This is a genomic window from Cohnella mopanensis, from assembly GCF_022352055.1.
GTDB lineage: Bacteria > Bacillota > Bacilli > Paenibacillales > Paenibacillaceae > Cohnella > Cohnella mopanensis.
Genome location: NZ_JAKRWM010000002.1, coordinates 634,385 through 692,055, shown reverse-complemented (window position 1 = coordinate 692,055; position 57,671 = coordinate 634,385). Strand labels below are relative to the sequence as shown.

At 50.2% G+C, this 57,671-nt stretch carries 43 protein-coding genes and 1 tRNA gene (2 of these 44 running past the window's edge); 11 read left to right on the top strand and 33 right to left on the bottom strand.

The genetic code is table 11. The annotated features are described in order from the left end of the window. From L3D05_RS07220 to L3D05_RS07180, 9 genes are all read right to left on the bottom strand, one after another. A protein-coding gene (locus tag L3D05_RS07220; protein WP_239615326.1) for a non-ribosomal peptide synthetase crosses the window boundary here: on the bottom strand, nucleotides 1–7,338 show its 5' portion. The gene continues 1,641 nt to the left of window position 1, outside the view; 7,338 of the gene's 8,979 nt are visible here — the first part of the coding sequence; the start codon lies at nucleotides 7,336–7,338; the stop codon falls past the left edge of the window. Nucleotides 7,339–7,356: 18 nt separating this feature from the next. After that, nucleotides 7,357–8,427 (bottom strand): glycosyltransferase family 2 protein, encoded by a 1,071-nt coding sequence (locus tag L3D05_RS07215; RefSeq protein ID WP_239615325.1) that lies wholly within the window; start codon nucleotides 8,425–8,427, stop codon nucleotides 7,357–7,359. A gap of 23 nt (nucleotides 8,428–8,450) precedes the next feature. Then, on the bottom strand, nucleotides 8,451–10,121 hold the full coding sequence (locus L3D05_RS07210; RefSeq protein WP_239615324.1) for an ABC transporter ATP-binding protein: 1,671 nt from the start codon (nucleotides 10,119–10,121) through the stop codon (nucleotides 8,451–8,453). Continuing rightward, entirely contained in the window at nucleotides 10,121–11,881 is a 1,761-nt protein-coding gene (locus tag L3D05_RS07205) for an ABC transporter ATP-binding protein (protein WP_239615323.1), read from the bottom strand. Before L3D05_RS07205 ends, L3D05_RS07210 begins: the two co-directional genes overlap by 1 nt. Before the next feature lie 526 nt (nucleotides 11,882–12,407). After that, entirely contained in the window at nucleotides 12,408–12,854 is a 447-nt protein-coding gene (locus L3D05_RS07200) for a DinB family protein (RefSeq protein ID WP_239615322.1), read from the bottom strand. 20 nt (nucleotides 12,855–12,874) lie between these two features. After that, nucleotides 12,875–13,369 (bottom strand): HugZ family pyridoxamine 5'-phosphate oxidase, encoded by a 495-nt coding sequence (locus tag L3D05_RS07195; protein WP_239615321.1) that lies wholly within the window; start codon nucleotides 13,367–13,369, stop codon nucleotides 12,875–12,877. Nucleotides 13,370–13,407: 38 nt separating this feature from the next. After that, entirely contained in the window at nucleotides 13,408–14,187 is a 780-nt protein-coding gene (locus L3D05_RS07190; RefSeq protein WP_239615320.1) for an ABC transporter ATP-binding protein, read from the bottom strand. A gap of 1 nt (nucleotide 14,188) precedes the next feature. Next, the gene (locus L3D05_RS07185; RefSeq protein WP_239615319.1) at nucleotides 14,189–15,178 is read right to left on the bottom strand and encodes a FecCD family ABC transporter permease; all 990 of its coding nucleotides are present in this window, start codon (nucleotides 15,176–15,178) and stop codon (nucleotides 14,189–14,191) included. A 16-nt stretch (nucleotides 15,179–15,194) separates the two neighbouring features. Then, nucleotides 15,195–16,220, bottom strand: a complete 1,026-nt coding sequence (locus L3D05_RS07180; protein ID WP_239615318.1) for an ABC transporter substrate-binding protein — start codon at nucleotides 16,218–16,220, stop codon at nucleotides 15,195–15,197. Nucleotides 16,221–16,524: 304 nt separating this feature from the next. Here L3D05_RS07180 and L3D05_RS07175 point away from each other — a divergent pair, with 304 nt between their 5' ends. Next, nucleotides 16,525–18,615 carry a sugar-binding protein gene (locus tag L3D05_RS07175; protein ID WP_239615317.1) on the top strand — a complete coding sequence of 697 codons (2,091 nt, stop codon included), beginning with the start codon at nucleotides 16,525–16,527 and terminating at the stop codon, nucleotides 18,613–18,615. Nucleotides 18,616–18,810: 195 nt separating this feature from the next. Here L3D05_RS07175 and L3D05_RS07170 read toward each other — a convergent pair whose 3' ends face one another. Beyond that, entirely contained in the window at nucleotides 18,811–19,122 is a 312-nt protein-coding gene (locus L3D05_RS07170) for a YbjQ family protein (RefSeq protein ID WP_239615316.1), read from the bottom strand. 27 nt (nucleotides 19,123–19,149) lie between these two features. Continuing rightward, nucleotides 19,150–22,308, bottom strand: a complete 3,159-nt coding sequence (locus tag L3D05_RS07165) for an efflux RND transporter permease subunit (RefSeq protein ID WP_239615315.1) — start codon at nucleotides 22,306–22,308, stop codon at nucleotides 19,150–19,152. Between the two features lie 123 nt (nucleotides 22,309–22,431). On the opposite strand from L3D05_RS07165, the gene L3D05_RS07160 reads away from it, so the two are divergent. Together L3D05_RS07160 and L3D05_RS07155 are read left to right on the top strand one after the other, a co-directional pair. Continuing rightward, entirely contained in the window at nucleotides 22,432–23,166 is a 735-nt protein-coding gene (locus L3D05_RS07160) for a response regulator transcription factor (RefSeq protein ID WP_239615314.1), read from the top strand. Further along, a complete protein-coding gene (locus tag L3D05_RS07155; RefSeq protein ID WP_239615313.1) occupies nucleotides 23,163–24,902 on the top strand; it encodes a sensor histidine kinase in 1,740 nt (579 codons plus the stop codon). Before L3D05_RS07160 ends, L3D05_RS07155 begins: the two co-directional genes overlap by 4 nt. A gap of 174 nt (nucleotides 24,903–25,076) precedes the next feature. Here the strand turns inward: L3D05_RS07155 and L3D05_RS07150 are convergent, their stop codons facing one another. The 6 genes from L3D05_RS07150 to L3D05_RS07125 all read right to left on the bottom strand — a co-directional run bounded on the left by L3D05_RS07150 (nucleotide 25,077) and on the right by L3D05_RS07125 (nucleotide 32,665). Further along, the gene (locus L3D05_RS07150) at nucleotides 25,077–25,544 is read right to left on the bottom strand and encodes a Rossmann-fold NAD(P)-binding domain-containing protein (protein WP_239615312.1); all 468 of its coding nucleotides are present in this window, start codon (nucleotides 25,542–25,544) and stop codon (nucleotides 25,077–25,079) included. Between the two features lie 123 nt (nucleotides 25,545–25,667). Continuing rightward, nucleotides 25,668–28,268 (bottom strand): Ig-like domain-containing protein, encoded by a 2,601-nt coding sequence (locus L3D05_RS07145; protein WP_239615311.1) that lies wholly within the window; start codon nucleotides 28,266–28,268, stop codon nucleotides 25,668–25,670. 116 nt (nucleotides 28,269–28,384) lie between these two features. Further along, a complete protein-coding gene (locus tag L3D05_RS07140; RefSeq protein WP_239615310.1) occupies nucleotides 28,385–29,764 on the bottom strand; it encodes an ABC transporter substrate-binding protein in 1,380 nt (459 codons plus the stop codon). 13 nt (nucleotides 29,765–29,777) lie between these two features. Then, the gene (locus L3D05_RS07135) at nucleotides 29,778–30,899 is read right to left on the bottom strand and encodes an efflux RND transporter periplasmic adaptor subunit (RefSeq protein ID WP_239615309.1); all 1,122 of its coding nucleotides are present in this window, start codon (nucleotides 30,897–30,899) and stop codon (nucleotides 29,778–29,780) included. A gap of 19 nt (nucleotides 30,900–30,918) precedes the next feature. After that, nucleotides 30,919–31,776, bottom strand: a complete 858-nt coding sequence (locus tag L3D05_RS07130; protein WP_239615308.1) for a carbohydrate ABC transporter permease — start codon at nucleotides 31,774–31,776, stop codon at nucleotides 30,919–30,921. A 22-nt stretch (nucleotides 31,777–31,798) separates the two neighbouring features. Beyond that, nucleotides 31,799–32,665 carry a carbohydrate ABC transporter permease gene (locus L3D05_RS07125; RefSeq protein ID WP_239615307.1) on the bottom strand — a complete coding sequence of 289 codons (867 nt, stop codon included), beginning with the start codon at nucleotides 32,663–32,665 and terminating at the stop codon, nucleotides 31,799–31,801. 175 nt (nucleotides 32,666–32,840) lie between these two features. On the opposite strand from L3D05_RS07125, the gene L3D05_RS07120 reads away from it, so the two are divergent. Together L3D05_RS07120 and L3D05_RS07115 are read left to right on the top strand one after the other, a co-directional pair. Beyond that, entirely contained in the window at nucleotides 32,841–33,554 is a 714-nt protein-coding gene (locus tag L3D05_RS07120; protein WP_239615306.1) for a response regulator transcription factor, read from the top strand. A 1-nt stretch (nucleotide 33,555) separates the two neighbouring features. Beyond that, nucleotides 33,556–34,974: a sensor histidine kinase gene (locus tag L3D05_RS07115; protein WP_239615305.1), complete on the top strand. Its 1,419-nt coding sequence runs from the start codon at nucleotides 33,556–33,558 to the stop codon at nucleotides 34,972–34,974. A gap of 103 nt (nucleotides 34,975–35,077) precedes the next feature. Here L3D05_RS07115 and L3D05_RS07110 read toward each other — a convergent pair whose 3' ends face one another. The 6 genes from L3D05_RS07110 to L3D05_RS07085 form a co-directional block, all read right to left on the bottom strand. Further along, nucleotides 35,078–36,049, bottom strand: a complete 972-nt coding sequence (locus L3D05_RS07110) for an alpha/beta hydrolase fold domain-containing protein (RefSeq protein WP_239615304.1) — start codon at nucleotides 36,047–36,049, stop codon at nucleotides 35,078–35,080. Nucleotides 36,050–36,323: 274 nt separating this feature from the next. Beyond that, nucleotides 36,324–36,593, bottom strand: a complete 270-nt coding sequence (locus L3D05_RS07105; protein WP_239615303.1) for a CD3324 family protein — start codon at nucleotides 36,591–36,593, stop codon at nucleotides 36,324–36,326. Between the two features lie 316 nt (nucleotides 36,594–36,909). After that, nucleotides 36,910–36,996: transfer RNA gene (locus L3D05_RS07100), tRNA-Leu, on the bottom strand. A 130-nt stretch (nucleotides 36,997–37,126) separates the two neighbouring features. Next, entirely contained in the window at nucleotides 37,127–37,348 is a 222-nt protein-coding gene (locus L3D05_RS07095) for a hypothetical protein (protein WP_239615302.1), read from the bottom strand. 97 nt (nucleotides 37,349–37,445) lie between these two features. Next, on the bottom strand, nucleotides 37,446–37,772 hold the full coding sequence (locus L3D05_RS07090) for a hypothetical protein (RefSeq protein ID WP_239615301.1): 327 nt from the start codon (nucleotides 37,770–37,772) through the stop codon (nucleotides 37,446–37,448). Nucleotides 37,773–37,856: 84 nt separating this feature from the next. Beyond that, nucleotides 37,857–38,429 (bottom strand): xanthine phosphoribosyltransferase, encoded by a 573-nt coding sequence (locus tag L3D05_RS07085; RefSeq protein WP_239615300.1) that lies wholly within the window; start codon nucleotides 38,427–38,429, stop codon nucleotides 37,857–37,859. 250 nt (nucleotides 38,430–38,679) lie between these two features. Here L3D05_RS07085 and L3D05_RS07080 point away from each other — a divergent pair, with 250 nt between their 5' ends. Then, complete coding sequence (locus tag L3D05_RS07080; RefSeq protein ID WP_239615299.1) at nucleotides 38,680–39,390, top strand: hypothetical protein; 711 nt, start codon at nucleotides 38,680–38,682, stop codon at nucleotides 39,388–39,390. Between the two features lie 97 nt (nucleotides 39,391–39,487). On the opposite strand, the gene L3D05_RS07075 is transcribed toward L3D05_RS07080, so the two are convergent. Beyond that, nucleotides 39,488–41,470, bottom strand: a complete 1,983-nt coding sequence (locus L3D05_RS07075) for a glycoside hydrolase family 15 protein (RefSeq protein ID WP_239615298.1) — start codon at nucleotides 41,468–41,470, stop codon at nucleotides 39,488–39,490. Between the two features lie 387 nt (nucleotides 41,471–41,857). On the opposite strand from L3D05_RS07075, the gene L3D05_RS07070 reads away from it, so the two are divergent. Further along, entirely contained in the window at nucleotides 41,858–42,985 is a 1,128-nt protein-coding gene (locus tag L3D05_RS07070; protein WP_239615297.1) for a YkvI family membrane protein, read from the top strand. Here the strand turns inward: L3D05_RS07070 and L3D05_RS07065 are convergent. The 3 genes from L3D05_RS07065 to L3D05_RS07055 are packed head-to-tail and all read right to left on the bottom strand — an operon-like array spanning nucleotide 42,909 to nucleotide 48,643. Continuing rightward, on the bottom strand, nucleotides 42,909–46,148 hold the full coding sequence (locus tag L3D05_RS07065) for an AAA family ATPase (RefSeq protein ID WP_239615296.1): 3,240 nt from the start codon (nucleotides 46,146–46,148) through the stop codon (nucleotides 42,909–42,911). The two genes, L3D05_RS07070 and L3D05_RS07065, sit on opposite strands and share 77 nt — an antisense overlap. Nucleotides 46,149–46,175: 27 nt before the next feature. Continuing rightward, nucleotides 46,176–47,465: a metallophosphoesterase family protein gene (locus tag L3D05_RS07060; RefSeq protein ID WP_239615295.1), complete on the bottom strand. Its 1,290-nt coding sequence runs from the start codon at nucleotides 47,463–47,465 to the stop codon at nucleotides 46,176–46,178. 2 nt (nucleotides 47,466–47,467) lie between these two features. Then, on the bottom strand, nucleotides 47,468–48,643 hold the full coding sequence (locus L3D05_RS07055; RefSeq protein WP_239615294.1) for a glycosyltransferase family 4 protein: 1,176 nt from the start codon (nucleotides 48,641–48,643) through the stop codon (nucleotides 47,468–47,470). Between the two features lie 131 nt (nucleotides 48,644–48,774). On the opposite strand from L3D05_RS07055, the gene L3D05_RS07050 reads away from it, so the two are divergent. After that, on the top strand, nucleotides 48,775–49,962 hold the full coding sequence (locus tag L3D05_RS07050) for a GGDEF domain-containing protein (protein ID WP_239615293.1): 1,188 nt from the start codon (nucleotides 48,775–48,777) through the stop codon (nucleotides 49,960–49,962). A 249-nt stretch (nucleotides 49,963–50,211) separates the two neighbouring features. Here L3D05_RS07050 and L3D05_RS07045 read toward each other — a convergent pair whose 3' ends face one another. Both L3D05_RS07045 and L3D05_RS07040 read right to left on the bottom strand, forming a co-directional pair. After that, the gene (locus L3D05_RS07045) at nucleotides 50,212–51,003 is read right to left on the bottom strand and encodes a Cof-type HAD-IIB family hydrolase (RefSeq protein WP_239615292.1); all 792 of its coding nucleotides are present in this window, start codon (nucleotides 51,001–51,003) and stop codon (nucleotides 50,212–50,214) included. Then, the gene (locus L3D05_RS07040) at nucleotides 51,000–51,842 is read right to left on the bottom strand and encodes a pseudouridine synthase (protein WP_239615291.1); all 843 of its coding nucleotides are present in this window, start codon (nucleotides 51,840–51,842) and stop codon (nucleotides 51,000–51,002) included. Before L3D05_RS07040 ends, L3D05_RS07045 begins: the two co-directional genes overlap by 4 nt. A 153-nt stretch (nucleotides 51,843–51,995) precedes the next feature. Here L3D05_RS07040 and L3D05_RS07035 point away from each other — a divergent pair, with 153 nt between their 5' ends. Continuing rightward, nucleotides 51,996–52,499: a thioredoxin family protein gene (locus L3D05_RS07035; protein WP_239615290.1), complete on the top strand. Its 504-nt coding sequence runs from the start codon at nucleotides 51,996–51,998 to the stop codon at nucleotides 52,497–52,499. After that, entirely contained in the window at nucleotides 52,499–52,960 is a 462-nt protein-coding gene (locus L3D05_RS07030) for a PCYCGC motif-containing (lipo)protein (RefSeq protein WP_239615289.1), read from the top strand. Before L3D05_RS07035 ends, L3D05_RS07030 begins: the two co-directional genes overlap by 1 nt. A 554-nt stretch (nucleotides 52,961–53,514) precedes the next feature. Here L3D05_RS07030 and L3D05_RS07025 read toward each other — a convergent pair. The 3 genes from L3D05_RS07025 to L3D05_RS07015 are packed head-to-tail and all read right to left on the bottom strand — an operon-like array spanning nucleotide 53,515 to nucleotide 55,875. After that, nucleotides 53,515–53,964, bottom strand: coding sequence for a DUF309 domain-containing protein (locus tag L3D05_RS07025; RefSeq protein ID WP_239615288.1), 450 nt, complete (start codon nucleotides 53,962–53,964; stop codon nucleotides 53,515–53,517). A gap of 1 nt (nucleotide 53,965) precedes the next feature. Continuing rightward, nucleotides 53,966–54,769: a GTP diphosphokinase gene (gene yjbM, locus L3D05_RS07020; protein WP_239615287.1), complete on the bottom strand. Its 804-nt coding sequence runs from the start codon at nucleotides 54,767–54,769 to the stop codon at nucleotides 53,966–53,968. 11 nt (nucleotides 54,770–54,780) lie between these two features. Beyond that, a complete protein-coding gene (locus L3D05_RS07015; protein WP_239615286.1) occupies nucleotides 54,781–55,875 on the bottom strand; it encodes a quinone-dependent dihydroorotate dehydrogenase in 1,095 nt (364 codons plus the stop codon). Nucleotides 55,876–56,127: 252 nt separating this feature from the next. Between L3D05_RS07015 and L3D05_RS07010 the strand changes: the two genes are divergently transcribed. Further along, nucleotides 56,128–56,271 (top strand): hypothetical protein, encoded by a 144-nt coding sequence (locus tag L3D05_RS07010; RefSeq protein WP_239615285.1) that lies wholly within the window; start codon nucleotides 56,128–56,130, stop codon nucleotides 56,269–56,271. Nucleotides 56,272–56,292: 21 nt separating this feature from the next. Here the strand turns inward: L3D05_RS07010 and L3D05_RS07005 are convergent, their stop codons facing one another. Then, nucleotides 56,293–57,671: the 3' portion of a L,D-transpeptidase gene (locus L3D05_RS07005; protein WP_239615284.1), read on the bottom strand. 97 nt of this gene lie beyond the right edge of the window; the window shows 1,379 of its 1,476 coding nt (coding positions 98–1,476); the start codon falls outside the window, past its right edge — the gene reads right to left on this strand; the stop codon is at nucleotides 56,293–56,295.

Sequence of the window (57,671 nt, the reverse complement as noted above, 5' to 3'; positions counted from 1 at the left end):
TCTCTGCCTCGCCGACTCATAGCGAATGAAATGATAGAATGACGAAGGCGTCTGATTGAATACCGTCACCTTCTCCCCGATCAACACATCCAGCAATCGCTCCGGATCTTGCGCGACCTGCTTCTCCAGCACGACCAGCTTTCCTCCGTATAACAAGGCACCGTACATCTCCCACACGGAAAAATCGAAGCAATACGAATGGAACATCGTCCATGCATCGTTTGCATTGAAGTCGAATAACGATGGGTCATGAACCATTAGACTAACTACGTTGCGATGCTCGATCATGACCCCTTTGGGTTTTCCGGTCGTGCCGGATGTGTAGATAATATAAGCCAGATTGCCGGGCGCGCTCTTACTTGGCGCGAAATCGCATGACCAAGAGGAAAGCTGAGCGATATCGACGACTTCCGGCGCGATTAACCGCAGACCGGCCTCGTACTTCGATTCCGTTACGACGATCGAGGCTTCGCTATCGGCAATCATATACGCCGCCCGTTCCGCCGGGTAATCAGGATCGATCGGAACATAAGCGCCACCGGACTTCAGAATGGCCAAGATACCTACGATCATGTCGACGGAGCGATCCAACATGAGACCGACCCGCTGATCGGGTACGACCCCTTTGCTCCGCAACCCTGCAGCTAGTCGATTCGCCCTTTCGTTCAGCTCACGATAGGTGATGCGCTCGTTGCCGCAGACGACGGCTTCACCTTCAGGCGTTCGTTCCGCTTGGTCTTCGAACAGCCCGTGGATCGTTTTCTCGCGCGGATAACGTACTTCATCATCAGGAACGGATAACAACTGGCTGATTTCGTCCGAGGAAAGCATATCGATATTACCGATCGCGATCTCAGGGTTGGCCGTCACTTCTTTCAGAATATTGCGATAATGCCGAATCCACGTCCCGACCGTCTCTTCCCGGAATAGCTTCGTGCAATATTCGAAATGGCATTCGATTTCCGCTTCTTCCGTCTCGACAACTTCCAGCGTGAAGTCGAACTTAGCGGAGACGTGCGGAGACTCGCAACGCTTCAGCGGAAGTTGATCGAGCGTCATCTCCGGTATCGTCATGTTCTGCATGACGAACATAGCGTCGAACAGCGGATTTCGGCTTAGGCTACGCGTCAATTGCAATTTTCCGACCAGCTCTTCGAACGGATAATCTTGATTGCTGAACGCACCCAGCGTATTTTCCCGTAATTCCTCCGCGAACGATTTGAACGTTTTATGCCCAGTCGGGTAATTTCTCATGGGCAGCGTATTGACGAACATACCTACCGCGTTATGGAGATCAGCGTGAGACCTACCCGATACCGGCGTTCCGACCACGATATCGTCCTGACCGGAATAACGGGACAGGAAAACGTTGAAGACCGCCAACATGGCCATATACAACGTGATTCGAAGATCCCCGGCGAGCTTCCGCAAAGCAAGCGTTTCTTCCTTCGTCAGTCGAAACGAAAGCTTGTCTCCTTCGAACGATCTCATGGAAGGCCGATTGTAATCGGTGAGCATGTTAAGGGTGGGCACCCCATCGGCAAATTGTCCGATCCAGTATCGTTCTTGCTCTTTCCAAGTCCCGTTAGCCAATGCTTCCCGCTGCCAACCGGCGAAATCCTTATAAGGAACGACTGGCTTCTCCGGGTCTCTTCCTTCATAGAACCCGACGAAATCTTCCACGAGAACGCCCATCGAGACACCGTCGGACACAAGATGATGCATATCGAACATAATAAGCTGCTCATTCGGACGCAATTGCACTATCGAAGCCCGCAATAGCGGAGGCTCGGCCAAATCGAACGCGCGAATGAAATCCCGGATCAACTCCGGTAACGTCGCCTGAGAACCCTCCTTCCATTCGATTGAAACGGTCGAGGAAGAATGGACTTTCTGCACGGGCGCCCCATCGACCATAGCGAATGAGGTACGTAAGCTTTCATGACGCCGAACGACCGAACTCAACGCCTTCTCGAACCGATCTTGATCGACGGTACCCTCGTATGTGAAAATCGCGGGCAAGTGATAGGCGGTGCCAATCTGTTCGAATTGCTGCAAGACGTACAACCTGCTCTGCGCCGGAGAAAGCTCGTAATACTCTCTTTCCTCCGCTGGCGGTATCGGGGCAACGTCGCTTTTTTCATTCCCGCGCAATAGGATTGCCATTTGGCGTACCGTCGGATTATTAAAAATATCTTTTAACGACAAGGTAGCCCGGAGCTCCTTATGCAGCTTGTTCAGAAGCTCCGTCGCCTTAAGCGAATGCCCGCCGAGTTCGAAAAAGTCGTCCGTCGCACCTATTCGTTCCCGATGAAGCACGGTCTGCCATAATGCGATCAAATCTTCTTCCGTTGCATCGTCCGGCGCCGCGTAATCCGTTGCTGTAAGCTCTTCATTTTCAAGCTTTGCCAGCGCTTTGCGGTCAACTTTGCCGTTAGAAGTGAGCGGCATCTTATCGATGAGGCTATAACGCGCGGGAATCATATATTCCGGAAGCAACCGGCCCAGATGCTCGCGAATTATGGACATCGTCAGCACCTGATCGCTCACCATGTGCGCGCTTAAATACTTGTCGCCTTCAGGCGTTTCTTTCACCGTCACGACGGCTTCATGAATTGCAGGGTGACGCAGCAATCCCGCTTCGATTTCACCTAGTTCAATCCGATAGCCGCGCAACTTCACTTGATGGTCGAGCCTGCCCATATAGACGATCGTTCCGTCGGCTTGCCATTTCGCGAGATCTCCCGTCCGGTACATCCGCGTCCCCGGAACGTAAGGATTGTCGACGAATTTCTCGGAAGTCAGCTCTTGCAATTGAATATAACCCCGGGCTAACCCTTTGCCCGCGATATATAATTCGCCAGGAACGCCGATCGGAAGCAATTGCCGCGCCTCGTCGAGAACGTACAATTGAATATGATCGATCGGTCTGCCGATCGGAACGCTGTCCGCCAATGGTTCCGGTTGACAATCGTAATACGATACGTCGATGGCCGCTTCCGTGGGACCATATAAGTTAACGAGTATGGGGCCGCCTTGCAACAACCCGAACCGCTCGTAAAAGCGTTCCACATGCTGCGGGGGCAACGCTTCTCCGCTTGCGAATACGTATTTCAAAGTCGCCAAAGAAGCTTGGCTCCTATCGGCTTCTTGCCGTCTTTCCTGATGTTCCAGAAATAAATGCAGCATGGAAGGCACGAAGTGAAGCGTCGTCACCCGGTGGGCTTCGATCGCTCGAATGATGGTGTCCGGATCTTTCTCTCCGCCCGGCGACAAGAAGCTAACCGCCGCACCGGCGAAAAACCACCACAGCAGTTCCCATACCGACACGTCGAACGTAAAGGCCGTCTTCTGCAGGATGACATCGTTCTCTCCGATCGGGTATTGCTTCTGCATCCAACGAATTCGGTTGACGGCCGCTCCGTGTTCAATCATGACCCCCTTCGGGTTGCCCGTCGAACCGGAAGTATAGATAACGTAAGCCAAGTTGCGGCTATGAACGGGATCGGTTCCGTGCGTCGCTTCATCATCACGATCGCCGCGGTATCTCTCATCGTCTCCGATGTCCAGAATGGCGCCGGAGAAAGCTATGCGAGTCGCGTTTGGTTTCTCTTCCTCGGCATCGCCTAACCGTTTCAACCATGCCTTCTGGGTGAGCAATAAGACGGCGCCGCTATCCTCGAGCATGAAACGTATCCGTTCGAGCGGATAGTCGGGAGAGATTGGCAAGTACGCTCCGCCTGCTTTCAGAACGGCCAGAATGCCGATCATCATCTCCGCGGAACGTTCCACGACGACCGCGGCGATCCGGTCTGGCCCTAGGCCGTTCCTTCTTAGTTCCGAAGCTAGCTGGTTCGCTTTCCCATTCAGCTCCCGATACGTCATCCGTTGATCCCCATTTAAGACAGCTATGCGATCAGGCCATTGTTTCGCGGCTTTCTCGAACCATTCGTGCAGCACGCTCTCATCGCTATCCTCCGTTGTTGTTACCTCGCGGTTGAACGACCGAACAATTTGAAGACGCTCCGTCTCGGTCAGCATGTCGATATCGCGCAGTTGGACATGCGGATTATGAAGCACCGATTGAACGATAGCCTCGAAGTGTCCGCACCATCTCTCCATCGTCTCGCGATCGAAGAGATGCCGATTATATTCCAGCCAGCAAGTAAGCCCGCTACCATCCATGTAAACATCCAGCTTGAAATCGAGCTTCGACGTATTCGTTCGCCATTCTTCGGAAGTCAGTTTCCCGTCTCCCATCCTTATTTCCGAACCGATGTCCATCTGGTTGTGCACGATCAACATCGTATCGAATAACGGATTTCGTCCTTGAGGCGTTCTTGCCGACACTAAACCGATCATGTCCTCGTAGGGAAAATCTTGATGTGAATAATCCTCCGTTATGGATCGCGCACAACGTTCAAGCGTCTCCACGAAAGTCATTGCAGGATCAATCGACATCCGCAACGGCAAATAATTGACGAACATGCCGACAATGGACTCCAAGTCCGCGTGATTCCTACCCGAAACCAATGAACCGACGACAAGGTCCTGCTGTCTCGTATATTTGTTTAACACAATCGCGTAGGCGGTTAATAAGATCACGTTAACGGTAACCGAATGCCGATGCGCGAGCTCGTTCAGCTTCCTTACGCACGACTCGTCGAGCGAGAAAGGAATCGAATCGCCTTCGAAGCTTCGAGCTTCAGTTCTTTTGCGGTTCGTCGGCATCTCGAGCAGAGGGACCTCGCCGGATAATTTCCGCTCCCAATAGAGCCTATCACTTGCATATCGATCCGATCGCTTCCGCTCCCGCTGCCACATGACGTAGTCTTTATATTGCAGATGAGGGGCCGGCAAGTCCTTCCCTTCATATTGCATTGCGAATTGTTCGATCAAATGTTTGACCGAGATTCCATCGGATATAGCATGATGCATATCCAGAATAAGATAGTGCTTGCCCGCTACCATCCTTTTATCGCCTTCTGAAATAAGCCCGGCTCGAAATAATGGCGCTTCGCTAAGACGAAACGGGCGGATAAATCCATCGATCGCCTCCCGCACGCCGCCATGTTCGAGATTTAAGATTTCCAAGGCAAACTCGATCTGCTCTTCCCGGTGGACGAGCTGAACAATGTTTCCGTCCATTTCGGAAAAGGAAGTTCGAAGGCTCTCGTGGAGATTTATTAATCGGCGGAAAACGCGCTCCGCTTTCGCGATGTCGAGATCGCCTTCGATATGGATGAGAACCGGCATATGATAGCTAGTCCCGATGTCTTGAGACTGTTCTTGCACGTACACCCGGTACTGCGAGGAGGAAACCGGATAATACTCGCACTTCTCGGCCTTCGGGATCGGCTCGTAAATGCTCTTCTCCGCATCTCGAATGTAATTTGCTAGTTTCCTCGCTGTCGATAACTCAAATAGGGCGGCAGCAGGTACTTCAACATGAAACTCTTTATGAATGCGATTAAGCAACAAAGCCGCCGTTAACGAATCTCCGCCCATTTCGAAAAAATCCTCATCGATGCCGACGCTTCCCCGTCCAAGTCCGTCAGCCCATAGTCGGGACAGCCGCCGCTCAAGTAAATCGTCCGCCGTTTCCGTTGCCTCGGGCGTTATCCGCTCATCCAGAAGCTTGTGCAGCCGTTCGATGACTTCCGTAAATTCTCCCCTTTCATAGCTTTCTGCCAGCTTGTATCGTTGCAATTTTCCGCTGGTCGTTTTGGGAATGCTTCGTACGGGTACAACCTGTTTGATGGATAGGCCGGTCGCTTTATTCAAAGTCTTCTTAACATCGAGAACAATGTCGACGAAGCTGTCCGGTTTGCCCCGGTGCACGATGAAGGCGGCGATCTCATCCGTGCCCGCGTTCTCGCTGGTCACTCCGCATATCGCGATTTTCCCAAGCTCGATACCGAGTTGTTCCTGAGCTATCCCTTCTAGATCGTGCGGGTAATAATTTTGTCCTCGCACGAAAATAATGTCTTTTTTCCTTCCCGTAACGACAAGGCGCCCATTGCGCATAAATCCTAAATCTCCGGTATTCAGCCACCCGTCATCAGTTATGAGCTTGTCCGTCTCCGCGGGATTACGGTAATACCCCCTCGTGACGTTATTGCCCTTGATCTGGATATTTCCGATATATCGCTCTAGCAATGTCCGTCCATCCTCATCGCATATACGGACCTCGCAATCTTGTACGGGATAGCCAACGTCCACGAACGTCACGCATGTTTTGTCGTCGGGGCTGATTTCCAGAACGGGTTCGCCTGCCGAAAGCGAGCTTCTATCCACGTAAACCGGAATCACTTCTTCGTTCACTGGAGGAAAGGTGACGGCCAGACTGGCTTCCGCCATTCCGTAGACGGGGAACAAGATGTTCCTGCTCGCTCCGGCCGGCTCGATCGCATCCAAGAACAAATCGCATAATGTTGCCGATACCGGTTCCGCCCCATTGAAGATGAGCCGCAAACGCGATAGATTCCATTCGGCGATACGTTCCTTCTTGCAGTGGCTCAGGAAATGCTTGTAGCCGAAATTGGGCGAGGACAGCAGCGTAATCTGATGCTCATGCGCTTTATGCAACCACAGCTCGGGATCCATTACGAATAAAGTCGGCGGCATAATGAATTGATGAATATTGGTGGTAAGGGCTGTCAGATGGCAACCGATCAATCCCATATCGTGCGTGAGCGGCATCCAACTCAGGGAACGATCGGCCGAACTTACCCCTGCGCCATCGATTATGGCGTTGATGTTGCAAAGTATGTTCCCATGCGTCAAGATGACTCCCTTGGGAGCGCCAGTCGAACCTGATGAATATTGGATTAAAGCGATATCCTCCGACCCGATCGGTTGCAAATTCCCTCTGCCGAGTTCGATCGATTGTGCGTCGTCATCTATGAGGATCGCTTGCCCCTGCATCGACGCCAGGCAAGATGAGATCTCCGGATGCTCCGAGTATTTTTCGATTTGCCTAAGGGTTTCCTTCGAACAGGCCAGATAGGGATTACGAAGGTTTTTCCACACTCTGGCCAGCTTAAGTTTGTGATCCTCGTTATTTCCAGCCGCTAGGGGTACGGGAATGATGCCCCCTAGCTGGCAAGCCCAGAAAAGGATGATAAAATCGCCGTTATCCTCCACCTGGAACACTAACTCGTCCTTGGGCTGCATGCCTTTACGTTGCAGGACGTACAATTTCCCCTGCGCTTTGCCGTACAACTCGCCGTATGAAACGAAAGTTTCTTCGTGCCTAGTCGTATAAGTAATCCCATTACCGGATTCCCTAAGGTCATGAAGAACTTCCGCAAGTGTCGATTGTCGCGTCCGCATCATAGCATCCTCCTTATTCCGCTACCCTTTCGATCTAAAACCAAGCTTCGCTCTTAACGACTGGTTTCTTCTGCTCCTCATGATCCTGCGATACAGCGAGTCCCACTCCTCGACGGTATCTGATTCGCCTAATGCGCCTTCGAATTGAATTAATATCTCATTCGCTAGCAAAGTCGGGATATTATCGTAAAACGCTCTGCGAAAAATATAACTGGCGGGCGTTCCGAATTTGCCGTGAAAATACTCGATGTTTCTTTTTAGCTCGTTCATACGTGAAATGCTCATCGTCGGATTGATCCAGAACTTTCGCCCGATCGGATGAATTTGATGGTAATTGAACGCCTCGGAACATTCTTTCAGCGCCAATCCGTTCATCACCAGCCTGTAGCAGAGCTCGGAGTCCTCCATTCCCCAGCCTCTGAACTCCGTATCGAACATCCCCGCTTCGACTACAGCATCCTTTCTCACGGACAGATTAGCCGTTGTACCTAGCATCCACTTCAGGCGAAAGTCTTCGATTCGATCAATTGGAACTCCTAACACATGATTCGATTCGAACTCTTTGCCCAGAAATAACCGATCGATGGTAGGCTCGAAATTCGTCTCCACTTCCTCTGCCGACGCAAGCTCCGCATACGCCTTCCTGCGAACGCGATGCCAACGATCGCCTAGCTTCTCCGCTAGTTTTCGACGGTCCTTGCCTTGCATGATCAACTGGTTTCGGTGCCAGATCGTTAGAACTCGACCTTTGCCGCCGATATGAACGGTATTTGCTTCTCTTGAGAGAGCCTCTTGATGCCGCTCTATAAAGTCGCCTTGAACGATACGATCGTCATCGTTAAACAGAAGATACTCTCCCGAGCTAGCGGAAATCCCCTTATTCCTCGCTGCCGATCGCCCTAGGTTGGCCTGTTTCAAGTGGATCAAATTCAGTTTGTTCTTGTAATTGTCCGCGATGGCTTGCGTGCCATCCACGCTTCCGTCGTCGATCAGGACGATTTCGTAATCTTTGGAAGTTTGCCGTACGAACGAGGCTAAAGTCAGATTCAAATAAGCAGCTTTATTGAATGTCGGCATAATAACGCTAATCACAAGTTCCCTTCTTTCATTTCCGTTTACTGTTTTTGCGCTTTCCCATCTTCGATGCAATACACAGCGTCCACTTGATACCGCGACTTAGATTCATGAGCGATAACGAGGCACGTCTTCACCCCCCTCAATCGATTCACGACATCCGCCACAGCATTCGCCGCCGCGGAGTCAAGCGATGAGCTTGGCTCGTCCAGAAGCAGGATCGGGGCGTCTTTCAGAAAAGCTCTGGCAATGGTGATCCTTTGTTTCTGGCCTCCCGATAGGTTGGACGCATCTTGTGTAATATTCGTACCGTAACCTTCCGGTAGCGAGTGAATGAAGTCATGGGCGCCTGCTGCCGCGGCTGCGGTCCGTACGTCTTCATCCGATGCGTCAAGGTTGCCAAACCGAATGTTGTCCTCGATCGTCCCCGAGAAGAGAAATGGCTCTTGCGGAACATAAGCGATTCTACTTCTCCAATCCGTCAGAGAGCACTGCGAGAAATCGTCGCCAAGCAGTCTGATGCTGCCGCTGTCTGGTCGATAAAAACCGAGCAACAGCTTGCATAGCGTGCTTTTTCCATTGCCGCTCCCTCCCATGATGACGGCCGTCTCGCCAGACCGCACCGACATCGTAATGCCTCGCAGAACGGATCTTTGGCCATAGGAAAAAAATACATCGTCTAACTCGACGGCATAGTCTTTCGTGCCTTCTGATATATCCAAGTTCCTTTCGACGGTCTCATGGGCTTCCTCTTCACTCTCGAGCAATCCGTTGATTCGTTCGGATGCCGTAACGGAAACCTGCATTCGGGCAAACAATCCTCCCGTAAGCATGATGACGAACGTTACGTTCATCTGTAACTGGATAAGGGCGATTAACGAACCCGTTTCGATCGAACCACTCAGCACTAGAAACGTTCCCGCAACAGCAATGCCACCGAAGCTTATGAAGGTCAACAAATAATTCATAGCTTCCAGCCATGCGGTTTGACGTCCGAATCTACTCGTTAAATGCTGAATCTCGCGATTTCGTTCATCGTATTGACTGATGACGACGGGTTCCAGTTGATAGAGCTTAATCGTGGAAAGACCGTGTAACAAATCGCTGCATCTGGCATTCGCTTCGCCTTTCCGTTGCTGTAAAGTATTGCTAAGCATCCGCAACGGGCGAAGGAATCGATAGTTCACCGCCCCTATCACAACGGTTAACGCGATCAGCGACAAAGCAAATCGCCATTCCAGGACAAGCATCGCCGCGAAGGAAGCTAAGCCCACGATCGCATAATGGACTAAATTACGCATATGCTCGGTATACATTTCCTCCATTTGAAACACGTCGTTCGACATTTTTGACATCAACTCGCCGCTTTCATTGCGCTCGAAGAACGGGAAAGACAAGTATGCGACTTTGTTGATCAGTTTGCCGCGTATGCCGACGCTGAGTAGCTTGGCCGTCCGTTTCACCCTGTAGACGAGCAAGGGCGATAGGGCGGCGAACAAGAGGGTGGAGCCACACAAAACCCAAAACGTTTTCCATAAAATATTCATATCATCCGACACTGACGCATCTATCGTCCATTTGAGAGCGAATGCCGTGACAATCGGAACAATCGATCGAATTAAGGACTCGCCGATCGCATATTGGACATACCGTCGCCTCGGTTTCTGCAGCATGGAATAAAAGCGCAACCACTCCGAACGTCGTTCGGCCATTAGGAGACACCTTCTAATAAGTTTTGATACAAGCCGGAATATAGCCCGCTATGCCGCATTAATTGTTCATGCGTTCCCGACTCGACTATGCGGCCTTGGTCCATCACCAGGATGAGATCCGCGTCTTGAACCGTAGACAATCGATGAGCGATAACGATAATGGTTTTTTGCCTTCGAACTTGCCGAAGCGTCTCTTGAATAATCGCTTCCGACTCTCCATCCAGCGCGGAGGTCGGTTCGTCAAAAACAACGATCGGAGCTTCCTTCAACAACGCGCGCGCAATGGCAATCCTCTGCATCTGCCCACCGGATAATCCCGCTCCCCTCTCGCCAATCTGCGTCAGGTAACTATCGGGAAGCTGTTGAATAAACGAGTCTGCCCCTGCGGCTACGCTCGCTTCGACCACTTCCTTATCCGTCGCAAGCGGTTTGCCATGCCTGATGTTGTCCAAGATCGTGCCCGGGAACAAGAACGTATGTTGCTTCACGAATGAAATCATGGAGCGAGCTGCCTGCGGATTGTAATCGGCTAACGACTTTCCAAATAACCGAATTTCTCCTCTATTCGGTTCATATAGCTTGCTTAATAACTTCATGATCGTACTCTTTCCGGAACCGCTCGGCCCAACGATCGCAACGAATTGGCCTTTCCGGACTTCATAAGAAATATCGTTGAGGGCAAGCACTGAGCGGCCCGCGTATTGAAAATTTACTTCGTTGAATGAAATGACGCTTTCGCTCTCATTCGGACTTGTCCGATCCTCGGTATCGGCCAATGACGTTCCCGTACCTTCTTCCGTTTGATAGTCCATGATCTGATTCAGCCGCCTAACCGCACCTGTCGCAACAAACAGTTGTCCTATCAGCTCTGGCAGCGCGGAAGCGGATTGAATGCAATAGCCCAACAGATAGATGAAAGCAAGCAGTGCCGCCGGACGCATATCGCCATGGATAGCTAGCCAGCCTCCATAAAGAATACAAAACGCAAATGGAAGCGTTTGCAGTAGGATTTGCCACGGTATGATGAACGACCTTTGCCGTTCCAAATCAAAGCTTTTGAACAGGCCCGTCTTCAAAATACGTTCGAACCGTTCCCTCAGCCAATTCTGCCTTTCGTAGGACTTAATCAAAGCCTGCCCGATCACGGCATCCTGGATTTGGGAGTTGATCGCCCCTTCGATCTCTTGCAATTGCTGCGATTTCCGAATAATCGGCTTGCCTAATTGCCATGAAATTAGGAGCGATAGCGGCATAATTAAGCAGCAAAGCAAAACAAGCTTCCATTGCAACAGCAACAAAAAAACAAAAGTGCCTGTCGCCATAATGGGGTGAAATAACAAATTGCATAAATGATAAGTAAAAAATTGCTCGACCGCGAACGCATCATTGGATAGAACGGACATCCAATCACCCGCGTGGCGGGATTCCGCTTCGGATTGCTTTATTTTCGCCATATGAGCGAACAACGACGAGCGCAACTTATAAGCGGTATTCGCACCGAATCGCGTCGCAGCCGCCTTCATCGTGAACTTCAACAGAAAACCGACAAGAACCGCGGCCGCCATGTAAATCGACATCCGAATGGCGGTATTCTCATCCCCGGATAATCCGGCATCTGCCAATCGCATGATCGACAAAGCTATGGCCATGTCAGCCAAAGCACCGCCAAGCGCTGTCATAACCGCCATAAGCAAATATCGGCGTGAATCCTTGGCAGAACGGTTCAAGATGCTTCGAGAAATAAGCTCCTTAAACGACAACGCATCACCTCATTGTCTACGTCGTTCGGAATATATCGTTTTTACAGGATAAATCGATTTGTCATCTTCCCCCTAATCGATGTAAATCTATAAAACTCTATCATTAGAGTCCCTTTTGAGTTGACCAGATGCTGAAATTTGTGGATTTTGTAGTGGTTCTGGAGAGTAAGCCGCTCTACTAAGAAGTGAATTACGGAATCGGAGAGTTTAGGAAGGCGACTTGCAATAATTTGCAAGAATATCACCTTATACAATGCTGTCGGCGATGAATATAGACAAATAATAGCATAAAACTACGAACTATTAAACTATTATATTGTAAAAATGTAAAAAATTTTAATATTTTTAATTAAAGAATTTAACGTCGTAAAACGTTTTCCGTTAATATCAATCAGTACAATATCACGAATCTATCACCCTGTATATAGTCCTATGAGACCATGCAATTCTAATCATGACATATGCCAAAAAAGAGAGCTAGGCCTAACTCGCCTACTCTCCTTTCCATAACTCTATTTTACATAGATTAGCTTCGGGCATTTTTCTGAATAAGCGATATTTGCCCGGAATGAATTCCCGTATGGTACATAAGCCTGCCTACGGCTTCCAAAGGCGTCGATGCTCCCATGGAAGTTTCGACTCGATTATGCCAAGCTTCTTCCGGGAGCTCGCGCATGGCTTCAATGAGATGCGAATTCGAAGCGGCCAGAAGATCAACCAGCTCATCTTTCGTAAGCAATGTGTCATCACCGTCTTCTCCGCGTTTTACGAACTTCTTCATTTCTTCCGGAATAGATTTGCCGAAAAACCATTCCGCGAAAATAAACTCTACTTCCGCATTGTGGCGAAGCATCGATTCAATGGATGAAGATCCTAATCGCAGGCTCAAGTCCTGTTCCGGCAATGCTTTCACGGTTTTGTGGAATCGTTCCTGCAGCGCTTGCCAGATGGGTAACACGATAGAGAAGGACATCCCCGGTCAGCTCCTTGGTATTATTTTTTGTCGATCACAACATGATTAAATAGGTTAGCTTCCACATCCAGATCGAATGCCAAACCGAAGCCTACGACATATCGCCCATGCAGCGGAACCAATTCAAACAGCGAGAAATCCAATCCGCGCAGCAGCTTCATCATGGCTTCTCCATGGATAACATTGAACAATTCAAAAATATCCTCGTGCCCGTCGTTGCCGATATTGCTCGAAGTACAACTCCAACGCGCTCTTTCCGTTGCGAATTTGTTATTCGTTGCCGACTCGTCGGCGATAAGAAGGGCATCGACGAATTCGTTATTTTCCATAAATCGATAATGATCGGCAATTTTACTAATATAAATATAGAATTTGCCGTCTTTCTTAACGAAAGGCGCATAACTAATAAAAGGCTTTCCCTCATCATCGATCAAACTCAAGATCACATTTTTGCGATCCTCGATAAACCGTAAGTAGTTTTCTTTGTTCTTCTCTACATCAACAGGCTTTTTCATTCGTTATACCTCCAAGTTGGTGATTGTCAATAATCGCTCTATCTCGCGGGACTGATCAGATGAATGCGTGGTTTATTGTCCGGTGAATAATATTGAATCTCTGCGTCCATCCGGTAAATGTGCCGAATCATGTCCGTCGTCATCACTTCGTTAGGCGTACCGCTCATCGCCTTCTCGCCGGCTTGCACGACTACGATTTGATCGCTATAAGACGAAGCATGATTAAGATCATGAAGCACCATCAAGATGGTCATTCCCATTTCCTTGTTCAGCGCACGTACGAGCTCAAGCACTTCATATTGGTGAGAAATATCAAGATACGTCGTAGGCTCATCCAGTAACAATATTTTGGGACGTTGCGCGAGTGCCATGGCAATCCATGCTCTCTGCGCTTCGCCGCCGGACAAAGAAGAAATCGTTCGATCTTTATACTCTGCCAGATGAGTCTTATCCAGCGCCCATTTGACGATCTCATTGTCCTCTTGATTGAGCTTCTCAAACCATTTTTTGTGCGGGTACCTGCCATACGAGACGAGATCGATGACGGTCATATCGTTCGGCGCTTGGTTTTTCTGGCTAAGCATACACATTTTACGGGCAACTTGCTTAGAGCTCATCGCGCTCAAATTCGTCCCTTCGAGCTCTACCGTTCCCTCATGATAAGGAATAAGCCGCGAAACGGCTTTAAGTAACGTAGATTTGCCCGAACCGTTCGGTCCGATGATGGATACGACCTCTCCTTGCTTTACGGAAAACGAAAAATCGCGAATTACGCTCTTCTTCTCATACCGAATTGAAATGGAATCTACAGTAAACATATTAGAATGTCCGCCTTCTCATCAGGTATAAAAAATACGGTGCTCCGATAACTGCCATTAGAATGCCTGCCGGAATATCCAGAGGCGAGAACAGGATACGTCCCCCAGTATCCGCTATTAACAGGACAAGCGCGCCAAGCCCCATGCTCATGGGCAACATGAACTTGTAATCGGAGCCTACCAGCAGTCTAGCCATATGCGGTACGACGAGGCCGACAAATCCGACCATTCCGATAGCTGCTACGGATATCGCCGCTAGAAATACGGCTAACAAGCTCAACAGAATACGGATTCGGTTTACGTTCTCTCCGAGATTAGAGGCTACCTGATCGCCCAGCCGAATAATATTAGCTTTACGGATAGCGAAAATCGATAGAATCCAACCCCCGATGGCGTATGGGAGTACCATGTACAAGGCATTGTTGCCTTTTGCCGCGAGACTACCGTTAAGCCACTGAACCGCCGCGGGAAGTCGATCGCTAAACATGATCGATAACCAGCCGATGATTCCGCCGCATAAGGCATTCACGGCCACGCCCGATAAGATGATCGTTATCGGCGAAATTCCGTTCCGTCTCCATGCCAGCGCATAGACGATAGAGGAAGCGACGAGCCCCCCGACGAACGCTGCAACCGGAATGAATTGCGTATATTCCGGCAAGGCGAGCATGATAATCAGCACGCATGCAGCCGCACCGCTGGTTACGCCAGTTAAACCCGGATCAGCTAAGGGATTACCCATAACGCCTTGCAATAGCGCGCCCGAGATCGCGATATTCGCGCCGATTATTAACGCCAAGAGGACGCGAGGCAAGCGAATGTCCCAGATGATCGTATCGTTCACCGCTTCGGACGATGAAGTGAAGATCGTTCGCAAGATGTCTGGTATCGAAATGGACACGCTACCCAAGCCGATGGCGATAATCGCAGCAACGATTGCAAGCAAGAACGTGATGATTACGATCGTCCAGCTACGAGATGTATTAGTCACCTGCTATCTCCTCTGTTTATTCATAGAAGTAATTTGCGATTTGAGTTAATGCCGTTTCCACGTTATTGATCGAAGTTACGCCGAAAACGCTGTAATCAAGAATATGAATTTTGTCATTTTTGTACGCGGAAAGCTTGGTCCAAGTATCATTGCTTTTAACTTCCATCTCGAACTTATCTACTGACGCGCCATGATCCCCTGAAGCTAGAACGAGTATAACGTCTGGATCTGCGGCAACGACGTTCTCCATGTTGATTGGCGAGTAGGTATCTGTCACTTTCAGAACAGAGTTGGCGATATTATCAGCGCCAAGCTTCTTCACCAGGCTACCCAAGTAAGAACGATCGCTCATTACCATGAAGGAATCCGACGTTCCGATCATAAGCATGACTTTCGGGGTTTCTTTTCCTTTGGTTAACGTGATCAAGTCGTTTTCTTTATTCAAGATCGTTGTCAGTACCGCGTTCATCTCATCTACTTTGTTAAAATAAGTTCCGAGCACCTTAAAACTGAGCTTCAGATCATCGAAAGATTCAGTTTTTAAATAAGCTGTTTTCAAGTTCAGTCCTTCCACGCTCTTGTCCAACGTGCTCCGGAGAGATTCTGCTCCTAGCAGCAAGTCCGGTTTTAGCTTCGTTACGACTTCAAGATCCGGCTGCATCGGCGAACCGATCCGTTGAATGGAATCAAAATCGGCAGGAATCGGGTTGGTTGAGGTTGGCACTCCAACAGGAGTTATCCCCAGCAAGTGCAGCATCTCCGTTAAGGGTACGGATGTCGTCACGACTCTCTCCGGCACTTCCGCTGGTAATTGGCTTAACGCGTCTTTGAATGCCGTTTCATCGATTCCATCGTTTTCCAAACTGTATTCAACGCTAGCTTCCTCGGCGTTATTCGTTTCAGTGGCTGCTTCGTTACTTGCAGAATTGCTGCTCGCTGTTGGACTAGCTGCTTCGTTCGAACCGTTGTTGGCTGTATTAGACGAGCACGCAGTCAGTACAGCAATCATGGCAATGAGTAATAACGATAATAATTTTTTCAATGTCTTTCCCTCCGAGTATGTAATGATCTTGTTGGTACGTTCTTTTATTGATAATGATTATCAATATCGAGATAATGATAATGGTTATCACTGTTTAAGTCAAGTGTTATAAGATCCGGTCTGCAAGAAAGACTGAAACTCCTTGCCCTGATTGGTTATACAATCGATGCGTAATATTGCTCTTAATAAACCAAGAATACTTCGTTGTTGAGAGTACTTATTCATTCTAAAATGAATTAAATTTGTCATTTTATTACACATCCCATTAAGAATGAATCCACATGGCAATAAGGAGGTTGGCCTAATGAAAAAGAAAATTTTTTATATGCTTCCGATATTATTGATTGTTCTTGGTATCTGGCTGTTGAATCATCGTCAGGGGAGCAAAACCCTTCTCGAAGATTCAGAGCCGAAAGCCCTATCCTACGATACGATAGGGAGTAACGCGCGACCGATCCATACAACCGTTAACCATGAACGAAGCAAGATCAGTTACTTGGATCCCTTGTACGACGTTGCGGTACAAAGAGATATTGTTTATGCGAGCAAGAAGAATGAAACGGATACCGAAGAAGCCTTGAAATTGGATTTGTATACGCCTACGAACGACAACAATAAGATGAGGCCTATATTCATCTTCATTCATGGAGGAGGGTACAAGGAAGGGAGCAAAGCCGATGGCGCAACTATTTCCACGGAGCTGGCGAAGCGGGGATATGTCGTCCTATCGATGAATTATCGACTCAAAAAAGATCCGTTATCCAACATTACGCAAACGCTCTCTGACGATTACGAGGATATACGCGACGTAATCGGATGGATCAACAACAATGCGGCAACGTATGGTCTGGACGCGGGTCATTTAGCAATCGGCGGGGATTCTGCCGGAGGCCATCTCTCGATTAATTTTGCCAATGCCTATTTGAAGAGCGATCCTTCTATCGTGAAGTCGATTTTCGGTATCGTGGACTTATACGGCGGATCGCTAGACGATAACGTTCAACCCCATTTGCCTCCCGTCTTGATCGTGCACGGAACGATAGACACGTTAATCCCTTATCAACAGAGCTTGGAATTGAGTGATTCATTAGCGAGAAATGGAATTTATCATAATCTGTTCACGATGGAAGGCGCCGGTCATGACTACAAAAACGCGAAATATAAAGACGAGATCGTCGAACGAGTATCGCACTTTTTGTGGAATGTGAGAAGTCGTCCTCCCATCGGCCAGTTGCCTGAGGACGCGGGAATTGTGGCCGTTTCCGGAGATCCATTCGACCTTACAATACCGCCAGGATATATCCGCGATGTTGCGGATAATCAGTTCATCGTTACTTTGCCGGAAGGCTGGTCGCTGGGCAGCAATGAAGGCGATCAGTCGTTTCGCGTACAAGTTCCCACAGGCTTGGATCAAGGGAATTATTCGCTTGTCGTTACTCCGGGTCAGAGTGTTGAGGGGGGACCTGGCTTTGCCATTAACGTAAACGTCATCGCTCCTTTGAGCGAGAGTTTCGCGACATATCTGGATCCGGTAGACCAAAAAATCAAAACGCATTTGCAAATAACGAACCGATCTCCAAGCTATTTTAGCGGCTCTCTTCAAGTCGCTTACGAAACGGCACAAGCGTCGAAAGGAACGTTCTCTGCCCAAGTGGATCAGCTAGAACCCGGGAAAAGCGCAACGTTCACGATCCCGGAGCTGGCTAGAGGGAAAAGGACTCTGAAAGGCTTTAACGCTTCGGGCACCCTGTTGCAGACGACGGAGGACATGTCCAATACGCTGCTCGTTCATAAGCACCAAAAACCGATCCAGATCGACGGGAACTTGGCGGAATGGAAAGATCAAGTACGCTTCGATGTGAGCGATGTAAAGATGGCGGGATGGAAAGGGAAAGAAGACGCTAGCGCAAACGGCTATTTATCGTGGGACGAGAACAACTTGTACATCGCTGTGGAAGCGACGGACGATGTCCATGCCCAAAAAGAGAGTGGTAGCGAGATTTGGCGAGGGGATAGCGTGCAAATAGCGGTAGCGATAACGAATTCCGATGGAACCGCTCCATCCGAGTATCATGAATTGGGCGTAGCGTTGGATGATAACAATCGCCTTTCTCAGTGGCGTTGGACTGCCCCTATGGGCTTTAGTGCTGATGGGTCTGTTAAAGTGGATCAGGCGATTAGCCGAAAAGATCACAAAACGATCTATGAAATGGCCATCCCTTGGAGCGAACTAACCGAAAAAACCGCACTCGTGAAACAAGGATTGAAAATTAAATTTTCTTTGCTGGTCAACGATAATGACGGGGATGAACGCAAAGGATGGTTGGAGTTCAATAGCGGAATAGGCGCGGGCAAGGATATTAACGCGTTCGGCGACTTATTCTTGGCTGAATGATCAAAAACCAAACAAAAAAAAGCTGCCAGGTTAATGACCCAGCAGCTTTTTTGCTGTATTAATCTATTATTTTACAAAAGAGTAATTCTGTCCTCTGGGGCGATGTACATAACATCGCCCTTTTTGACTTTAAATGTCGAGTAGAAGTCATCGGTGTCGTGAAATGATAAAGTGACAAGACCCTTTGGAGGCAGCTTAGATAATGACTGCCGTCCCGCTGACAGCGACCATCAGCATACCCTGACGGACAACTTCGTAATTGATGTCTACACCGATAACGGCATTGGCTCCCATCTGCGAAGCATCCTGTGTCATTTCTTTAAAGGCTGCCTCTCTTGCTTCCCTTAGCTTGGTTTCATAAGCTTTCGAACGTCCACCTACAAGATCTCTAAATGAAGCAAGGAGGTCTCTTCCTACATTAGTAGCCATGATGACTTCACCGGTTGCAACGCCGATATACTGCCTGACCGGGGAACCTTCAACGATTGCGGTAGTTGTAATAATCAAGTGTCTTCCTCCTAAAACATAGATTTGTTATGTCGCTTGCCGGACCGCCGCGCGCTGGCGACGGGACTTGCGGAAGAACAGAAGCTCGTAGATGCAAGGCACGATAACGAGCGTGAGCAGCGTGGCGACGATGAGACCGCCGATAACGACGATTGCGAGACTCTCCGAGACGATGCTGCCGCTTTCCGACGAACCGAACACGAGCGGCAGCATGGCGCCGACGGTGGCGATCGCCGTCATCAGAATCGGACGCATACGCGTTCCCGCCGCCTCCAGAATCGCTTCGCGAATCGTCATTGTCTCTTCGTTCTGCTTCACGCGGGCGATCAGCACGATCGCGTTCGTGACGACGATTCCGATGAGCATGACGACTCCAAAGATGGCAGTGAAACCCGGCGTCACTCCGGTGACGATCAGGCCGAGCACCGCTCCGATCGGTACGAACAAGATCGAAGAGAGAATGGCGATCGGCGCCCGTAACGTCTTGAACGTGACGACCAGAATCAGGTACACGATGCCGATGGAGACGAGCATCATGATGAACATGCTGGAGAAGTCGGCAGACTGGTCGGCGGAAGCGCCGCCCACGTAAATTTTGACGTCTTTCGGCGGCTTCACGTCTTTCATCGCTAGCGATATTTCGCCGCCGACAACGGACAACTGGCTCGGCTCGACCGTCGCCGTTACGCGAATGTAGCTCTTCCCGCCCTTATGGTAGAACTTCGTTGGCTTTTCTTCCTTGACCCACTTAGCTACGCTGGATACCGGCTTCGGACCGGCTTCGGTCAGAACGGTCAGGCCGTTCAGGTCTCGCTCGGACTTCGGTGCGAGTACTGGCTGAACGGAGACGTTCAGCACACTGCCTTCGGACTGTACCGTGCCGATCGGCACCGGATTGAGCATGCCCTGAAGCTGGGAGGCGATGTCTCCGGCTTTGGCTTCGGTCGGGTTCACTTGCAGCGTGTACACCGTCTTCTTCTCTTCCTGGTTCGTTTCGACCTTGAGCACGTCCTGGATCGGCTTGATCTTGGCGACGATCTCTTCAGCCGTCTTCACCAGCAGGGCGGGATCGTCTCCGGATACGTCAACGAACACGTTCGTGCCGCCTCCGCCTCCGAACAGCGAACCGGCGCTTGCGTTCAGCTCCGCTCCCGGATAGTTCGAGCGCTCCGCCTTAATGTCCTCGATGATCTTATCGGCGTTCGCGCCTTTCTTCATCTGAAACATGTACGTCACGAGCGTCGGCGATTGGAAGCTTCCGTACTTGGCGGCGTCGGCGCTGTTACCCATGCTCATGCCGACCCATTCCTGTCCTTCCTGCTTCATCAGGAACGCCTCGAGCTTTTTCCCGTTTTCGAACACTTGGTCCGTCGGGGTATCCAACTTGTATTCGAGCGTCACGTTCAGGTTAGTGGCGTCGGAAGAATCGATCGCGCCCTTCGGCAAGTTGAAGTAGACGCCCACCGAGCCGATCAGCAGCACGAACGCGATTAAGATCGGAACCCACTTGTGCCGCAAATTCCAATGCAGGAACCCAGTAAACCGCTTGGACGGCTTGTGCTCCTTGATCGACAAGTTGCGAAGCACTCCGGCGCTCATAAGCGGAATGACGGTCAGCGCGACGATCAGTGACGACAGCAGCGAGTAGGCGACGGTCAAGGCGAACGGCAGCAGGAACGACTGCAGAGAGCCTTGCAAGAGCCCCATCGGCAGGAAAACGGCGACCGTCGTCAGCGTCGAAGCGGTGATCGCCCCCGATACTTCCTTGGTGGCATCGATGACGACCGAGGCTGAGAACGACTCCTTCTGTAATCGGCGGAAAATGTTCTCGATGACGACGATGCTGTCGTCCACGAGCCGTCCGACCGCGACGGCGACGCCACCCAACGTCAAAATGTTGAGGGTGATGTTCGACAGATCGAGCAGGTACAGCGTCAATGCCAGCGACAGCGGGATCGACACGATCGTGACGAGCGTTGCCCGGATGTTGCGCATGAACAGGAGGATGACGATCGTGGCGAACAAGGCGCCCATGAGCACTTCCTGCATCATGCTATTGACGGAATGGACGACCTGCTCGGACGTGCTCATCATCAGGTTCAGCTCAGCGCCCTTGTTTTCCTCGTTGATTTCCTTGATCGTCTTCTCCACGCCTTTGCCAACGTTTACCGCATTGGCGCTGGCCGCTTTGGATATGACGATCATCAGTGCGTCCTTGCCGTTGAGCCGGCTGATGCTTTCCTTGTCGTCAAGCAGCCTGACGTCGGCAACATCGCCCAGAGCAATTCCGCCTGCGATCGGCAGCTTCTTCAGCGTCTCTATGTCCTCGAGGGAGGACGCCACGTTCAAGTTGACGACCTGCCCGTCCAGCGACGTCTGGCCGACGGAAGACGAGGTGATGCGGCCATGCAGCACACCGTAAAGAGCCTGAATCGGGAGTCCTTTGGCCGCCAGCTTCTCCGTGTCCGGAAACACGCCGACGCCGGGTAGCGACTTGCCGGACAGCTGAACCTCGCCAGCTCCGTCGATCGAACGGAAGGCATCGATCACCTGCTGTTCCAGCTTCTCCTTCTGCGCTTCGCTCGTCCCATCGGCGAACGTGAGCGAGACGAACGAGATCGGAATCATCGACGTATTGAACTGAACGACGTACGGAGGCGACATCCGCTCCGGTAGTTGCACCGCGTTCACCGCCCGCTCGACATCCGTTTTTGCTTGCTTCATGTTCGTTTTTGAACCGAAGATTAGGTTGATCTGGGAAAAGCCGTCTCCCGAAGTCGAGAACGTATCGGTTTTGCCCTTAATAGCCGCTAACGCTTGCTCCAGCGGGTTCGTCACCCTGCTCTCCATTGTGGTAGCGTCGTACCCCGGGCCGGCCACGCTGACCGTTACCTGCGGGTTTTCCATCTCCGGCATAAATTCCATAGGAAGCTTAAAATAGCTAAAGATTCCGAGGCCGAGCACCATCACCACGAGAATCGAGATGGCCGCTTTGTTGCGGAATACTCCTTGTAAATACCATTTCATCTTATATCTTTCCCCTTCCACTCTTGTTTTCATCTGTCTTTCATTGCTAATCATATGATTGCGTAATCTATCAACCATTGCGTTCAGAATCGTGAACCTTCGACTAGGGACGATCTGCTCATAACCCACCCCTCCTGGATGTTCTAATAGGATGCTCATTTCCAATCCTACCAACCTCATTGAAACGGAGCCTAAACAGATAGATGAACAACAGCTTAATTTTGCTCTCGCCGTTTAGGTTCTGTTAAAGTGATCATGCTACTATGGAAACGGGTGAAAACGATGACAAATCTATTCGATATTAAAATCATGATCGTCGACGACGAGCCTTCGATTGTCACGATGCTGCAAATGGTGCTTCGCAGGGAGGGGTTTCATCAGCTATACGCTGCTTCCACCTGTGCAGAAGCACTAGACTTGGCGGTGCGCATAGCGCCTGATATCATTCTGCTCGACATTATGCTCCCAGACGGCAGCGGACTAGAGCTCTGCTCCAAGCTCCGAGAATACGGGAATCCGCATATTTTGTTTTTGACTGCCAAGGCCTCCGATCTCGATGTCCTGCGAGGCTTCGCTATGGGCGGGGACGATTATATCACGAAGCCCTTCAATCCCCTGGAGGTTGCCGCAAGAGTTCAGGCCCGCATACGCCGCCTGGAGCCGCAAGCTCCCACAGACAGTCCGGTGAAGCGGTCCAATTCGGGGGTTTACCGGTTCGGCCGCTTCACCGTCAACGAGGCGGAGGGCGAGCTCATCGTGGAGGGACAGCCAGTTCCTTGCCCCGCGCAGGTCTTCCAGCTGCTGCTGCACTTCTGTAAGTTTCCCGGGGTCGTATTTTCCAAAACACAGCTCTACGACAAGGTTTGGGGGATCAACGGACAGGGCGATGACTCGACCGTGATGGTGCATATCCGGCGCATACGGGAGCGGATCGAGATCGATCCCGGTAATCCGAAGCTGCTGCTTACCGTACGCGGTCTCGGTTACAAGCTGGCGAAGGAGTCTCTGGAGCGATGAAAATCCAACAACGTATGGCTTTCCACTTCACGTATCAATTGATCTTCTATGCCCTGGTGATTGTGGCCATCACGCTGGTTGCCTGCATTCTGTACTTCCAGAACATGAAGAATAATGAATTGCGCCGGAACTTCCCGGTTGGCGCCCTGCAGCTGATCAGTCAAGAAGCGTATTCCAAGGACGGGTCAATTCAGATCTCTTCCAAGTGGGACAAATTCATCGAGGAAAAAGGAATGTGGCTGCAGGTTGTCAGTTCCGAAGGGAAGGTGATCTACGCCGTCAATACAGCCCCCCATCATACGCTGCCGGCCTCCTACTCCATCGCTGAGCTGCTCGATATTCAGGGAACACGGATGCTTGGGACGTATGCCGTATACACTCAGCTGAATTTTGCTTTCAACGAGCCACTCCTGTACATGATGGGCTACCATAGCGCTGAACTTGAGCAGCTTATGGCCTGGTTCGATGCCTACGAGCAGCAGGGGATGGTGCGGAGTAAAACGATTCCCCTGCTGGACCAGCGGCTGCGCGAAACCGGCAGCTATCTGCAGGTGATCGACTCTACAGGCCAAACTGTACAGGGCATAGGTGATGAAGCATATGTACAGAAGGCGTATCGTCCGCTGGATATTCTGGCCATCCAACAATCACCCGGCAATTATGACACGAATATTGTCACCCATCTGGACAAGCTGAGCGGAATGACCTGGATTCTCTATACGCCCCATGAAGCGGGAGGTCCTCTGAAGCATCCTGCGCTGGATACGGCAACCCGTGGACTCCTCTGGTTTGCAGGTCTAATCCTGCTCTTAGCGGTTCCAGTCTCCATCTGGCATGGCTACCGCTACGGTCAGCCGCTGATTCTGTTCGCAGGCTGGTTCGAACGCATGCGCAAGGGTCAATACGACGAAGTGCTGACCGCCAAGGACATGCGCAAGGTGTTCCGCCGCAACGGCACAATGCGGTTCAGCTACAAGCTTTATAAGGAAGTCATTGAATCCTTTTATCAGATGACGCATCAATTGGAACAAACAGAGAAGGAACGTGAGAGGCTGGAGAAGTCGCAAGCGGAGTGGATGTCAGGGATTTCCCACGATCTGCGCACGCCCCTGTCCACGATTCAAGGTTATGGGTATATGCTGGAGAGCTTGCCTGAGGAATGGAGCCAAGAGGAGATGCGGATCATGGGATCGACGATTCGGGAAAAGGGAGATTATATGCTTGAGCTGATTTCCGACTTCTCAATGATTCATCAGCTCAAGCAGGGCGATTCGATTATGGAACTGCGGGAGATCGATTTGGATGAGCTGGTGCGCTGCTCCGTACTGAAGTACATCAACGACGCCACGATGTCTGAGTACCAGTTTCACTATGTTGGGGATGAGCGTCCGCTGCTGGTACAAGGCAATGAAACCTGGCTACAACGGCTGATGGACAATTTGCTATCCAATGCCGTGAAGCATAACCCGCCTGGCGTGATCGTCACCGTTTCTGTCGGCAGAATAAATGACAAGGCATACATCCGGGTTATCGATAATGGCAAAGGAATGGACGAGGAAACGCTGCATCATTTGTTCAAGCGCTACTACAGGGGAACGAATACTGAAGAATCGACGAATGGCTCAGGGCTCGGGATGAGCATCGCCAAAACCATCGTGGAAGGGCATGGCGGAGAAATCCAGGTAAAATCCAAAGTATGGCAAGGCACGAAAATTGAGATCTTGTTGCCCTGCTGAGCGTATGGCTGGGGATGATTCTTCCCTATGTAAAATAAAACGGGTTCATCAGATTTTAATATCTAATGAACCTGTTTTTATTTAATGTGGTGCCGGTGAGAGGACTCGAACCTCCATGGTGGGGGCAGTTCAAATATATGCCGTAAGGCGAACCTACAAAACTTGTCGTTTAAATCAACCTTTAAAATAATAATCCCCCTCCAGATCACGCAGAAGATCTGCATGCTCAGGCTTCCACCCGAGCAGTTCTTCGGTCAACTTACTCGAAGCCTGAATGTTCTGTGAAGCGAAATGCGTCAGCCAACCAAAGTGACCACGAGCCTCTTCAACAGATTTACTAACTACAGGAAAATTGAGGCGACGACCTATTACATCTGAGATCTCGCGGATAGAAGCACCTTCCTCGCCGATTGCATGCAGTCTAGATCCTGCAGGAGCAGCTTCAAGTGCCAGTCGGAATAGTCGTGCAGCATCCAGTCGGTGCACAGCGGACCAGCGGTTTGCACCTTCGCCCACATATGCAGAGGCACCTGTACGCCGAGCGACGTTAATTAATGCCGGAACAAAACCGCCACGGTCACCCTCGCCGTGTACAGAAGGCGGGAGCCTCAACTCGGATACACGCACGCTTTTAGAAGCCAAGGAAAGAGCCTCCCCTTCAGAAGCGATTCGGTGCTTGCCTGCAGTGTTGACATCAGGAGCATCTTCCTCTGTACCAATTCGATCTGGTGCAAGATACGCAATCACGGAAGTAACAACCAAAGATTAATCAACCTCAATTAGTATCTTTGCCGATTTGTTTCCGAACTTGATCGTTATTGTTGCCTTTCCTTTTCCTTGCGCGGTAACTACGCCGTGCTTAACATGAGCAACCGTTACCTTGGAGGAACTCCAAATCCCATCGGTGGTGATCGTCCGTTCGGAGTTGTCCATGTACGTTGCAACAGCTTCTAGCTGGATCGTTTGGTCACTTTTTAGTGTTAGCTGTGCTAAAGGTTTGCCACTTCGATAGACATCCAAATACTTGAGCTGATCGACATCAACACTGATATTAACCGTTTTGCCGTGGTACTTGGCGGTTACTTTCGTTTTTCCAGCAGCGATTGCCGTTATTGACCCTTGTGAGACAGTAACGATCTTCGGGTTGCTAGTCGACCATTCTGCATGTGAAGTGACGTCTTTCGTTCGGCCATCCGGGAGCATCGCGGTCAATTGGATTGACTGCGTCTTACCCGATTGTATCGTCAAAACTTCAGTATTCGCCTCCAGTTTCTGGACAACGCCGACATCGATCGTAATGGTCACCGTTTTTCCGCCATATTTTGCGGTCACGCTTGTCTTGCCTGCAGCAAGCCCATTAATTAAACCGCTATTGACTTCTACAATCGTCTTCGAAGATGAAGACCACTCCGCGGAATCCGTTACATCTATCTTGTTGCCAAGAATATCCGTAGAAGTCAAGGTAACTTGCTTGCTCTCGTTCACTTCCAGTGTGAATGCATAGGTATCTGCCGTAAGCTTATCCGCGACATCCACTTCCACGGAAATCGTCACCGATTCGCCCCCGAATAAAGCCTTAACGATTGTCGAGCCAGAGCTGTTAGCCGTAATTTGGCCTTTGTAGACTGACGCAACCTCAGGCTTCGACGAACTCCATTCCGCAAGCGTCGTAACGTCCTTCTCAAGACCGTCTTTATAGACAGCTTTCAGGGTGATCGTTGACGTTTCGTTATTACGAAGCGACAGCTTCTTTTGACTCGACGTCAACTTTTCAATAACACCGACAGATACAACCATAGTCGCCGTCCGTGCGCCGTATGTCACTGTAATAGTCGATGTTCCATTCTTTAAGCCGGTTATTGTTCCCTTGTTAACCTCGACAATATCAGGATTAGAAGAGCTCCACCCTGCAAGCGCGGTGACATCGACCACACGGTTATCGCTGTAATTGGCATTGGCAATCAAGGTTATCGACTCGCCGACTTGCATGTCCACCGTTGTTTTGCTCAGAACAATCTGATTCGGAATGTCAACTCTGATTGTCGCGGTCGCCTGCTTGCCGCCATAAGACGCTTTAACTGTGGCTGTGCCTGATTTGTAGCTAGTCACCTTGCCTTTGATCACATCCGCAACTGTCGTATTATCGGACGACCATTGGGCTTTGTCTGTAATTAGTTCCCGGGTTCCATCCGCAAATGTGGCATAAAGCTTTAGGTCACGGGACTTATTCAATTCCAGGTCGATGGAATCCCCATCGAAATCCAGACGCTTGGGCACCTCTACGTCCACATGAATGGTCACGCTTTTGTCACCGTAAGTTGCCGTAATTTCTGCTACTCCCGGCTTTTGACCGAACACCTCGCCATTTACCACGTAAGCGACGGAGTCGTCGGAGGATTTCCACTTTGCCTTATCCGTAATACGGGCTTTTTTCCCATCCATATAAGTCAAGTTCAGTTCAAGCTGCTCTGACTTTCCGACACGCAAGAACAACTCCTGCTTGTTGGCTTCCAGCTTGCGGGAAGCATCGACATTTACCTGAATAGAAGCCGTTTTTGTACCGTATGTGGCGGTAATCGTCGCGGTTCCTGCACCGTATGCCTTAATAACGCCTTTAATAGCGTCCGCTACCTTCTCGTTGTCGCTTTCCCATTCTGCCTTGCTGGATACATCTTGCGTTGAGCCGTCAGGGTAAGTAGCCTTTAAGACAATTTGCTTTTCTTCGTTAACTAACAAGTTGAGCTCCGAATATTCCATATCAATTCGTCTGGCCAGTTCAACAGCGACTTCAAGGGTAAGACTTTGATTGCCGTACTTGGCGGTGACTTTAGCCGTTCCCGACTTCTTGCCGGTCACCAAACCGTTCACAACAGTAGCTACACTGTAATTATCGACAGACCACGCTGCCTTTTTCGTTACGTTCTCGCTCGACCCATCCTCGAAAATCGCGGTCAGCTCGATTTGCTGTTCCTTCCCCACGCGCAGATCGAAGTCATTCACATCCGCAGTCAATGCTTTGACCTTCTTGCTCACCGTCACATTGACTATGACTGTCTTTTCTTGATAGGTAGCGGTAATGACCGCCGTCCCTTCTTTTTTGGCAGTTATTGTACCCGCATACACTGTCGCAATGTCCGAATTGCTGCTGCTCCACTCCGTCTTAATCGTCACATCGCTTGTGCTTCCCGTTACATATACCGCCGTTGCCGTCAAAGAAACGCTCCCCCCGACTTCGAGCGCAGCTTCATTCCTGCTCAAGACAAGCCGTGCCACTTCCACTTCCGCGGCCATCGTGACTGCACTGCTTTGAATCAACAAAAGTAGCATCAACAATCCCGCAACAACCGTGCGAACTCTTTTGGACATCCTTTAGTCTCCCCTTTGCGTCAACGTCTGAATTTTCATTTTCCTGCAGAAAGCACACCACTATAGATGCGTCTTGGAACAATTCGACGTTCGATCTGCCCTGCTGCTCTCTTCCATTACTCATTCAAATACGTCTTTACCCGGTTCTGGATAAGCTTGCTGACTTCTTCCGCAGATTTCTGCCCGCTCATGAAGCTATTAAACTCCTCCATGGCAATGGTCAGCACTTTCATATCGCTGGAACTTCTGAATTTCGCTTCCGAGATCAGCTTCTCTACCTCGGCAATCCGTTTTTTCGCCGTTTCGCTATCCGGCAACAGCTCTTTCGGCATCATCGTTTCCAGCGTTCCGTTCTCGATTTTTTGCAGAACTTCATTAAATTTTTGATCGGCGACAGCTTTATTGATCGGTATTCCGAAGAGATCCGGCAAAGCTTGCATTTCATCGGAAAGCAAAAACGCGATGAATGTCCATACTTCCTGTTGCACTTTGGATTGGCTGTTGATCCCCAAGCTGAACATGGATTTGAACGAAGTGCCTCTCTTATTTCCGCTCGCGCTCGGCTTCTGGTAATAAGCCTGAGTCTTCGGCATCGTCAAGGCTTGCTCGGGGCTGTAGATGTCCATCATTTGAAACGCCGCCGGAGCCCCGAACGACATCTCTTCGTTGAGCAGGCCTTCGCCGTACATCGACTTGATTTCCTGAATCATATTGCGGAACAGATCCGAGTCGAAGTTCGGTTGGCCTTGCCCGACGAGTTCCGCGTAATTACCCTCGATCAAATCGAAGAGCAGCGAGATAGGAGCCAGATTAATCGATTTCTCGGATTCGCTATGTTGCTTGAACTTTTTCGCCACTTCCACGAATTCGTTCCAGTCCCACGATTCATTGGGGTCGACTGAAATATTCGCCTTCTTCAACAGCTCGGTATCTCCCTGAAATGAAGAGAGCGAAAAGGAGAGCGGCATGGCGTATAAGCCATCTCCGTCTTGGGATGCCTTCAGAATATTGGTGTACAATGCGTTCTGATCGACCGAGCTGTCTTTAGACATCAGATCGTTCAAATCGATCAACAATTTTTTGGCGACGAATTTGTCCTGGGGCAATTCGCTCATGAGAATCAGATCGGCTCCTTTGCCGGAAATAACCTGCGTCGTCACCGATTGCACGTACTTCTCCACGTCTGCCAGCGAGAGCGACTGCATCGACATCCCGTTTCCGCCCGAATTCTCGGACGCCTTGTATTCTTTGATTTCGATATGAATGTTCATATGCTTTTTCTCAAATTCCCGCACGGCGGTTTCCAGAAAACGATTTTTGTTCATGACGGATATGACGACGGTTTTGGACTCGCCGTTTTCGGCGCCTTCGGTTTGTTTCGGCTGCCCCGAATCAATCGCGTTACCGCCGTTGGTCGAATTGCCCCCACTGTTGCCCGAACAGGCGGATAATAGCAGAACGATGGACAACATCACTAAGAATCCTATTTTTTTCATCAGAATCTTCCTCTCAATTTAATCGAACCCGGTTGCCTTGCTGCAACGGTTCACTCGAATCCGTCACGATATCTTCCTCCGGAAAAACGCCTCCGAGCACGACGATCTCCTCGTCGTTCCCCTTGCCTGTCACCACGTAAGCCTTCTGTACTGTGTAGGTGTTGCCGAGTGAACTTCGCTTCTCGCGAACGACGAATACGTAACTTCCGTTTCCATCTTTTTTGAGCCACTTTTTATTAATGACAATTCCCTGCTCTTCGAACGGCTTCTCCCAGTTAACGCTCGCGGACTCACCTCCTTGTAGGCCGTCGCCCGATACGTAGACAATGATTGTTTTTTGAGCGTTGACGCCTCCGTCTGGATTACTTACAGACCCTCCGCCGCTTCCCTGGGAGGCGTCCTTAATTTCGGCGACTGTTCCTTCGCGCTGCAAGGGTTTATCCCCATCCACGTCAACAGACACTTTCTCGCCCTTTCGAATCAAAACTGCGGAATCTTTATCCACCGTGAAGGCAAATTGGAACCCTTCGCCCGTTTCCACCAGCGTCAGCACCGGCTGCCCCGGGGGAACGCTCGTGCCTTCCTCGGCTTGAAAATTCGTCACTTTGCCATCCGCAGGCGCGGTCAACGTGCGTTTGCTCGCCAGATCCTTGCGCAGGGCTTCGATTCTTCGCATCGCGATATCCCGATCCAGCTTTTCCAGTTCCAAGTCTCGTTTCGCTTTGCGGATCATCGCCTCATCCCCTGCACGCTCGGCCTCCACGAACTGTTCTTGCAGCACCTCCCGATTCAAATTCCGTTTCTTCAGCTCGTCTTCCGCATCGAGAAGCTGCTGCTGCGCCTCGGTTCCGTCGTACGTAATCAGAACCTGGCCTTTCTTGACTTGCTCGTCATTGCGGACATGCACCTTTGCCACCTTCCAGCCGTTATCGCTTTTTATCTCAGTTTGCCGGCGAGGCGTGAGGGAACCGCTGCCTTCGATTCGATGAGACATTGGTTTTTTCCCGGGCTTCTCCGTCGTCACTTTGGGTAGCAGGGCGGTCTGTAACGTTTGGCTGAATAACGTCAACCCCGCCAATAGGAGGAGGAATACAACCAATGCAATGCCGGCAACCCGTTGTCTTCGCGATACCATGTTGCAAATCTCCTTTCGCTCAGCCTTTCACGCCGGAAAGCTGGATTCCTTCGATAAAATACCGTTCGGCGCTTAAGAACAGGAGCACCATGGGCGTCATATACACAACCGATACGGCAAACGAGACGCCGAGCGCATCTTCCTGGATACGGGAGAGGTAGACCGAAAGCGGCTGCATAGCGGCGTCCTGCAGAAAAATAAGCGGCTGCTCGACCATGTTCCAATAGTCGACGAACAGAAGCACGACGAGCGCGGCGATGCCGGGCTTCACCATCGGCAGCGCAACCGATACGAATATGCGCAAATATCCCGCCCCGTCCATTTTGGCCGCTTCGATATATGCCGAATGGATGTGTAGCATGAATTGCCGAAGCAGAAACACGCCGAAGGCGCCGAACACGCCGGGCAATATGATGGAGCCGGAATGATTCAGGAGGCCCAACCGATCGGCCATCAAGTAATTGGGCACGAGCGTCACCTGAAACGGCATCAGCATTGTCATCAAATATAGGAAGAACAATCCATCCCTGCCCGGAAAACATAGCTTTCCGAACGCGAACGCGGCGAGCGTTGCCACCGACGCTTGTCCGATGATGATGGGAGCCACCAGCGATACGGAATTCCAGAACAGATACAGAAACTTCGGCGTCGCGATTAATACTTTGCCGTATTGCCGTAACGACACCCAGTCGGGAATCCATTTGAGATTGACGAATACGCTCGTATCGGTTTTGCCTAGCATGCCGTAATTCGCCACAATTTCCCGTTCCGTCATGAAGGAACTGACGACGGTCAAGACGACGGGCATCAACAGCAGGACGGCGATGGCGATCAGCAACAACGAGAGCAACAGCGGTGCGACCCATTCCTTCCTCATGTCATTCACCTCTTTCTTGCACTTACTCCATGTAAGAGCGGAAAATCCGCTCCGTACGGAACAGGACGAACACAAGCGCCATAATGCAAAGCGCCATTAACACCGCCGCGGACGAAACTTTCTGGATATCGAGGGACAGGAACATATTGTTCATGTAATGCTGCAGCATATAGATGCGGTCATACGGGTATGCGCCAGCGACGAGATACGTCTCGCGGAACACCTTGAACGAATTCAGCACGGACATGAGCACGACCAGAAACGTCGTCGGCGTCAAATACGTGAGCGTAATTCCGAACAGCTTGCGGGCGGGACCTGCTCCTTCCAGATCGGCGATTTCATAATATTGATCCGGAATGTTCTGTAAGCCGGCCAGGAACAGGATGACGTTGTATCCGATGTTTTTCCATACATAGACCAGCACGATCACAAAGCCGGCCCATTCGGATTTCATCCAGTCGTAGCGGCTAAGGCCGAAATGCTGCAAAACGGCGTTTAACGCGCCGTTCCAATCGAATAGGATTTGCCAGACAAGCACGATCGAAGCGACCGGTACAACAAGCGGCAGTACATAAGCGGTACGAAGCCAGTTCCGGATGAATATCCGCTGATTCAAGAGCAACGCCAACAAGAGCGATACGACGACGAGGATCGGCACGCTGATCGCGGTGAACCAGAACGTGTTGGACGCCGCTTTCTGAAACGAGGAACTGAGGAGCAGTTCCTTGTAGTTGGACAGCGTGAGGTTTCCTCCGAGTCGATCCTGGAACGAGATCAGAACGCTCTGACCGAACGGAATAAGATAGAAGACGGAAAATCCGGCCAGGCTCGGAGCCAGAAAACCTAGGGCAGCCAGAAGCTCCTTGCGAGCCAGACGGTGCAATTTCATGAAGAACCTCCAATCGGGAGCCGGTAAACGATCAATTCGGAACGGCTTACGTCGATTAGTGTACAAAGAAACTCAGGTAGTAAATTTGGAAAAGGTGTGGAAAAAGTGTGGAATCGGGTCGCAGTCGAATCATTTATGATAAAATCGTTCTCGATAAACGTTAGGAGGTTGCACCATGAAGTCCTATCAAATCGCCATAGTCGACGACGATGCCCAGATCCGGGAAATCGTGGAGGCTTATTTGAATAAAGAAGGATACCGTACAATGGCGCTGTCGACAGCGGAAGACGCGTTGGAGCAGTGGAAGAACGATCCACCCGACATGTGGATTCTCGACATCATGCTTCCGGGGATGAACGGCTTCGAGTTGTGCCGGCAAATCCGCAAAGAGGCGGAAGTTCCGATCGTCATGATCTCGGCGCGCGATGAAGAAGTCGATCGCATCCTCGGGCTCGAGCTTGGCGGGGACGATTACTTGACTAAGCCTTTCAGCCCGAGGGAATTGGTAGCGCGCGTGAACCGCTTGTTCTACCGGTTAAGCTCGATTCGTCAAGCCCAGGATAATCCCGTCCCTCAGCAGCCTGGGCATGCGGCGATCGAAGTTGGTGAACTACGGCTTGTTCTGAAGGAACGGCGCGCTTTCTGGCGCGGGGAAGAAATCGAAATGACGCTGAAGGAGTTTAAGCTGCTGCAGACGTTGTCCGAACAGCCGAATCGGGCGTTCACCAGGGACGAGCTGCTTACGTTGATATGGGGAGACAATTATTACGGCAGCGACCGGGCGATCGACGATCTGGTGAAGCGGCTACGGAGAAAAATAAAGGAGCTTCCGGTCGATACCGTGTGGGGACACGGCTATCGGCTGCGGACGGAAAGGACGGGGCAATAAGATGAGAATGATTTATCGGCTTCATCTTTCTTTTGCATTGCTGTTGCTATGTATTTTGGCGATTACTGCAGTTCTGATTTATCCGCTGCTGTTCGATAATTTGGTGGACAACCAGCGGAAAGAGCTGCGGAGTCAAGCCAGCTTGCTGATGAATTTATCTCCAGTCATGCCGGTGCAACAAACAGGAACGCAAGTCATCCCGATTCAAAAAATGGATGCTCCAAGCATGCCGCTGCAAGAAACAGGTGCGCAAAAAAACGTCAATACGATGCCTCCGGCGGGAATCACGAACGCGGTAATAATCGCACCAGGGGAGAAAGTGGTCTACAGCACCCTGACCAGCGAAGCGACGACGGAATTGGTGGAATTATCGGAGCAAGGCATCCTCGGCTCAGAAGGATTCTGGCAAGGAAAAGACGATAAATATATCGTCGAAACGTTAACGACAAAAGGCATCAAAACCGATGTGCAGGGTATTAAGGCCGTGATGACTACACCGATAAGCAAGATAAAAGCCATGCAGCTCGCTTTGTTTAAACGGTTGATGATCATTCTGTCCGTCGGCGGGATCGTCGCTTTCTTGCTGAGTATGCTCATCACGAGAAGACTCGTCAAACCGCTCGGGAATCTGAAGAAGGAATTGAACAAGGTGGAAATGCGCCGTTTCTCCGAAGTTCAGTTGATTGAAACGGGAGGTGAGATCGGAGAAGTCGCTAAGGCCGTTTACGATCTCGCCGGCGAATTGGATAAATACCAGCACACGCAGAAGCAGTTTTTCCAAAACGCCTCGCACGAGTTGAAGACGCCGCTTATGTCCATCCAGGGATACGCAGAGGGCATCAAGGACGGCATCTTTACGGGAGATCATGCCGATAAAGGTTTGGATGTCATCGTCAAGGAATGCGAGCGGTTGAAAAAAATCGTGACGGAAATGATTCTTCTCGCCAAGCTGGAAAGCGAAGATGGCATATTCCATATGGACCGTGTCCCGGTACGGGAATTAATCGTGGAGACGTTAGAGCGCATCAATCCGTTGCTCGTCAAGAGCGAATTGCAGATTGAGATAAATGGACTCGACAACGGCCAAGAACTGTTGATCTATGCGGACCGCGAGAAACTAATGCAAGCGCTCATCAACATCCTCGGCAACGCGGCTCGATATGCCAAGGAAACAATTCGGATCCAAACTTCTACCCACGCTGAAGGAATCGACATCGGCATCTCCGACGACGGCGAAGGAATTCCCGAACCGTTATTATCCCAGCTTTTCCAGAGGTTTGCGAAAGGAAAGAACGGAGAGACGGGGCTTGGCCTCGCCATTTCCCGCGCCATCGTTGAGCGGTGCCGTGGCCGCATTTCGGCACATAATGAGCCGGGCGGCGGCGCGGCGTTTGTTTTGCGATTTCCAATCCCTATCTAAATTCGTTGGGCCGTAGTAAAAATTGTTTTTAAAAAACAAAACAACGGCGCACTAGGACTTGAAAACAAGTCTTAGTGCGCCGCTGCTTAAGTTGGGCTAATAATCAAAGTAATTCTAGAGCTTTCAGTAAAGCGTATTCGCTTGATTTAGCGCCTTCTTGAGAAAAATGTGCATTCGGAAACATTGGAGCCAAATGATGATATCCAGGGTATACATGTAATTCAACTAAGACACCATCAAAGACCAGTTGTTTTGCAAATAATAAGGCTTCATCAATGAACAAATCAATGCTACCTATACTTATAAAAGTGGGTGGTAAACCAGTCAGTGATATTGCAAGTGCAGGCACGTAATACTCACTTACCCCTATTTGACCAGGTTCATGCCCTAATACAGATTTCCAGCCGAAATAATTGCTTCGTTTTGTCCAAACAAACTCACCGGCATATGGATGTTCTGGTGAAACACTCGTACGGTCGTCAAGCATTGGGCTACGTAGCCTTATATGATGGATATCAAATTCCTTCTGATCACGAATGTACAGGGCTAGACCCGCTGCTAATCCCCCACCAGCGCTGCTGCCTGATATGGCCACTTTCTGAATATCTATCGCTAATTCCTCGGCATGTTCAATACACCATTTTAGACCCGAATAACAATCCTGCAATTGACTTGGCTGAACATGTTCTGGCGCTAGGCGATAGTACACAGATACGCAACAAAAACCATGTTGTGCAGCCAGTGACGCATTACCTGAACGATCACCGACTGGACTACCCAAAACCATTCCGCCACCATGAATCGAATAAAATAACGGCATCTTATTATACTTTGGCTCGCGGGGTTTAATAATTTCTATACGAATATCAGGACCGCCAAAATAACTTGGCACCGCCCTTTCTTCGAATGTGACAGGGAACATCTGTGTTACATCGATTTGCGGTAACATTTTTGATTGATTTTTACGTGATTCCATTAGCATAGTTTCGGAAAGATCGCTTGTTGGTATTATATCAATAGCACTAATAATCTCCAGATCAATTAGATGTCTACTTCTGCTTTTTTGTTCGCTCATAGTTAGTGTTTTCTCACTTTCTCGATATATCCACCCATCATTATGATGTACATCTCATCTTTATATTCAGGGAGCTGGCCCCCACCCCGTTCGCTTTGAATGATTATGCCACTTTTGCCTATTCCTATTTTAAAGAGTGCAAAAAGCTATTAAAATGAAAAAAATAACTTAGAATCATTTTTGACATAAACGTTACATTTTTCAACCCTCACAAACGGCAAAAAAAAACCATTGAGCTGCTTAGCATCCACCAAGTCGCTCAATCGTTTCTTTTCTACTTTTTATGCGAATAAACAATTCTTTTAATGGTTTCAATTGAGAGAAAATAATCCTTAGCAAGCTGTTCAATACTGTTATTATTCTTAAAAGCAAGTCTAATATCGGCATTTCGGTGATCGAGCCACTGTCTACCGCCACTTAAGCTTCCCCAATGATTGTATTCCATCACCTGCTTAGGAATGTAAATAGTCTCTCCTTGAACATACTTTTGGATTTCTATGATTAGCTTTTCAGGTAATATTTTTGTAGCATTCGTATATTTCAATTTGCTCGCTCCTTATTTTGATCTTAAAAAAATAAGGTGCAAAGCCAAAATATTAAAAAAGCTTATTCAGCGTTAAAATAAAGTTTGCCCCATACAAAGTAACGCTTTTTCAATAATTGGCTTTGCATGAGTAGTAGAAGTCACAGACAATCTCAAGAGATTCTCCATCAGTAAAGCACCCCCTTTTTTACTACTTTACTATAGCATATTTTCAAAGATTGTATTTTCCCGCTCCCGCATCTCAATTTTCGAATCCTGTAATGTAGAAAAAAGAAAAGAAGCCTTGCTAAGCAAGGCTTCTCGGAATGATTAGGTATGGTGCGGTCGAGAGGACTCGAACCTCCACGGCTGTTACACCACTAGAACCTGAATCTAGCGCGTCTGCCAATTCCGCCACGACCGCATGAGAATGTGATTTCAATATTTCTCCTCATTGGCGTAAGAAGTAAATAATCTAATTCGCAATCACGTATATTAAAATATCACAGCGGCAAAGACGAAGTCAAGCTAACTGAGAAAGTCCAAATTTTCAGTTAATAGGACTCGTCAGACCAATGTCTTGGTTCGCTAGCTTGTTGGATCTCATAACTCCGCTTGACCTTCACGACCCGTCGATTAGGGCGACGTATAAGTAGATGCTCTTCATCCCAAGCGACTACGATACCGACGACATCATTCAGTTCCAATGCATCCCTAACGATTCTTACTTTCGTTCCTTCTATCCGGTAATGATCCAATTGTTCGTCGTTCATCATTGTGCAGTTCCTCCCGTTGAGTCGAAGAACCCGCAGGGACCTATGTCCGTGCGGGTTCTCCGGAATTCTCTTCCTAAGCTAAGCATCACCGAATAGATTACCCGACGTGCTCTCTCGTATCGTTCGTCTCATACCAGAAGTCTAACACTTTACTGGACATGACACGTTGGCTGACGTATTCCGCTTGATGGCTTGCGAAGCGTTCCGTCCAAGGAATATTAAGCTCCTCGCACAATTTCACGATCGTAAGCAGTTCAGACCAAGCTACATATCGTTTATACCAGAAAAATTGCGGGTGTTCGATCATGTATGGATACAGGTCGTCGAACTCCGTGTGTTTGCAGTCGAGCGCGCGCTCGAAATGTACTTTGGACTCTTCCAGCTTATTCAGGAAAAATTCAACCGATAAATTTACGTTTTCCATCTGCTGTTCGCCTCCCCATCTGCAGGTTATACCTATTATACGATAACGGATTCCAATTGGAAAAGGATGCTCTTCGCCCTTATCTTAATCGGCAAAAGTAATGGTGTCATCGTCCAACGACTGAATCTTCACTAAAGTTTCCAACCGATATCCGAGCTCGCGCAGCGTACGTCCTCCGGCTTGGAACGATTTCTCCAAGACGATCCCGATTCCCTTAAGCTCCGCTCCGGATTGTTCGATAATCTTGACCAAGCCTCGGGCAGCATCCCCGTTGGCGATAATATCGTCGATGAACAGCACGGAATCCTCCGAGCTTAACAGATGACGCGAAACGATCAGATCGGTGACAATCCCCTTTGTAAAAGAAGGAACTCTCTCGCAATAAGCATCGGGTTCACCGAGCAATGTTTTCTTCCTGCGTGCGAACACGAGCGGAACGCCCAGTTGGAACGCCGTTGCGAAGGCTACCGGAATTCCCGAAGATTCCACCGTAATGACTTTCGTGATTGTTTCTCCGGCGAATTTGGCGGCGAATTCCTTGCCCATCTCCATTGTCAATTGAGGATCAACGCCATGGTTCAGCAGAGAATCCAATTTCAACACCCCGGAATTTATGACGCTTGCTTCCTTTAGAATCCTCTCTTTGAGAATATCCATCGTCTTCCCCACCACCCGTTGTCTTTTCCGTCTAACGTACCATATCCTTTTCTCGTTCGCAACATTCCATTACAGATTTACTTGTCATCTAGATCGTCAAATTCTCCATCATACTATAAGCCCAAAGTCCCGACATCCTGCGACCGAATGCGACAAAAGAATGAAATATGAAATAAACAGATTTGCCCCGAAACTTTTCCATCATTTGTTATGTCTTATATAGTAGAAATAATTGAACGGAGGGACGAACATGCCGAATACCTTCTCTGCCCATCTTAAGATTGCGGGCGCTCTATTGTTGTCGGCAAGCTTGGTCTCATGCAGTTCTTCCCGGGACACTTTGCAAAATGCCAGTCCAACGAATGTTCCAACGGCCAGTTCTTCGATTGAACCGATGCCTAGCTCAAACTCATCCGAGGCACCGCCAATCGTAGACGCACAATCGCCATCCGCAACGCCTTCGTCTTCCCATACGGATTCGGTCAAGCCGACCGATGATTCAGCACCGGCTGTCGAAGTGTCCACGATTCATCCCAAATCGACAGAATCCGCTTCATCGTCGGAGAAAACCTTTCAAACCAAGAACCCTTCCTTGGCAGGCATCAAACTCGGAGCCTCGGAGAAGGATATCGTTAAACATAAAGGACTTCCTGCGGATACATACATGCTTCCCGGCGACGACGAGACCGTAACCATATGGGAATACGACGGATTTTCCATAGGCTTCAGCGATAAGAATAAAGTCGTCTATGTCGAGATCAACTCAGCCGATGTCGATACGGGATTCGCGGCATTGCAATACGGAATGGAAGGCTCTCGCGCTGCGCAATTATTAGGTATCCCCACCAAGGAGCAAACGAACGTACTCACCTTGGAAGTGTCCGGAGGATGGCTCAAGCTGGATCTCGATCCCGATACGCAGCAAGTGCTATCTATGAAGCTGTTAAGCAGAGGAATCTAAAATAGCATGCAAAATCAAAGGGTATCCCTCAGGTGTCATTTTCGACCCCGTGGGATACCCTTATCTTTTATAACGATAATTAGTGCTTACCTGTCGCTTATAACTCTCCGCGCTCCGCTAGCATATGAACCGCCAGTACGAACATCGCATGGGACCATGTTAGAGGAACGACCCAAGCCGTCTCCCCCGTCTCCTGATCTACTTGCTCAGGAAGCAGGCCGGAAGAGGTAACGTGTTTCACCGCATAGTCCAGCAGTTTTCTTGCATCTTCATAACGCCCTTGCAGAGTACGGTAATGACTTAGCCACAAAGTGGTCAGAATCCAAGGATTTCCGCCAATGTAATTGTCATCCTCGTATCGTCTAATTCCACCGACTTTCGGCGAAGTAAGCAATCGCTCGATCGCATCAGCCGTCTTCGCCATTCTAGGGCTGTCCGCCGGTATCGCATTAAACGGCACGCTGATGCCGAGCAGGCTGATATCGACGACAGGGTCGAATTCGAGAACATATCTCTCATAGCCCTTGTCGCGTTGTTGAACGAAACCGCGTTCCCCACGGGCGATGGCCGCATCATAGGCTTCCTTGGAAACCGTCAGCTTTAATCCCCGGTAGTAAGAGCCTTTGGATTCATTCCAGCAGCTTGCTTCAATGGAAGCCGCGATTTGCTGAGCGGCCTTATTCCAACTTTCAAACAGCTGGTCTTTCCCTTTGCGCTTGGCGAAAGAAGCAGCAGCAGTCAAGCCTCCGTATACGGCAGCTGCTGAATAAGTATGCTCCGCTTCGCGTTCTTCCCATAGATCCCTGCTCGGCATAGGCAGACCGGTTTCCGGGTCCAAATATTGAACCAAGAACGCCGCGCCTTTCTCTACTGCAGGCCACACCCGCTCGAGGAAAGATTCCTGTTCTCCGGAATGAAGATAATACTCCCACATCCCCCAGATCAGAGAAGACCCCTCGTCGATTTGCAGCCCCCAATGAGGCGCCAAGCTTCCATCGTGATAATGGCGTTGCTGCCAAGAACCGTCCGGTTCCTGTGCCGTAATGGACCAATCGTAAAATTTCTCCGATAGGGATCCCAATCCGGCTTTGTTAAATGCCGTCGTCACGAATGCCGCATCGCGGCCCCAACTATAAGCATAACCGCCGCAACGGCTGAAGTATTCGTCAAATTCCGGAGCAGCCACTATCGTTCCCGTAGCTTCGTCCGCCATTAGTTTCATGGCCAGCTGGGAACGCTCGTACAACGCAACAATCTCTTCGTTCCCACCAGGACAAGGTGCCGCATTGGCCAAATAATCCGACCAATAAGTTACCATTTCCGCATACCATTCCTCGTAGTGCTTGCTTTTCGCCAACGTTAACGCGGCTAATGCATCGTTCCGAGATTGACCTGCAGCGATATAGACTGCAAGATCTACCGATTGGCCTGGCGCGATTGCTGCAATATTCCATTTCATAGCGCCGTCCGGCTGCATGTCGATCTGGTTGCCGTTCAAATTGCCATTAGCGGCTCCGTTCCAAGCTCCGCTTCCGGCTTGGTACCCGGTGCACTCCTCCGAGCTCCCGACAGCAAAAGCATACTGATGGCGGAAGTGAAGAAGCGCGTCTTGCTTTTCCGCGAATTCCGTTGTCATGTACAGCTCGTTGTCCATGATTCGGAACGAGCTATAATGATAGAATTCCACGTTCGTCGCTTCGTTCCCGCGATTGGTCAGCCGATATCCTCTGACGAACAACGGTTGCCCCGGTACCGCATAATCCGTCTGCTCCACCGTTATCGGATAATCCGAATGGGCAGAAGTTACACGGTACGCGTTCGTACGCGGCACGTAGTTTGCAGTATGCTGCCAACCCGCGCTTAGATCGTCAAACCAAGTTACGCCCCCCGGCGTAGTCCCGACTCGAAGTCCAGTGCGAATTTCATCCACATGCTGCGGGTAATCAATGTGCGGCCACCAAAGTCGGTACAATCTCCCGGTTTGACCAAGAGAGACGAGCATGGCGGAATTCCCTGCAATCGCGTCGACTAAATAAGGTTTCTTTAGTAGATGTTGTTGCAGTTGTAGTTCTTTAATCATAAAGCAGCTCCTTTGAAGCCCGGAACACACGGACGATTCTCCCGGGCCGGGTTGTCGTTAACTCACATCACTGGGCATGCGTTGTAGCAGCCAGTGCCCGAAGCGATACCAACCGGCTGGAGCACCCATGCCGACGGTCATTCGCTCCCCCCTCGGGTCCGTGAATCGTCCTCATCCTATTTTACCTTAACTTTTTCATCCATCAACCCCACGTAGCTAATCTTTCAACAAAATACCTGCTAATTTAGCCGAATTTGTAACCAAAAACGCGCTTAATGCGATTAATAACACCGGAAGCTGCAGCTCCTACTGTCATGCTTGTCTTCTTAATCACATAGAATATTAGGAAGGGATGGACAAGGTCGTTGGGCAGGGAGGTTCCATGGAATGAAGCAGTGGGCCAAAAGCGTACAAGTCGCTCTGGTGTTTATCGGTACCGTCGTCGGCGCGGGATTCGCATCCGGAAGGGAAGTCATGCAGTTTTTTACGCGCTTCGGGCACTGGGGACCGTATCTGATTATCGTTTCAACGCTTTTCTTCGTATGGATTGGCGCTAAAGTCATGCTCTTGTCCGCGGAATTAAAAGCGAAGTCTTATGAAGATCTCAACAAATATTTGTTCGGGGAAAAAACCGGCCGTTGGGTCAGCCACATTATGCTGGTCGTACTGCTCGGCGTCAATGCGGTTATGCTGGCGGGTGCCGGGTCCGTATTCTCCGAGCATCTGAATTTGAGCTACCAAACCGGACTGATCGTGACGATGTTCGCCTGTTTCATGTTGCTTCGCAAAGGCATGAACGCGATATTGACCATTAACACGTTTGTCGTTCCGCTCATGATCGGATTTACGGCTTTCCTCGTATTCGAAACGCTAAAAACCCCAAACTCCGGCCATTGGCTAATGCGGTCTAGCGAGCTGTCGCCTTGGGCGGCGTGGCTGTCGCCTTTTCTGTACGCAGCTTTTAATCTATCCATGTCCCAAGCCGTCCTCGTCCCACTAGGCGCCTCTATCGGAGATGCCAAACTACTGAGAAGAGGGGCTTGGATAGGCGGCATAGGAATTGGCGCATTGTTGCTCGCTGGGCATCTCGCTTTATCTGCGCGTATGCCCGGTATCGCCCAATTCGACATTCCGATGGGTGGAATCGCGCGAGAACTTGGAGCGTGGATTCACTGGGTTTATGTATTTCTGATCTTCATGGAGATTTTCACGACGCTAGTCGCCGATATTTACGGTTTAACGCTGCAGCTTCACGAAAGAACGAAGGCTTCCCCATGGATGTTAACTATGATCCTCTTGCTGCTGTGCTTCTTAGCCGGCCAACTGGGCTTTGGTCCGCTCTTGTCGACGCTATACCCTATGTTCGGCTTACTAAGCTTGGGTTGGTTATTCCTGATAAGCCGTGACCGTGCGCGAACGGCACTTCCTCCTAAGCCGCCTAGCTCCCCAACATCAACATCCGGGACGCTGGAATCCCCGCCACGATTGTCTGAGCCACATACCGATGGCACGTAAACAGAACGATTTGCCTATCCTTGGCCAGTTCCTCCAGCACGGGAAGGGCTTGAACTAAACGTTGCTCATCGAAATGAACGAATAAATCGTCCAGTAGCAAAGGCAACGGTTGCTCAGGAGAAGCCGCATCGCATAAAGCAAAACGCATGGAAAGATAAAGTTGCTCCTGCGTGCCGCGACTTAGGTAGGAGCTATCCAGCAGCCTTCTGTCTTTCGTCTCGGCAAGCAGCGCCTTAGTATCCCCTGGCGCTACGATCCGAAGGTAAGCGCCGTTGGTCATTTGCCGAAAATAACGAGAAGCGCGCTGCAACACTTCCGGCTGTTTCTCTTCTTCGAAAACGGCTTTTGCCTGAACGATTAGCCGCTCGCAAATCGCTAACACGGCATACCTTTCGGTCAGATGCTCGAGCTTGCTTTGAAGCTCGCGAAGCCTCTGGCTTTGATCCTCATCTTCGGCTATGGAGCGCAGCCGTTCGAGCTCCTGGGTCATTCTGCCGCGCTGATCCAGCAGCTCGGCGCGCAGTTCATCTTCCGCTTCCCCTTCCCTTTGTTTCTCGCTGAGCAGCGCAGACAAAGTAGCGTCATCATTAGACTTAAGCAGCCCGTACAAATGCTCCAGCGCCTCGTTATCTCTTCCAGACTCTAATCTAAGCTGAATATCCCGAGCTTCTTTACGGATCACCCTGCAACGCTCATCCAAGCGTAGCCGGAGCTCGAATTCGGCTTCCGAATCGACTTGAGCTTCACGGAAAAGTTTTGCGATTCCGTGTTCGATATGCTCTATCCGGATTCGCGCTTCCCCGGAGGCAGCTTGAACCGAAGCGAGAAGACGCTCTATTCTTTCTGCCTCCTCTTTCGCTTCCAGCTGTCTCTCCGCTTCCTTATGCAACGAATGAATGGCTTGAATAACATCCGTTCGGTTGCCGATCGACGAAGGGAAGGCTTCCATGAGCCGGTAAACCGCTTGCTCGAATTGTTGGATAGAAGCCTGCAAAGCCTGCGATCGTTCCGTCACGCGACGGAGCTGGCGAAGCGCTGCCTGCGCTTGTTCCGCCAATCCGAACAATTCCGGTAAACCGTCGGGCTTAAGATGTATAGGCAACTGTCTAACCTTCAGCCACTCTTGCCATTTCCATCTAAGCGTATCCATCCGCTTTGCATGCTCTAACGAATCCCGTTCTACCAAATCCCGCTCCAGTTGAAGTTCCAGCAATCTTTCTTGCCATTCTTGTTGCTTGGATTGAACGCGATTCCGCTCCTCCAACCGTTCAAGCTGGTCATGAACGGCCCCCCGAAGCTGCTGCCAGTCGGAGTCCAATGTATCCGAGTGAACATGAGCATCTCCGAAGTCGAAATCATTATCGGGAAGATCGGAAACCAAATCGGCCGCGGCCGTTTCGGAATGCTCTACCAACTGGCGCAACTTATCTTTGAGCTGTTTATGGGTAAATCGTAGGTTTGCCTTATTTTCATCCGACATCAATCGATTTGCCGAAGAGCTCGCCTTTCCCTGCTTAGCGGAACGTCGCGACGCAACGATTGCAATGGCTGCGGAGAGCAGCAGCAAACAAGCCGCTAGCCCGTAAACGTAAGCGGAGACATGATCTCCGTCGTTCAGAACAACCGGCAATGCCAAGGCTATCGCCCCAATCATGCCCGCGATCGTATACGTCAACCTATTCGATTTCCCTGATTTGGCGCTAACGCGAGAAACGGATGAGCCCGACGGATTAAAGCTCGTTCTAGCCCGTTCATACTCCCTTCTCGCATCCTCTACATTGTGCCAAGCTTGAAGCAAGGCCGGCTTCGTTTGAGGAACGAAAAGTCCGAATAGTTTCACTTCCGCTTTGGCATGCCGGAAAGAGAGCTCGTCCCTCGAATGGGCATCAGAGGAAGTATACTCCGTTTGCAGAACTTCCTTCTGTCTCGAAAGTCTACGCAATTCAGCTTGAAGGCTAGCGGCAACTCGCTCTTCTTGCTCCCACTCTTGCTGTAAAGCACGCACTTCGTCTCGATCTGCCGCCAAGCCGCCGAACGCAAGCAGCTCCGCTTCCCCCCAATTTCCCGACAGCCTCGGCAAGACGTTCTGTACCGATTCGTCCAACGTTCTGCGCTCAGCTTCGAGCTCGGTAAGTTCATCGCGTTTGGCCATCACGGCTTCCCTCGCGGCCTCAAGCCGTTCGAGCTCCGGATACGAGGCAAGCAAATCTTCATTCCATGCCAGCTTCCCGCGCATCATCTGATATTCCGCCAGCTCTTGTCCGATAACCTCTAATTGGCGAGTGGCGTCATTCCGCTGCTTCTTCCATTCCACCCAAGCTGCACTGGAATCTTCGCGAACCAACGGCGCCGAGGGATCGGGCAGTTCCCTCCGCAATTCAGCGTCTTCCGCCAGCAGCATCTCCCTCTTTAACCACCATTCGCGAAGCTCGAATGCACCTTGTAACTTCGCCGCCTGCATGCGTCGCTCCGGCATGCCTTCTTCGATGGACCGCAAGCGAAGCTCGACCTGAACAAGCGTCTCCTTCGCATCCTGATAGGCCTGAACTCCGTCGCGACTGTGGCGGATGGCGGATTCGATCTCCTTGATCGCGCTCAGCAGCCGGTTCATTTCCTGCGTTGTTCCCTTAGGACGAAACAAGCGATCCATCTCGTTCCCTATTTGGCGACGGGCAGACGTAACGGCAGAACCGCCCGCAAGGCCAGCATGATACAAATAATTTCCAATCTCTTCTCCTTGAAGCGTTCGGAGCTCATGCAGCTCGTTAAGCGAAACGGAGAACAACTGCTTGAACGTTCTCTCCGATATTCCGCCAAGCATCATTCGTTGCCATTCGGCTTGTCCGATGTTCCGCTCAAGACCGCTATGATCCCTTAACGTTACTTCCCCGCCCCGCTCGGCAAAACGTTCCATCGTCCATTCGCTGCCGTTCTTGTCGGTTAAGAGCAGTCTCCCGCCATGTCGCCCTCCAAATACGGGCTCCCCCCGCTCCACCGGCTCCTTACGCGTTGGGAATCCGTACAGCATGCTGCGAACAAAACGGAGCAAAGTACTTTTGCCCGCTTCATTAGGACCATAAAGAACGGACACAGGAGCTTCCAGCTCCAGCTTTACGCCTTGAAGCGCGCCATATCCTTCAACATGGAGCTCTCGTATGTACATCCCGCGTCCTCCGTTCTACCTGTTTCATTACCCAGCATCGTCAACCCTTAGTAACGATAATGCGAGCTCCATGGCTTGATTAATCCATTCCACGCTATCCTCATGGCTGCATGACGCCAGCCATTCCCGGATTTTCGGCTGTTTCTGAAGAGATTCCAGCGCATCGTTTAACAACGCTTTAGACAAATCAGAACTACCAGAGGCTGCAATCCCTTTGCGGATCAGTTCTCCCGCGAATCCCTCTTCCTCCGCGACAGCGTCCAGCCTGATCATGCCGGAAGTCCGAACGACGATAGACTCCGGCCAGAGCCAAGCCTCTTGCTCTTCCGGCGAAGCCAGCCACTCCCTCAATTCCTCTAGCCACTCTTCGGCGATATTCGGTTGCAGTAGTCGATCGTGAATGACTCCGCGACCTTCTAACCGAATACGCACCAGCATTGGGCGATCTCGCTCGTCATCCTCGTTTAACTCCTCAAGAGCAGACAATAAACGATTTTTCAGTTGTTGTTCGTCTTCTAATCCTTCTATGGAAACCGAAATTTCTTGCCATCGCACGTCCGACAACTCTCGAAACCGCATGTCAATAGATCCCGATTCCGAAACCGAGACGACGTAGGCGCCCTTCGGTCCGGTTTCCCGAATGCTGCGCCCTTGAATATTGCCTGAATAGACGACATGAGGATATTCGTGTAATACCCGCCGATCGTGAACGTGTCCAAGCGCCCAATAATCAAATCCTGCCGTTGCTAGCTCTTCCAGCTTGCAAGGAGCGTAATTATCGTGTGAGGGGTCCCCATCGACATTGGCGTGAAGCAAAGCCAAATGAAAAGGCGCCCCCTCCCGTTTCTTGAAGCGGAGCGCTAGATTATCCTTAACAGCCGAAGTCGGATAGGAGATGCCATAAATATGGGCGACAAGCTCGCCTTCTCGAGAATAAGCGGGAAAACAATCTACCCCCGCAGAACCGAATACGAATACGCCTGGCGGCCAATCCAGCTTAGCTTGGCGGCCGCTCTCCGGATCATGATTGCCATGCACGACGAACACTTGCGTTCCTTGCGAGGTCATCTCGCCAAGGGTACGCTGCAAACGAAGCTGAGCGCGTAAGGAACGGTCTGCGGCATCGAACAAATCTCCCGCAAGCACGACGAAATCGATCTTCTCTTTCTTCACGAGATCGCTAAGCCTTCGCAGCGCTTCGAAAGTCGATTCCCGCAGCCGTTCCCGAATCGGCTCGGGCACCTTGGATAGTCCTTTGAACGGACTGTCCAGGTGAAGATCGGCCGCGTGGACGAAAGTAAATGGTACACTCACCACGATCACGTCTCCTGTATGTCTGTTCCTTGTTCGGTATCGTTATCTTGCGAATCATCGCTGAAAGAAATATAAATTCGTTTCAATTCGCTGATGACCCGATTGAGCGAATAAGTTTTCTTCGCTTTGTTCCAACCTGCACGAGCCATCTCGTAGCGGAAATGGGGATCATTAATGACCGATTCCAACGCGTTTGCCAATGCGACGGGATCTTCGGAAGGGACTAGCAGACCGTTCGTGCCATCCTCGATCTGTTCGGCTATGCCTCCGACCTCCGTTCCGACCAAGGCAAGTAAACAGAGCGCGGCTTCCGCGAACACGGAGCCGAACGCCTCCGCCCGGGAAGGCAATACGAAAATATCGAAAAACGGTAGCAATTCCTCCGGATGCAGCATGTATCCGTAAAATATCGTATCGTCATAAATGCCTAGCTGCTGAGACAGGGCTTCTAGCTCTTCGCGAATCGGGCCGTCTCCAATAATGTGCAGAACGAACTTGCTGTTCCTTCGACGCAGCTCCGCGCAGGCCTTCAACAGGACGTCTAATCCTTTGGCAGGCACGAGGCGACACACGGTAACAAGCTGAGTCACTTCGTTCTCGTGAGGGACAGGCTTGAATCTTTTCTCGTCATAACCGTTAGGAATTACGATCGTGCTGTTAGGATCTTTCAAATAATTGCCGATATATTGAGCAAACGACTTCGAGACCGTCATCAACTGGTCCGTCTGTTGCTCCAATTCCGCATAGATCGAGGTCAAGAACCGATGCTCGATACCGCCTGCGGCAATTCGGCCGTTCAGGATCAACTCCCTCTCATAACTGGAGTGAACCGTCATCAGCACCGGAGTGTCGGGGTAAATATGCTTCATGGCGAGAGCCGCCACCGGATGATGGGCATGAATGAGATCGTACTTTTGCCCGGTTAGCCTCAGCTTGACCCACCAAATGTAGTCTTTGTAAGTCTGGATATATTTGTCCACGATGGCATTGCCCGAATAGGGGCGCCAGTCGAATGTCGCGAATTCGATCTCGTCATGTCCTTTATTGCGGATTCGCTTAGGTAGCGAGAACATTTCCATCTCCCAACCGATCTTACGGAACCGTTCCCCAATATAAGGTACCATGGATGAGACGCCGCCCGGTTGTTCCGGGGGGAAAAACAACGCCTGTAATATATTCAAGGGCGATTCCTCCTCACTTCCGAAGATCAATAAGAACGTAAACAATATTTAACGCGCTTAGTCTCTTAAAAATATGATATATTAGAAACATATGTTCTGCAAGCTACATAGTCCGCCTAAAGGAGCCCCACATGTATCAGATCACTTTAACGCCCAATAGTTTTGGTCTTCTGTTCTCATCCGCGATGTCGGTCGTTATCGTCTCGCTGATGCTATTCATGTCCTTCCGCTTGTACGAACATAATCGGAGGCAAGCTTACAGATCTCTGCGTACATCGCTATTGTTTATTCTCGTTCACCACGTATTGCAGCTTTCCATCTCGATCGGACTTGCGCCTTCGACGCCATCTTTGATTTTTATCGGGAAGCTTCTACAAGTATATGCGTTTATCGTCATCAATTTCGCGATTTTTGAGCTCTATCATCGCCGTCGGCCGAGAACTCGGCTGTGGTTTTTTGGATTGCTTCTCAGCGGACTTCTAATTGCCCTCGGAGATATATTGCCAGGAGCTTTAGCGGCCGGAGAAAACTGGCTAGACAGAATGCAATCGACACCTATGCTGGACGGTTACTTACTGCTGCTCGGGCCGTTATTCGTGCTTATGTTCTCTCCGCATATCGGTCAACCGCGCAAATACATGACTAGCCTAATGATCGCCTTTACGATGCAGATATCCGTCATCTCAGGTACGTATTGGGCTCCGGAAGTCCAAATTTTCAAAACCATCGCAGGACTGCTACCGGTATTCTATTACATCATGTTGTTTGCGTTGTTGTTTGAACGGGTCGTTGAAATTCTTCAATCGGTTTATCGCTCTTCCATAACCGACGGGTTAACGAACTTATACAATCGTAAATACTTCATGGGCAAATTGGACAAAACGTTGGAAGCCGGACACGTGCTTGGAGTTATTTTCTGCGATATCGATAATTTCAAGAAGCTAAACGACACCCACGGGCATCACAAAGCCGACGGCGTGCTCAAGCAAGTATCCGCGTTAATGATGGAGGAGACGGAAGGCGTTGGCTTATCCGGCCGATACGGTGGCGAAGAGCTCGTCGCGTTCGTGGTTGGACCTACGACCGCGCTCCAGCAGGTTGCCGAATCGATCCGTTCGCGAACGGAGAAGGAAACCATCGTTACGATCAGTGTCGGCTTCAGTATGGCTGCCCCCGGCGAAACGGCGGAATCGCTCATGAAACAAGCTGACCAAGCGATGTACAACAGTAAAACCTCGGGCAAAAACCGAGTTACCGATTATGCAGCGATAAGAGAGGATAGCGCTCCTGCCGTAACGAAGCAACGCCGCGGGAGTTAACGAATAACCGATCATTGTCCATAGCCGATATTCACCTGTATCCGCAATTAACCAAATTCATTTGCCACGGGATAAATGTCCAATCCGTTACTCTAAATCATCATACTATAGAGTAGGCCGAGGTGCGGGGCTGCATTACAATTTATCCCCCTAAGTCGAATTGGACGAAGATCCTTCTGGACCATGCAAAAAAGCAAGCCGGAATGTCCGGCTTGCTTTTTTTGTGTCCGTGAACGGGTCTCAACGAATCTAAACCAGAACGCGTTGTTCAATGACTAGGGCTACCCCATCCTCATTGTTGGACACCGTTACTTCATCCGCGATAGCTTTCACTTCTGTCGGAGAATTATCCATCGCGACTCCCCATCCCGCATATTCGATCATGCCCGTATCATTATAATAATTTCCCATCGCCAGTATTTGGTCACGTGGAATTCCTCTCATGGAAGCCAATTGCTCTAAAGCCTTCCCTTTGCTCGCTTCCAAGTGCTGTACGTCGATAAAATAATCGCCGCTCCTGATCGACTGCAAATCATGCTGCCAGCTTTTCCATTCTTCCTCCACCGCGTCCATGACGAGTTTGGAAGCAAAGATAGACATTTTAAGCAAGCTCTCCGGATAAGCATCGGAGGAGCTTCGCATGATCGGCTTAGCCAACATCTTGCTGTACATTTCCTTCGCTTCCTCACTCATTCCCTCTACGTAAAGGTCGAAGGCCGTATTCATATCGAAATGGATACCGCGTTCTCGGCAAAATGTCACGTATCGTTGTACCAAATCGTGTTCTATTTTCGTTTCGTATATAATTTCTCGAGTTTCGCTATCTACGATTGAGGCGCCATTATGGGTAATCATCGTTCCTTTTAACCCCAATTGTTGCAGGACGGGCAATGCGCTAGACGAACCTCGCCCCGTGCATAACACGATTTCCAAACCTTGTTCCGCCGCCGCTCGTACGGCTTGGCGAACCCTTGGCGTAACTTCATGATGATCGTTAAGCAGCGTGCCGTCGACATCCAAGGCGATCATGCGAAATTTCATTCTTTACCATCCTTCCGATAATTACGCAGGCTTTCCAATTCTTCTTCCGTGAGCTCTCGCCACTCTCCAGGAGCAAGGTTCGCATCCAACCGTAGAGGCCCCATGGAAACACGGCGAAGGTACAACACTTTCTTACCGACGGATTCGAACATCCGCTTTACTTGATGAAATTTCCCTTCGTGGATCGTAAGCTCGATCCAGTTCAGCGGTTCATTCGGTTCGGGAGCAGCCGACTGAGGGACCAGCTTGATCGCAGCCATCATTTCGTCCGTATTCTCCTCTATATCCCCGCTCGCGGCTCCATCCCCCTTCGAGGTTGCCAATACACTTAGCTGCGCAGGCATCGTCACGTAATCGTCGTCCAGCTTCACGCCTTGGCTGAAAGCCTCGATATCCGCTTGCCCAACCGCTCCGGCAACGAGCGATCGATAGGTTTTCGGTACGTGTTTGCGTGGAGACAACAATTCATGCGATAGCTTCCCGTCATTCGTGATTAAGAGCAATCCTTCCGTATCTTTATCCAACCGACCGACCGGAAATGGGGACAGTACCGTCAAATCCTCATCCAATAAATCGATAACGGTGCGGTCGCGGTGATCTTCTGTGGCGGATACGACTCCCGCAGGTTTATGGAGCAGGACGTATACAGAGTCCCGATATTGTATCGTTTCCCCGTCCAACACGACTTCGTCCAAATTAGGATTAATTTGCATGCCATGATCCTTGGCTAATTTTCCGTTAACGGTAACCGCGCCTTGCTTAATTAATTGTTTAATCCCGCTTCTGGTGCCGTATCCTAGATTTCCAAGCATCTTGTCTAATCTTATTGTTGCTTTCATTCTAATACCTACTTTCTTATTCCGACAGTTTCATGTCATTGCGCAGAACCCGGTTTTGCAGAACTTCCTTATCAGGTATAATGTAAGAGAGTTCGAGGGGCTTGTCCACTTCACTATAACTACATAATCAATTTTAGATAGGAGTTTTGCCAAATGAACGTCAAAAAATTATCGATCTTCTTCGGAATTCTCGCCGTATTGATCATTGCGCTCGTCGTGTTGAACAACATCAAACCCGATACGGTCTACGGAAAACCTTCCGACGAACTCTATCCCGCAACGAGAGCGCTACTGAACGATCCTAACTATAACAATATCATGATTCCGGACGTATTGGAGGAAAAGATCAAGAATAAAGAAAGCTTCTTCGTCTATTTCTTTGCTTCCGATTGCCCTCACTGCCGCGTTACGACACCGCAATTAAAACCGTTGGCGGATGAGCTCGGCGTTAATCTGCACCAATTCAATCTGCGTGAATTCGAAGACTATTTCGGCAAAATGAATATCGAGGCTACCCCGACTCTAGTCTATTTCAAAGACGGCGTGGAAAGCGAACGTCTAAAAGGCGGCTTGAAGGAAGGTTCGACGGACGGCGGAAATACGCTGGACGACTTCAAAAATTTCTTCAATAAACACCTGCCGGAAGGAAACAGCTAATGAACGCCAAGTGGCTACTAACGTTGCCGGCGGCCGTCCTTGCTAGCGGAATTCTGTTGGTTGCTTGCGGAGGCGGCGGTTCCAAAGATAGCGAACCCCATCGGCATGGCAACGAGAATTGGGAAGTGGAAGCTTCTCTTACCGACATGCCATCCTTTCTCGACAAATATTCAGGCCGTACGAAACACTTGTATTCGGTCGTAGGCAAATACGAAGAAATCATGAAAATGGTCAATTGTTACTGCGGATGCATGAAGTACGAGGATGGTGAAGCCCATTCCTCGCTTCACAGGTGCTATATTGCGGAACAAGACGATAAGAGCGTCACTTGGACGGACCACAGCGGGCAATGCGGCATCTGTACCGAGGAACTGGTGAAAATCGAGGAGTGGAGCAAGCAAGGCAAAACGCCCGAACAAATTCACCAGCTTATCGAAGATAACTTTAATCCGAATGCTTAACCTACCGAGTCGCGGCAATTAGCCGAAAACAGGGTCGTCCCCAAGCCATAGCAATGGCATTGGAAGACGGCCCTGTTTTTTTGTGTGGAATAATGTTTATTCAGGCCATTTAAGCTCGCGAGGCGCGCTTATTCTGCTCCCTCAGCTGTTTCCCGGACATTTAAGCACGCGTGACGGGCTTATTCTGCTCTGACAGCTGATTCTGGGCCATTTTAGCTCGCGGGGCGGGCTTATTCTGCTCCGTCAGCTGATTCTTGGCCATTTAAGCTCGCGGGGCGCGCTTATTCTGGGCTATCGGCTGCTTCTTGGCCATTTAAGCACGCGCGGCGCGCTTATTCTGCTCCGTCGGCTGTTTCTGGGCCATTAAGCTCGCGTGGCGGGCTTAATTTGTACAATCGGCCGTCTCCCAGCCATTTAAGCACGCGTGGCGGGCTTATTCTGTACAATCGGCCGTCTCCCAGCCATTTAAGCACGCGTGACGGGCTTATTCTGCTCCACCGGCTGCTTCACGGCCATTTAAGCACGCGTGGCGCGCTTATTCTGCTCCGTTAGTGTTAGTCTACTTCTTCATCAACTGATGCCCTCTCCCATCGGTCTACCGCAGATCGCAACGATTCGTCGCGCACGTGTAACACGAATGCCTGAAAAGGAGCATCCTCAGGCTGCGAAGACAGCGCTTTCAACGCTTCCTCCAGATCACGCCGCAAATGTAGCAAATCCAGCCCGAGAACGACATCCTCATAATCGTTTAACTTTTCAAACGCCGCAGCCATGAGCTTTACTGCGCCAGTGCGATTGCCATTGTCCCAATGATGTAGGCCCACGGCTGCCTGCAGCAGCCCTTGAAGCAGAGAACTGCGGCCTTCTTCCAGCCACAGTTCCTCCATGACCTCATGGCACTCGAAATAGTCACGATCCCGATTAAACAGCGAAATATACGCCAAATATCGCTCATCGTCCTGAATCCCGACCAGGCGATCCGCACCTTTTTTGACACCTGACATATTAGGAATCCCCGCCCTTGCCCGCGCGTTCTAGGGCAGCTTGAACTTCAAGAGACAACTCCTTAAGTCCCCACAAATCATCCTGCTCCCATAACTCGTTAAACCGACGCTGGAACTGAGCGGCTTCCCTGACTCTCCTGAAGAAATATAACTCTTGGATTTCGTTAAGCACCCGGCGAACGATAACAGAGCTCTCTTCGAAATCCTGCTGCGCGTCCACGATCTCCTGACGAATACTCGACATTTCAGTGTCCAGCAAGAAGGCCGCTTCGGCCGCTTTGCGCAATCTCTCCCTAACATGCTCAGGCAACTGATCGCGATATTTGTAATTAAGCGAATGCTCGATCGTTGCCCAGAAATTCATCGATAACGTACGAATTTGGATTTCCGCCAATACGGGCTTTGAGCCAAGGGACGTCTGAACGGGATACTCCACGATTAGATGGTAACTCCTATACCCGCTATCCTTGTAATTCGTAATATAATCCTTCTCGTAGACGAGGGTCAGATCTTTCCGATGGCGGATTAAATCCGCAACCCTATATATATCATCCACGAACTGGCACATAATCCGAATACCCGCAATATCTTCAATGCCGAGCTCGATCCGGTCAAGAGGAACCAGTAATCTCCGTGCCTTCTCTAATATGCTCGATACCCGTTTCACCCTTCCGGTGACGAATTCGATCGGAGCATATTCGTCTCTGGCCTTCAATTCGGAGCGAAGTGCCTTCAACTTGACTTTCAGTTCTTCCACGGCTTGTTCATAGGGAAGCAGGAACTTCCCCCAGTCCCTTCCATCCATCGACATTCCTCCTAACGATGACCCGCACCTATCGCTTGCGTGATCCGAGTAAAGCCGTCTTGTTTAAGCCTTCTAAGCAACCCTGCATGGATTTCTTTGAGCAGCGCCGGCCCTTTATAGATCATAGCCGTATACACCTCGACGAGGCTTGCTCCCGCAAGGATTTTCTCATAAGCGTCATCCGCCGTGAAAATACCGCCAGAGCCTATAATAGGTAGCTTGCCGTTCGTAATCTTGTACAAGCTGCGAATGATTTCCGTCGACCGCTGCGTTAACGGCCTACCGCTAAGTCCGCCTGTTTCCCCTGCATTCTTATGCGTCAATCCATCGCGGCTAATCGTCGTATTCGTCGCGATAATACCCGACATCCCGCTTAATTGGATCGCTTCCGCCATATAAGCAAGTTGATCCTCCGTATTGTCGGGAGCGATCTTCACCAAAATGGGTTTAGGCAATTCGCCGTGCTTCTCCGCCTGCTTCCCCATCTCGTCCTTTACTGCGTCAAGCAGATGGCGCAATTCGTCCCCGTGTTGCAAAGCCCGCAAATCGGGAGTATTCGGTGAACTGATGTTCACGACGAAGAAATCACCGTATGGAAACAACTTCTGAACGCACGCCCTATAATCATCGGCTGCATTTTCGTTCGGAGTCACTTTGTTTTTGCCGATATTAACGGCAAGGGGAATCCGATGCCGCGACAGCTTGGATAATCTTCCCGCCATCACATCCGCACCCTCATTATTAAAGCCCATTCGATTAATGAGCGCTTCATCGGGCGGAAGCCTGAACAATCGCGGTTGATCGTTTCCGGCTTGCCCCTTCGGCGTCACTGTCCCCACTTCCATGAAGGACAACCCTACTCTCGATAGACCGGTCACTGCTTTCGCATTCTTATCCAGCCCTGCCGCTAAGCCAACAGGATGGCTGAAATGCAGGCCGAATAAATCCACCGCGAGCTCAGGCGATGACTTCGTCCCCCAGATCGCGGAGAGAAGCGAGGGCATGCCCGGTATTTTCGCGGATGTGCTCATCCCATCGATGATGAGATGGTGTGCAGCTTCAGGATCCATCTTGAATAAGAAGGGTTTGGCCATTTGGTACAACAATGAATTCGACATCCTTTCACGGAACCGTACGATAGATATGAAATAATCCGTTGCTAAATTAAGAAAACCTTTCGGGTAACAGTTTAGCCTTTTCCAAGAGAAAAGAAAAGGGCAACATGCCCGTCTCGGCTACAATGTCCGTATCATTCTCGTTCATACGGCGATAATCCCCCTTACTTGTCTGGTATTTCTCTTGGAAAACGATTACAATATAGAGAGTTCACGAATTATATGATAGAGAGGTTGATACTCATGAGCACAGCCAAAAAAAAACCACCCGTCACATCGCGCTCTAAACAGAAGGAAACTGTTAATAAGAAGGCGCTTATCTGGATAGGGGTGGCTTTTGGAGTCATCGTAGTGGTCATGGCTTTGTTGCTTGCGTTGGACGTATAACCTGTAAGCAGCTGAATTTCACTAACCTAACCAATTATATACTTTGCGGGGGTTTGTCTCGTCCTGCGAGCTCTTCAACCGGAACCGTTCCGGTGGTGCTCGCAGTTCGTCAGGCAAACCTCCTTTTACTATCGTGACAGGCGTTCCCATTGGAACAAGATCATATAACTCTTCGATATCTTCCTTCTTCATTCTCACGCAACCTAAAGATTCGTCCTTCCCCATGCTTTTGGGTTCATCCGTTCCGTGGATGCCGTAACGGGTATCCGATAAAGTCATCCCCCTGCTGCCGAACACTCCCTTGCTGCTTCCGTTCGGATCTTTAACTTTCTCCGAGATAACGAATTTTCCTTCGGGAGTCTTGCTCCCGCCCAACCCAACCTCGTAGTTTCGCAAGATCACGTTACCGCTCACGACTGCTAATCTGTGATTGCTTTTGTCTACGATAATCTCCATGGGTTGCTCCGCTATCGGTGATAAGTGACCCGACGGCGTACCATGCCCTTGATTTGGGCCGGCGTTGTCCGGCCAACCGACGGTTTGCGGTATTTTGCCATCCTTCTTATTCTCTAGAGCGGCTTTAAGCTCATCGAACCAAGGCGTCATGCTCTCCGACCATCCGGCCATCGTATTCGCTGGATAATCCGCGGCTAACATCTCTGGGGACGCCGGCCATTTGCCAGCGCGCTCCCGATAACGAATCATAGCTGATCGCAGCGCAAGCTTTTCTTCCTGTAGCGGTTTCCAGCCCTGAACCAGCTTCTGCGTAACCTTCGAATCGTCCGGTTTGCAGTCGCACCATTTCGAGTCAAACCATTGAACGCCCGCTGTTCCCGATTCCCGATCCGATGAAATAGAGGCAATCGGCTTGCCGCTCTTCACCCAATCGCTCCAATTGCCTAATTTCGGGGTGGCGATCAATAATCTTGGCAGCTTGGAAGGTTTAAGCGTCAACAGATTCCCAAGTACATCATGCCCCGACTCATCAGGCCCCGCGGCACCCGCAATTTGGTCCGGCGGAATGACATTAGCCGGTAGTTTGGTTACCTGAACGTGAGATCCGTTATTGCCTTTTGAACCTTCCACTTCCGTACTCGGAACGGCCGATGCTTCCAAGGATGGCTCGCTCTCTATCGTTTCGCTAGAGTCCGGTGATAGTTCCCGAATAGCCACGACGGCTCCGCCGATTAAAACAATCGGAATCAATATCGCTAGCAGCCACTTCCGCCAGTTGCCTTTACGGGATGATTTCCCTTGAGGCAATTGCGGAGCCGGCTTCGATTCGAACGCTTCATAGATTTCTCCCGCTTGCGCGAAACAATAAGTAGCTTTCGCCGAATCTCCCTTGCTCTCGTACTCCTTGCCAAGCAAATACCAAGCCATGCGGCTATCCTCGTGCT

Coding starts and splice junctions, on each gene's coding strand:
- L3D05_RS07210 (WP_239615324.1), bottom strand. CDS start 10,121: ATGGCCGAACGACGTTCGGAGTGGTTGCGCTTTTATTCCATGCTGCAG.
- L3D05_RS07200 (WP_239615322.1), bottom strand. CDS start 12,854: ATGTCCTTCTCTATCGTGTTACCCATCTGGCAAGCGCTGCAGGAACGA.
- L3D05_RS07195 (WP_239615321.1), bottom strand. CDS start 13,369: ATGAAAAAGCCTGTTGATGTAGAGAAGAACAAAGAAAACTACTTACGG.
- L3D05_RS07190 (WP_239615320.1), bottom strand. CDS start 14,187: ATGTTTACTGTAGATTCCATTTCAATTCGGTATGAGAAGAAGAGCGTA.
- L3D05_RS07175 (WP_239615317.1), top strand. CDS start 16,525: ATGAAAAAGAAAATTTTTTATATGCTTCCGATATTATTGATTGTTCTT.
- L3D05_RS07165 (WP_239615315.1), bottom strand. CDS start 22,308: ATGAGCATCCTATTAGAACATCCAGGAGGGGTGGGTTATGAGCAGATC.
- L3D05_RS07160 (WP_239615314.1), top strand. CDS start 22,432: ATGACAAATCTATTCGATATTAAAATCATGATCGTCGACGACGAGCCT.
- L3D05_RS07155 (WP_239615313.1), top strand. CDS start 23,163: ATGAAAATCCAACAACGTATGGCTTTCCACTTCACGTATCAATTGATC.
- L3D05_RS07145 (WP_239615311.1), bottom strand. CDS start 28,268: ATGTCCAAAAGAGTTCGCACGGTTGTTGCGGGATTGTTGATGCTACTT.
- L3D05_RS07140 (WP_239615310.1), bottom strand. CDS start 29,764: ATGAAAAAAATAGGATTCTTAGTGATGTTGTCCATCGTTCTGCTATTA.
- L3D05_RS07135 (WP_239615309.1), bottom strand. CDS start 30,899: ATGGTATCGCGAAGACAACGGGTTGCCGGCATTGCATTGGTTGTATTC.
- L3D05_RS07130 (WP_239615308.1), bottom strand. CDS start 31,776: ATGAGGAAGGAATGGGTCGCACCGCTGTTGCTCTCGTTGTTGCTGATC.
- L3D05_RS07125 (WP_239615307.1), bottom strand. CDS start 32,665: ATGAAATTGCACCGTCTGGCTCGCAAGGAGCTTCTGGCTGCCCTAGGT.
- L3D05_RS07120 (WP_239615306.1), top strand. CDS start 32,841: ATGAAGTCCTATCAAATCGCCATAGTCGACGACGATGCCCAGATCCGG.
- L3D05_RS07115 (WP_239615305.1), top strand. CDS start 33,556: ATGAGAATGATTTATCGGCTTCATCTTTCTTTTGCATTGCTGTTGCTA.
- L3D05_RS07110 (WP_239615304.1), bottom strand. CDS start 36,049: ATGAGCGAACAAAAAAGCAGAAGTAGACATCTAATTGATCTGGAGATT.
- L3D05_RS07095 (WP_239615302.1), bottom strand. CDS start 37,348: ATGATGAACGACGAACAATTGGATCATTACCGGATAGAAGGAACGAAA.
- L3D05_RS07090 (WP_239615301.1), bottom strand. CDS start 37,772: ATGGAAAACGTAAATTTATCGGTTGAATTTTTCCTGAATAAGCTGGAA.
- L3D05_RS07085 (WP_239615300.1), bottom strand. CDS start 38,429: ATGGATATTCTCAAAGAGAGGATTCTAAAGGAAGCAAGCGTCATAAAT.
- L3D05_RS07080 (WP_239615299.1), top strand. CDS start 38,680: ATGCCGAATACCTTCTCTGCCCATCTTAAGATTGCGGGCGCTCTATTG.
- L3D05_RS07075 (WP_239615298.1), bottom strand. CDS start 41,470: ATGATTAAAGAACTACAACTGCAACAACATCTACTAAAGAAACCTTAT.
- L3D05_RS07070 (WP_239615297.1), top strand. CDS start 41,858: ATGAAGCAGTGGGCCAAAAGCGTACAAGTCGCTCTGGTGTTTATCGGT.
- L3D05_RS07065 (WP_239615296.1), bottom strand. CDS start 46,148: ATGTACATACGAGAGCTCCATGTTGAAGGATATGGCGCGCTTCAAGGC.
- L3D05_RS07050 (WP_239615293.1), top strand. CDS start 48,775: ATGTATCAGATCACTTTAACGCCCAATAGTTTTGGTCTTCTGTTCTCA.
- L3D05_RS07045 (WP_239615292.1), bottom strand. CDS start 51,003: ATGAAATTTCGCATGATCGCCTTGGATGTCGACGGCACGCTGCTTAAC.
- L3D05_RS07040 (WP_239615291.1), bottom strand. CDS start 51,842: ATGAAAGCAACAATAAGATTAGACAAGATGCTTGGAAATCTAGGATAC.
- L3D05_RS07035 (WP_239615290.1), top strand. CDS start 51,996: ATGAACGTCAAAAAATTATCGATCTTCTTCGGAATTCTCGCCGTATTG.
- L3D05_RS07030 (WP_239615289.1), top strand. CDS start 52,499: ATGAACGCCAAGTGGCTACTAACGTTGCCGGCGGCCGTCCTTGCTAGC.
- L3D05_RS07025 (WP_239615288.1), bottom strand. CDS start 53,964: ATGTCAGGTGTCAAAAAAGGTGCGGATCGCCTGGTCGGGATTCAGGAC.
- yjbM (WP_239615287.1), bottom strand. CDS start 54,769: ATGGATGGAAGGGACTGGGGGAAGTTCCTGCTTCCCTATGAACAAGCC.
- L3D05_RS07010 (WP_239615285.1), top strand. CDS start 56,128: ATGAGCACAGCCAAAAAAAAACCACCCGTCACATCGCGCTCTAAACAG.